The sequence below is a fragment of the Sphingomonas sp. ACRSK genome (genome assembly GCF_022346685.1).
Lineage (GTDB): Bacteria > Pseudomonadota > Alphaproteobacteria > Sphingomonadales > Sphingomonadaceae > Sphingomonas > Sphingomonas molluscorum.
Window position 1 is genome coordinate 1 of the sequence record NZ_JAKRNR010000012.1, and the last position, 54,837, is coordinate 54,837.

58 protein-coding genes, 2 tRNA genes and 2 pseudogenes (1 of these 62 only partly in view) are annotated in these 54,837 nt (G+C 69.9%); 35 read left to right on the top strand and 27 right to left on the bottom strand.

Annotation, left to right across the window (positions count from 1 at the left end; translation table 11 throughout):
- Window positions 1-111, top strand: a pseudogene (locus MHZ35_RS08305) (PEP/pyruvate-binding domain-containing protein); the annotation flags it as partial.
- Between the two features lie 107 nt (window positions 112-218).
- Here the strand turns inward: MHZ35_RS08305 and MHZ35_RS08310 are convergent.
- Window positions 219-294 (bottom strand) — tRNA-Thr (locus MHZ35_RS08310).
- Between the two features lie 182 nt (window positions 295-476).
- On the opposite strand from MHZ35_RS08310, the gene MHZ35_RS08315 reads away from it, so the two are divergent.
- From MHZ35_RS08315 to MHZ35_RS08340, 6 genes are all read left to right on the top strand, one after another.
- Window positions 477-1,325, top strand: a complete 849-nt coding sequence (locus tag MHZ35_RS08315) for a hypothetical protein (protein WP_239435179.1) — start codon at window positions 477-479, stop codon at window positions 1,323-1,325.
- A 71-nt stretch (window positions 1,326-1,396) separates the two neighbouring features.
- Window positions 1,397-5,995, top strand: coding sequence for an NAD-glutamate dehydrogenase (locus MHZ35_RS08320; RefSeq protein WP_239435180.1), 4,599 nt, complete (start codon window positions 1,397-1,399; stop codon window positions 5,993-5,995).
- A 125-nt stretch (window positions 5,996-6,120) separates the two neighbouring features.
- The gene (locus MHZ35_RS08325; protein ID WP_239435181.1) at window positions 6,121-6,774 is read left to right on the top strand and encodes a PepSY-associated TM helix domain-containing protein; all 654 of its coding nucleotides are present in this window, start codon (window positions 6,121-6,123) and stop codon (window positions 6,772-6,774) included.
- 20 nt (window positions 6,775-6,794) lie between these two features.
- Window positions 6,795-7,328 (top strand): DUF2271 domain-containing protein, encoded by a 534-nt coding sequence (locus tag MHZ35_RS08330; RefSeq protein ID WP_239435182.1) that lies wholly within the window; start codon window positions 6,795-6,797, stop codon window positions 7,326-7,328.
- A gap of 23 nt (window positions 7,329-7,351) precedes the next feature.
- The gene (locus MHZ35_RS08335) at window positions 7,352-8,194 is read left to right on the top strand and encodes a DUF4198 domain-containing protein (protein WP_239435183.1); all 843 of its coding nucleotides are present in this window, start codon (window positions 7,352-7,354) and stop codon (window positions 8,192-8,194) included.
- A gap of 95 nt (window positions 8,195-8,289) precedes the next feature.
- Window positions 8,290-9,189: an FAD:protein FMN transferase gene (locus tag MHZ35_RS08340; RefSeq protein ID WP_239435184.1), complete on the top strand. Its 900-nt coding sequence runs from the start codon at window positions 8,290-8,292 to the stop codon at window positions 9,187-9,189.
- A 10-nt stretch (window positions 9,190-9,199) separates the two neighbouring features.
- Here MHZ35_RS08340 and MHZ35_RS08345 read toward each other — a convergent pair whose 3' ends face one another.
- The 10 genes from MHZ35_RS08345 to MHZ35_RS08390 form a co-directional block, all read right to left on the bottom strand.
- Window positions 9,200-9,364, bottom strand: coding sequence for a hypothetical protein (locus MHZ35_RS08345; RefSeq protein WP_165890012.1), 165 nt, complete (start codon window positions 9,362-9,364; stop codon window positions 9,200-9,202).
- Complete coding sequence (locus tag MHZ35_RS08350) at window positions 9,361-10,527, bottom strand: PepSY-associated TM helix domain-containing protein (RefSeq protein ID WP_239435185.1); 1,167 nt, start codon at window positions 10,525-10,527, stop codon at window positions 9,361-9,363. Before MHZ35_RS08350 ends, MHZ35_RS08345 begins: the two co-directional genes overlap by 4 nt.
- 81 nt (window positions 10,528-10,608) lie before the next feature.
- Entirely contained in the window at window positions 10,609-11,292 is a 684-nt protein-coding gene (locus tag MHZ35_RS08355) for a Fe2+-dependent dioxygenase (RefSeq protein ID WP_239435186.1), read from the bottom strand.
- A gap of 64 nt (window positions 11,293-11,356) precedes the next feature.
- The gene (locus MHZ35_RS08360; protein ID WP_239435187.1) at window positions 11,357-13,753 is read right to left on the bottom strand and encodes a TonB-dependent receptor; all 2,397 of its coding nucleotides are present in this window, start codon (window positions 13,751-13,753) and stop codon (window positions 11,357-11,359) included.
- A 78-nt stretch (window positions 13,754-13,831) separates the two neighbouring features.
- Entirely contained in the window at window positions 13,832-14,089 is a 258-nt protein-coding gene (locus MHZ35_RS08365; RefSeq protein WP_132883141.1) for a ribbon-helix-helix domain-containing protein, read from the bottom strand.
- Window positions 14,086-15,915 (bottom strand): cobaltochelatase subunit CobT, encoded by a 1,830-nt coding sequence (gene cobT / locus MHZ35_RS08370; RefSeq protein WP_239435188.1) that lies wholly within the window; start codon window positions 15,913-15,915, stop codon window positions 14,086-14,088. Before cobT ends, MHZ35_RS08365 begins: the two co-directional genes overlap by 4 nt.
- Entirely contained in the window at window positions 15,915-16,301 is a 387-nt protein-coding gene (locus MHZ35_RS08375; RefSeq protein ID WP_239435189.1) for a type II toxin-antitoxin system VapC family toxin, read from the bottom strand. Before MHZ35_RS08375 ends, cobT begins: the two co-directional genes overlap by 1 nt.
- 3 nt (window positions 16,302-16,304) lie before the next feature.
- The gene (locus tag MHZ35_RS08380) at window positions 16,305-16,583 is read right to left on the bottom strand and encodes a type II toxin-antitoxin system Phd/YefM family antitoxin (protein ID WP_132883139.1); all 279 of its coding nucleotides are present in this window, start codon (window positions 16,581-16,583) and stop codon (window positions 16,305-16,307) included.
- A gap of 52 nt (window positions 16,584-16,635) precedes the next feature.
- Window positions 16,636-17,640 carry a cobaltochelatase subunit CobS gene (gene cobS, locus MHZ35_RS08385; RefSeq protein ID WP_239435190.1) on the bottom strand — a complete coding sequence of 335 codons (1,005 nt, stop codon included), beginning with the start codon at window positions 17,638-17,640 and terminating at the stop codon, window positions 16,636-16,638.
- A gap of 59 nt (window positions 17,641-17,699) precedes the next feature.
- The gene (locus tag MHZ35_RS08390) at window positions 17,700-18,386 is read right to left on the bottom strand and encodes a winged helix-turn-helix transcriptional regulator (protein WP_239435191.1); all 687 of its coding nucleotides are present in this window, start codon (window positions 18,384-18,386) and stop codon (window positions 17,700-17,702) included.
- A gap of 60 nt (window positions 18,387-18,446) precedes the next feature.
- Here MHZ35_RS08390 and MHZ35_RS08395 point away from each other — a divergent pair, with 60 nt between their 5' ends.
- Genes MHZ35_RS08395 through MHZ35_RS08430 form a run of 7 tightly spaced genes read left to right on the top strand, consistent with a single transcriptional unit; the run spans window position 18,447 to window position 22,251 of the window.
- Window positions 18,447-18,869, top strand: coding sequence for a VOC family protein (locus MHZ35_RS08395; protein WP_239435192.1), 423 nt, complete (start codon window positions 18,447-18,449; stop codon window positions 18,867-18,869).
- A 1-nt stretch (window position 18,870) separates the two neighbouring features.
- Complete coding sequence (locus tag MHZ35_RS08400; protein WP_239435193.1) at window positions 18,871-19,101, top strand: DUF4287 domain-containing protein; 231 nt, start codon at window positions 18,871-18,873, stop codon at window positions 19,099-19,101.
- Window positions 19,098-19,787, top strand: a complete 690-nt coding sequence (locus MHZ35_RS08405) for a glutathione S-transferase family protein (protein WP_239435194.1) — start codon at window positions 19,098-19,100, stop codon at window positions 19,785-19,787. Before MHZ35_RS08400 ends, MHZ35_RS08405 begins: the two co-directional genes overlap by 4 nt.
- On the top strand, window positions 19,784-20,497 hold the full coding sequence (locus tag MHZ35_RS18180) for a DUF1428 domain-containing protein (protein WP_446741032.1): 714 nt from the start codon (window positions 19,784-19,786) through the stop codon (window positions 20,495-20,497). Before MHZ35_RS08405 ends, MHZ35_RS18180 begins: the two co-directional genes overlap by 4 nt.
- A gap of 10 nt (window positions 20,498-20,507) precedes the next feature.
- Window positions 20,508-21,290, top strand: a complete 783-nt coding sequence (locus MHZ35_RS08420; protein WP_239435195.1) for a VOC family protein — start codon at window positions 20,508-20,510, stop codon at window positions 21,288-21,290.
- On the top strand, window positions 21,287-21,781 hold the full coding sequence (locus MHZ35_RS08425) for a VOC family protein (RefSeq protein WP_239435196.1): 495 nt from the start codon (window positions 21,287-21,289) through the stop codon (window positions 21,779-21,781). Before MHZ35_RS08420 ends, MHZ35_RS08425 begins: the two co-directional genes overlap by 4 nt.
- Complete coding sequence (locus MHZ35_RS08430; RefSeq protein ID WP_239435197.1) at window positions 21,778-22,251, top strand: SRPBCC domain-containing protein; 474 nt, start codon at window positions 21,778-21,780, stop codon at window positions 22,249-22,251. Before MHZ35_RS08425 ends, MHZ35_RS08430 begins: the two co-directional genes overlap by 4 nt.
- A gap of 9 nt (window positions 22,252-22,260) precedes the next feature.
- Here the strand turns inward: MHZ35_RS08430 and MHZ35_RS08435 are convergent, their stop codons facing one another.
- The gene (locus tag MHZ35_RS08435) at window positions 22,261-22,866 is read right to left on the bottom strand and encodes a DnaJ domain-containing protein (protein WP_132883130.1); all 606 of its coding nucleotides are present in this window, start codon (window positions 22,864-22,866) and stop codon (window positions 22,261-22,263) included.
- Between the two features lie 35 nt (window positions 22,867-22,901).
- Here MHZ35_RS08435 and MHZ35_RS08440 point away from each other — a divergent pair, with 35 nt between their 5' ends.
- The 12 genes from MHZ35_RS08440 (at window position 22,902) to MHZ35_RS08495 (ending at window position 32,378) form a co-directional block, all read left to right on the top strand.
- A complete protein-coding gene (locus tag MHZ35_RS08440; protein WP_239435198.1) occupies window positions 22,902-23,186 on the top strand; it encodes a BolA family protein in 285 nt (94 codons plus the stop codon).
- 5 nt (window positions 23,187-23,191) lie between these two features.
- Window positions 23,192-23,899, top strand: coding sequence for a glutathione S-transferase (locus MHZ35_RS08445; RefSeq protein ID WP_239435199.1), 708 nt, complete (start codon window positions 23,192-23,194; stop codon window positions 23,897-23,899).
- Between the two features lie 60 nt (window positions 23,900-23,959).
- On the top strand, window positions 23,960-24,622 hold the full coding sequence (gene hisG, locus MHZ35_RS08450; protein ID WP_239435200.1) for an ATP phosphoribosyltransferase: 663 nt from the start codon (window positions 23,960-23,962) through the stop codon (window positions 24,620-24,622).
- Entirely contained in the window at window positions 24,616-25,902 is a 1,287-nt protein-coding gene (gene hisD / locus MHZ35_RS08455) for a histidinol dehydrogenase (protein WP_239435201.1), read from the top strand. The genes hisG and hisD overlap by 7 nt, the downstream gene beginning before the upstream one ends.
- Before the next feature lie 41 nt (window positions 25,903-25,943).
- Complete coding sequence (nusB, locus tag MHZ35_RS08460) at window positions 25,944-26,459, top strand: transcription antitermination factor NusB (RefSeq protein ID WP_446741033.1); 516 nt, start codon at window positions 25,944-25,946, stop codon at window positions 26,457-26,459.
- A 31-nt stretch (window positions 26,460-26,490) separates the two neighbouring features.
- Window positions 26,491-27,408 carry a thiamine-phosphate kinase gene (gene thiL / locus MHZ35_RS08465; protein ID WP_239435202.1) on the top strand — a complete coding sequence of 306 codons (918 nt, stop codon included), beginning with the start codon at window positions 26,491-26,493 and terminating at the stop codon, window positions 27,406-27,408.
- 587 nt (window positions 27,409-27,995) lie between these two features.
- On the top strand, window positions 27,996-30,158 hold the full coding sequence (locus MHZ35_RS08470) for a sodium-translocating pyrophosphatase (RefSeq protein WP_239435203.1): 2,163 nt from the start codon (window positions 27,996-27,998) through the stop codon (window positions 30,156-30,158).
- A gap of 150 nt (window positions 30,159-30,308) precedes the next feature.
- Window positions 30,309-30,527, top strand: coding sequence for a translation initiation factor IF-1 (gene infA / locus MHZ35_RS08475; RefSeq protein ID WP_003049127.1), 219 nt, complete (start codon window positions 30,309-30,311; stop codon window positions 30,525-30,527).
- A gap of 11 nt (window positions 30,528-30,538) precedes the next feature.
- Window positions 30,539-31,108, top strand: a complete 570-nt coding sequence (locus tag MHZ35_RS08480) for a Maf family protein (RefSeq protein WP_239435204.1) — start codon at window positions 30,539-30,541, stop codon at window positions 31,106-31,108.
- A gap of 4 nt (window positions 31,109-31,112) precedes the next feature.
- Complete coding sequence (locus MHZ35_RS08485) at window positions 31,113-32,093, top strand: ribonuclease (RefSeq protein ID WP_239435205.1); 981 nt, start codon at window positions 31,113-31,115, stop codon at window positions 32,091-32,093.
- A complete protein-coding gene (locus tag MHZ35_RS08490; protein ID WP_239435206.1) occupies window positions 32,071-32,271 on the top strand; it encodes a DNA gyrase inhibitor YacG in 201 nt (66 codons plus the stop codon). Before MHZ35_RS08485 ends, MHZ35_RS08490 begins: the two co-directional genes overlap by 23 nt.
- A 31-nt stretch (window positions 32,272-32,302) precedes the next feature.
- Window positions 32,303-32,378, top strand: a tRNA-Phe gene (locus MHZ35_RS08495).
- A gap of 58 nt (window positions 32,379-32,436) precedes the next feature.
- On the opposite strand, the gene MHZ35_RS08500 is transcribed toward MHZ35_RS08495, so the two are convergent.
- Both MHZ35_RS08500 and MHZ35_RS08505 read right to left on the bottom strand, forming a co-directional pair.
- Window positions 32,437-32,859 carry a DUF2147 domain-containing protein gene (locus MHZ35_RS08500; RefSeq protein WP_239435207.1) on the bottom strand — a complete coding sequence of 141 codons (423 nt, stop codon included), beginning with the start codon at window positions 32,857-32,859 and terminating at the stop codon, window positions 32,437-32,439.
- A complete protein-coding gene (locus tag MHZ35_RS08505) occupies window positions 32,856-34,019 on the bottom strand; it encodes a cytochrome P450 (RefSeq protein ID WP_239435208.1) in 1,164 nt (387 codons plus the stop codon). The genes MHZ35_RS08500 and MHZ35_RS08505 overlap by 4 nt, the downstream gene beginning before the upstream one ends.
- Window positions 34,020-34,042: 23 nt before the next feature.
- On the opposite strand from MHZ35_RS08505, the gene MHZ35_RS08510 reads away from it, so the two are divergent.
- Window positions 34,043-34,642 carry a TetR/AcrR family transcriptional regulator gene (locus MHZ35_RS08510; protein ID WP_239435209.1) on the top strand — a complete coding sequence of 200 codons (600 nt, stop codon included), beginning with the start codon at window positions 34,043-34,045 and terminating at the stop codon, window positions 34,640-34,642.
- A gap of 379 nt (window positions 34,643-35,021) precedes the next feature.
- Here MHZ35_RS08510 and MHZ35_RS18185 read toward each other — a convergent pair.
- The 6 genes and pseudogenes from MHZ35_RS18185 to MHZ35_RS08535 all read right to left on the bottom strand — a co-directional run.
- Window positions 35,022-35,105: pseudogene (locus MHZ35_RS18185) on the bottom strand (CHAP domain-containing protein); the annotation flags it as partial.
- Between the two features lie 708 nt (window positions 35,106-35,813).
- Window positions 35,814-37,160 carry an HlyD family type I secretion periplasmic adaptor subunit gene (locus MHZ35_RS08515; protein WP_239435210.1) on the bottom strand — a complete coding sequence of 449 codons (1,347 nt, stop codon included), beginning with the start codon at window positions 37,158-37,160 and terminating at the stop codon, window positions 35,814-35,816.
- Window positions 37,161-37,207: 47 nt separating this feature from the next.
- Entirely contained in the window at window positions 37,208-38,953 is a 1,746-nt protein-coding gene (locus MHZ35_RS08520; RefSeq protein ID WP_239435211.1) for a type I secretion system permease/ATPase, read from the bottom strand.
- Complete coding sequence (locus MHZ35_RS08525) at window positions 38,953-40,311, bottom strand: polysaccharide biosynthesis protein GumE (RefSeq protein ID WP_239435212.1); 1,359 nt, start codon at window positions 40,309-40,311, stop codon at window positions 38,953-38,955. The genes MHZ35_RS08520 and MHZ35_RS08525 overlap by 1 nt, the downstream gene beginning before the upstream one ends.
- A 4-nt stretch (window positions 40,312-40,315) precedes the next feature.
- A complete protein-coding gene (locus tag MHZ35_RS08530) occupies window positions 40,316-41,149 on the bottom strand; it encodes a polysaccharide biosynthesis/export family protein (protein WP_239435213.1) in 834 nt (277 codons plus the stop codon).
- Between the two features lie 15 nt (window positions 41,150-41,164).
- Window positions 41,165-42,364: an outer membrane beta-barrel protein gene (locus tag MHZ35_RS08535; protein ID WP_239435214.1), complete on the bottom strand. Its 1,200-nt coding sequence runs from the start codon at window positions 42,362-42,364 to the stop codon at window positions 41,165-41,167.
- 213 nt (window positions 42,365-42,577) lie between these two features.
- Between MHZ35_RS08535 and MHZ35_RS08540 the strand changes: the two genes are divergently transcribed.
- The 3 genes from MHZ35_RS08540 (at window position 42,578) to MHZ35_RS08550 (ending at window position 45,705) form a co-directional block, all read left to right on the top strand.
- Window positions 42,578-43,435, top strand: coding sequence for a glycosyltransferase family 2 protein (locus MHZ35_RS08540; RefSeq protein ID WP_239435215.1), 858 nt, complete (start codon window positions 42,578-42,580; stop codon window positions 43,433-43,435).
- Entirely contained in the window at window positions 43,432-44,187 is a 756-nt protein-coding gene (locus MHZ35_RS08545) for a glycosyltransferase family 25 protein (protein WP_239435216.1), read from the top strand. The genes MHZ35_RS08540 and MHZ35_RS08545 overlap by 4 nt, the downstream gene beginning before the upstream one ends.
- A gap of 180 nt (window positions 44,188-44,367) precedes the next feature.
- Window positions 44,368-45,705 (top strand): oligosaccharide flippase family protein, encoded by a 1,338-nt coding sequence (locus tag MHZ35_RS08550; protein WP_239435217.1) that lies wholly within the window; start codon window positions 44,368-44,370, stop codon window positions 45,703-45,705.
- A gap of 32 nt (window positions 45,706-45,737) precedes the next feature.
- Here the strand turns inward: MHZ35_RS08550 and MHZ35_RS08555 are convergent, their stop codons facing one another.
- From MHZ35_RS08555 to MHZ35_RS08565, 3 genes are all read right to left on the bottom strand, one after another.
- The gene (locus MHZ35_RS08555) at window positions 45,738-46,418 is read right to left on the bottom strand and encodes a hypothetical protein (protein WP_239435218.1); all 681 of its coding nucleotides are present in this window, start codon (window positions 46,416-46,418) and stop codon (window positions 45,738-45,740) included.
- A 79-nt stretch (window positions 46,419-46,497) separates the two neighbouring features.
- Complete coding sequence (locus MHZ35_RS08560; protein ID WP_239435219.1) at window positions 46,498-46,791, bottom strand: hypothetical protein; 294 nt, start codon at window positions 46,789-46,791, stop codon at window positions 46,498-46,500.
- A gap of 135 nt (window positions 46,792-46,926) precedes the next feature.
- Entirely contained in the window at window positions 46,927-47,667 is a 741-nt protein-coding gene (locus MHZ35_RS08565; protein WP_125959917.1) for a Bax inhibitor-1/YccA family protein, read from the bottom strand.
- 123 nt (window positions 47,668-47,790) lie between these two features.
- Here MHZ35_RS08565 and thpR point away from each other — a divergent pair, with 123 nt between their 5' ends.
- Window positions 47,791-48,324: an RNA 2',3'-cyclic phosphodiesterase gene (gene thpR, locus MHZ35_RS08570; protein WP_239435220.1), complete on the top strand. Its 534-nt coding sequence runs from the start codon at window positions 47,791-47,793 to the stop codon at window positions 48,322-48,324.
- A gap of 14 nt (window positions 48,325-48,338) precedes the next feature.
- On the opposite strand, the gene MHZ35_RS08575 is transcribed toward thpR, so the two are convergent.
- The gene (locus MHZ35_RS08575; protein WP_239435221.1) at window positions 48,339-48,791 is read right to left on the bottom strand and encodes a cupin domain-containing protein; all 453 of its coding nucleotides are present in this window, start codon (window positions 48,789-48,791) and stop codon (window positions 48,339-48,341) included.
- A gap of 123 nt (window positions 48,792-48,914) precedes the next feature.
- Between MHZ35_RS08575 and MHZ35_RS08580 the strand changes: the two genes are divergently transcribed.
- The 4 genes from MHZ35_RS08580 (at window position 48,915) to MHZ35_RS08595 (ending at window position 52,234) form a co-directional block, all read left to right on the top strand.
- Window positions 48,915-49,226, top strand: coding sequence for a glycine zipper 2TM domain-containing protein (locus tag MHZ35_RS08580; RefSeq protein WP_125959920.1), 312 nt, complete (start codon window positions 48,915-48,917; stop codon window positions 49,224-49,226).
- Between the two features lie 93 nt (window positions 49,227-49,319).
- Window positions 49,320-49,745 carry an OsmC family protein gene (locus tag MHZ35_RS08585; RefSeq protein WP_239435222.1) on the top strand — a complete coding sequence of 142 codons (426 nt, stop codon included), beginning with the start codon at window positions 49,320-49,322 and terminating at the stop codon, window positions 49,743-49,745.
- A 96-nt stretch (window positions 49,746-49,841) separates the two neighbouring features.
- Window positions 49,842-50,999, top strand: coding sequence for a hypothetical protein (locus MHZ35_RS08590; RefSeq protein WP_239435223.1), 1,158 nt, complete (start codon window positions 49,842-49,844; stop codon window positions 50,997-50,999).
- Between the two features lie 53 nt (window positions 51,000-51,052).
- Window positions 51,053-52,234, top strand: a complete 1,182-nt coding sequence (locus tag MHZ35_RS08595; protein ID WP_239435224.1) for a glycosyltransferase — start codon at window positions 51,053-51,055, stop codon at window positions 52,232-52,234.
- Here MHZ35_RS08595 and MHZ35_RS08600 read toward each other — a convergent pair.
- The 3 genes in view from MHZ35_RS08600 to secD are tightly spaced (at most 10 nt apart) and all read right to left on the bottom strand, a layout consistent with a single transcriptional unit that may run on beyond the window.
- The gene (locus MHZ35_RS08600) at window positions 52,219-52,593 is read right to left on the bottom strand and encodes an Mth938-like domain-containing protein (RefSeq protein ID WP_132883104.1); all 375 of its coding nucleotides are present in this window, start codon (window positions 52,591-52,593) and stop codon (window positions 52,219-52,221) included. The genes MHZ35_RS08595 and MHZ35_RS08600 overlap by 16 nt on opposite strands.
- Window positions 52,593-53,549, bottom strand: a complete 957-nt coding sequence (secF, locus tag MHZ35_RS08605) for a protein translocase subunit SecF (protein ID WP_125959925.1) — start codon at window positions 53,547-53,549, stop codon at window positions 52,593-52,595. Before secF ends, MHZ35_RS08600 begins: the two co-directional genes overlap by 1 nt.
- Window positions 53,550-53,559: 10 nt before the next feature.
- Window positions 53,560-54,837, bottom strand: the 3' portion of a protein-coding gene (gene secD, locus MHZ35_RS08610) for a protein translocase subunit SecD (protein WP_239435225.1). Its footprint extends 315 nt past the window's final position; only the last 1,278 of its 1,593 coding nucleotides appear in the window; its start codon lies off the right edge, out of view; its stop codon occupies window positions 53,560-53,562.

Here is a 54,837-nt window from a genome sequence, read left to right on the forward strand (position 1 = left end):
CCTGCCGACGCCTACTTCGGCAGGGCTCCGGCAATCATCAAACTGCGCGAAAGGATCAAGCGACAGACCATCGAACATCGGCGCTTGCAGCACCGCAAGTTCGCCGCCTAACATCAACCCCTGACGAGGTCCGCACTCCGCTAATCTACGCCGCGAGTTGTGCCGAATGTTCTGACGACGGACAGGCAAAAAAGGCGGTTTTCCACCGGTCTCAAGAATGGTGCCGCTTACAGGACTCGAACCTGTGACCCCCGCATTACGAATGCGATGCTCTACCAACTGAGCTAAAGCGGCACATGGGGCGCACAGCGCCTCGTGGGAAGCGCGCGCTTACCAGCGGGTGGCGGCGCTGGCAAGCGCCGCTTGCGCTGTTTTCGCAGATTGCCGCCGCCGCCGCCCGCCGGAGACTGTTTCATTCATCCTTTACCATGAACCGTCACAATACCCCCGGGCAGCGACGCCCGTGAGGATCGACTATGGACAGGGCGCGCGGGCCGGACGACCAGCCCGAACGAGAGGAGTTCGACCGCGATGGCGTCGGACAAGGTCCGGAACCGCAGCGCGTGATCGGCGGCGACGAGCGGCGGATGCATGTTCGCGCGTACAATCACTGGATTTCGCTGCTCAAGGGCCGCACCTATCCGACCATCGACGAGCTGGATCTCGCAGCGGCCGGCGATTTCGGCCCGCACGGCGTGCTGCTCGATTTCTCCCACGACGATGCCGAGCCGCGCATCCGCTTCATCGGCCATGCCGTGCGCGAGGAGTGCGGCGTCACCTCCGGCATCCTCAGGATCGCCGACGTACCGCAAGGCTCGCTGCTGGCGCGCCTCACCGAGCAATATCCGCAGATCCTGGCAAGCCGCGCGCCGATCGGGTTCGAGGCCGAGTTCGTGTCGCAACGCGGCCACCCCACCCTCTATCGCGGCATCCTGATGCCCTTCTCGTCCGACCAGCGCCGGATCAACTTCATCTATGGCGTGATCAACTGGAAGGAAGTCGCCGACGCGCGCATCCAGGCGCAGCTGGCAGCGGAGATGGCGGACGCCCGCAGCACCGATGCGCCGCCCCCCGCCCCCGTCGCACCCGCCTGGGCAGACGGGCCGAGCGCAGGGCTGGACGCGCCAGTAGTCGACCTTCGATCCGCGAGCGACGTGTTGCGCACGGCCCCTGCGCTCGGATCGGTCGACCTGGATGCAGGGACGGAGGAGTTCGTTCTGCTGCTCGGCCGCGCGACCTTGGACGGCCGCGTCGAGATCGTCGGCGCCGTGGACGGCAGCGACGGTCTCACGCAGGAGGCGATCCGCCGCGTGCGGCGCGACTGACGCAGCGCAGCAATTCCTTCGCACCTGCGACAAGGGTTGAGCCGGTCGAAGCCGGGGCGCATATCCCTGCCATGACCGAAGAGGATAAGGTGCCGCAGGCAATTGCGGCGAGGTTGTTCGATGGTGCGCTTCCGAGCGAACTCGAAGGGCTCGGAACCGAGGAACGGGGGGCGGCGGTACGGCTGGTGGCGGATGCCGCCCGCGCCCGCCCGCCCGGGTCGGCCTCCATCGCCATCGACAGTGTCACCACCGACGGGCGCCGCCGCATGCGGCTTGCCGTGGTCAACGACGACATGCCCTTCCTGGTCGATTCGATCGCGGCCGCGATCACGGGCCACAATCTTCTCATCGAACGCATCATCCACCCCGTGCTCCCGGTCGTGCGCGACGCAGCCGGCTCCATTGTCGACATCGCCGACGGCGGCGCGCGCGAATCGATGGTCTATATCGAGATGGACCGCGTCGACGCCCGGCTGCGCCGCGAACTGAGCGACGAGATCGAACGCAACCTGGCGGACGTCCGCGCCGCAGTCACCGATTGGCAGCCGATGCAGCAGGCGATGCGCGACGATGCGGCGCAGACGCCCGATCCGGAGACCCGGGCGCTACTGGAATGGTTCCTGGACCGCAACTTCACGCTGCTGGGGCATCTGCGCTGGGCGGCGGGCGAGAGCGACCGCGACTGCCTGGGCATCGCCCGCCGGCCGATCCATAGCCATTTGCTGGCCGAAAGCTCGCGCCAGCGCGCGATCGCCTGGTTCGAAGCAGGCCACTCGCTGCTGCTGCTCAAATCGAACGCGCTCTCGACCGTCCACCGCCGCGCGCCCCTCGACCTGGTCGTGCTGCCGATCCGCGAAGGCGGCCGGGTCGTCGGCCTCTCGATCCACGCCGGGCTCTGGACCAGCGCCGCGCTGCATGCCGCCCCCGCGGACGTGCCGGTGCTGCGCCGCAACCTCGCCGCGCTCCAGGCGCAGTTCGGCTTCGACCCCACCGGCCACGCCGGCAAGTCGCTCGCCCATGCGCTGACCGCCCTGCCCCATGACCTCACCACCGCCTTCCCGCCGGAAGCGCTCGAGACGCTGGCGCTCACCGCCATGTCGATCGCGGACCGGCCGCGCTCGCGGGTGGTGCTGATCCGCAGCCCGCTCGGACGCCACCTGTTCGCGTTCGTCTGGCTGCAGCGCGACGATCTCTCGACCGGCCGGCGCAGCGCCATCGGCGACATGCTGTGCGAGGCGGCGCACGCCCGGCTGCTCAGCTGGACGATCGCCGTCGAGGGCGACGCGGCGCTGATCCGCTACATGCTCGACCTGCGCGGCGAGGGGCAGATGCCCGACGGCGCGGAGCTCGACCGGCGCGTCGAACGGATGGTCCGCGGCTGGAGCCCGGCGATCGAGGCGGCGCTGGGCGAGATCGCGCCCTCAGGCGCCGCCGCCCGGCTGGCGCTGCGCTATGCCACCGCCTTCCCTGTCAACTACCGCAACGTCAACACGGCCGAGGAAGCGGCGCACGACGTGCTGCGCCTGGGCAGCCTCAGCGACACCGGCAGCCGCTCGGTGCGCATCCTGACGGCGCCCGACGGAACGCTGCGGATCAAGCTCTACCGCCAGGGCGGCGCGCTTTCGCTGTCGGATGCGGTGCCGGTGTTCGAGAACTTCGGCTTCCGCGTGGTGGAGGAAATTCCCACCCGCCTGAGCGACGAGGCGCAGTCCTTCATCCACGACTTCGCGGTTGAGCTGCCAGGCGCCACCGGTGCGCCGCAGTTCGACGTGCGGGTGGCGGAAGAAGCGATCGCCGCCGTGCTGGAGAACCGCGCCGAGAACGACGGCTTCAACCGGCTGATCGTGGAGGCCGGGCTCGCCCCCGCCTCTGTCGTGCTGTTCCGCGCCTGGTTCCGCTATCTGCGCCAGGCGGGGCTCACCTATCCGCTCGGCACCGTCGTCGACGCGCTCCGGCGCGCGCCGAAGGTGGCGCGTGCGCTGGTCGAGCGCTTCGCGGCGATCCACGATCCGGCGAATGCGGACGCGGCGAGGGCCGAGGAAGCGGACGCCGCGATCGAGCGCGGGCTCGACGCCGTCTCGGCGATTGACGACGACCGTATCCTGCGCGCGATGCGGGCGCTGATCGGCGCGACGCTGCGCACCAACGCCTTTGCCCCGGCTGCGGCCGAAGCGCTGGCGTTCAAGCTCGACAGCGCCAAGGTGCCGGGCCTGCCCAAGCCGCTGCCCTGGCGGGAGATCTTCGTCTATTCGCCGCGGGTGGAGGGCATCCACCTGCGCGCGGGTCCGGTCGCGCGCGGTGGTCTGCGCTGGTCCGACCGGCGCGACGACTTCCGGACCGAGATCCTGGGCCTGATGAAGGCGCAGCGGGTCAAGAATGCGGTGATCGTACCGACCGGTGCCAAGGGCGGCTTCTACCCCAAGCAGCTCCCTTCGCCCTCGGATCGCGACGCCTGGCTGGCGGAGGGGACGGAGAGCTACCGCATCTTCATCCGCACGCTGCTGTCGATCACCGACAACCTCGTCGAGAACCGCGTCGTCCATCCGGAGGGCGTGACGATCCTCGATGGCGAGGACCCCTATTTCGTCGTCGCCGCGGACAAGGGCACCGCCACCTTCTCCGACGTCGCCAACGCGCTCGCGATGGAGCGCGGCTTCTGGCTGGGCGACGCCTTCGCCAGCGGCGGCAGCCACGGCTATGACCACAAGGCGATGGGCATCACCGCCCGGGGCGGCTGGGTGTCGGTCCAGCGCCACTTCCTGGAGATGGGCGTCGACGTGCAGGCCGATCCGGTCACCGTCGTCGGCTGCGGCGACATGTCGGGCGACGTGTTCGGCAACGGCATGCTCCTGTCCAAGTCGATCAAGCTGCAGGCCGCGTTCGACCACCGCCACATCTTCCTCGATCCGAACCCGGATGCCGCCAAGAGCTGGGAGGAGCGCCAGCGGCTGTTCAACCTCCCCCGCTCCAGCTGGGACGATTACGACAAGGCGCTGATCTCGGAAGGCGGCGGCGTCTTCCCGCGCACGGCCAAGACGATCCCGCTGTCCGAACCGGTGCGCCGCATGTTGGGCATCGAGGACACCGAGCTCGACCCGACCGCGCTGATCTCCGCGATCCTGCGCGCGCCCGCCGACCTGCTGTGGTTCGGCGGCATCGGCACCTATGTGAAGGCAGGGCACGAGGCGCATTCGGACGTCGGCGATCCCGCCAACGACCGCATCCGCGTCAATGCGGAGGCGCTGCGCGTAAAGGTGGTCGGCGAAGGCGCGAACCTGGGCGTCACGCAAGCCGCGCGCATCGCCTTTGCGGCCAAGGGCGGCCGCATCAACACCGACTTCATCGACAATTCGGCGGGCGTCGACTGCTCGGACAACGAGGTCAACATCAAGATCGCGCTGAACCGTGAGATGACGGAAGGGCGGCTCGGGTTCGAGGATCGCAACGCGCTGCTGGCCGAGATGACGGACGACGTCGCCCGGCTGGTGCTGGAGGACAATCGCCTCCAGACGCTCGCCCTCTCCTTCATGGAGGGCGATGGCGCGGTCGCGGTGCCGAGCTATGTCCGCGTGATCGAGATGCTCGAAAGCGCCGGCCGGCTCGACCGCGCGGTGGAGGGGCTCGCCCCCAACGACGAGCTGCTGCGCCGCGCGCAGGAGGGCCAGGGCTTCACCCGGCCGGAACTGGCGGTGCTGCTCGCCTCGGCCAAGCTCGCGCTCCAGGACGCGATCGAGGCGAACCAGCTCGGCCACACGCCCGAGCTGCTGCCGGACCTGCAGGCCGCGTTCCCGCGCGCCATGCAGGCACGCTTCGGCGATGCGATCGAACAGCACCGCCTGCGTGGGGAGATCGTCGCCACCAAGCTCGCCAACCGCATCGTCAACCGGCTGGGCGTGCTCCATCCGACCGAACTGGTCGAGGAGGAAGGCGCTGCCGTCGGCGATCTGGCCGCGATGTTCGTCGTCGCCGAGCGGTTGTTCGACCTGCCCACCCTCTGGGCGCAGATCGAGCAGGCGGACATCAGCGAGGACGCACGCCTTGCGCTGATCGGCCATGCCGCCGCCGCCACCCGCGTGCAGATCGCCGACCTGCTGCGCGCCTGCCGCCCGGGCACGCGCCCGGCCGAGGCCATCGCGCGGCTGAAGCCGGCGATCGACCGCCTGGACGCGCAGGCGGATTCGCTGCTGCTGAGCGAGGCCCGCGCCCAGAGCGAGCGGATGCGCGAGCGCCTCGCCGCGGCCGGCGCTCCCGACGCGCTCAGCGCCCGGGTCGTGCGCCTGTTCGACCTGGACGGCGCCATCGGCCTGGCCGACCTGGGTGCCGAACGCGGGGTGGACGAAGTCGTGCTCGCCCATGCGTTCACGCACCTGGGCGAGGCGCTGGGGCTCGACTGGGCGCAGGCTGCCACGGCGCGCATCACCAGCGGCGATCCGTGGGAGCGGCTGCTGATCGCGGGCCTCTCGCGCGACTTCCAGCAGCTGCGGCTCGACTTCCTCGCCCGGATCGACGGTACCGATCCGCAGGCGGCGGTCGATGCCTGGATGGCGGAGAACCAGCCCCGCGTCGCGCAGTTCACTGCGCTCGTGGCCCGTGCCCGGCTGGCGCCCACCCCGACGCTGGCGATCCTCGCCCAGATCGCCGGGCAGGCGCGCGTGCTGCTGGGACGTTGATCCAAGGCTGCGGCGGCCCTTCGGGGTCGCCGCGGTGCTTGCGCCTTAGGTGCTCTTCACTTCCTTGTTGCAATTGAGAATTGTTCGCGTATTCGAAGGGCACGTCCTTTCGAACAGCGATCCGCATGCCTCCAGCAGCCGCAGCCCCCTCTCCGTCCGTGCCCCGCAAGAAGAGCCGCAAGGCCTTCTGGCTGCGTCAGTTGCACACCTGGCACTGGATGAGCTCGGCGCTCAGCCTGATCGGCCTGCTCCTGTTCGCGATCACGGGCTTCACGCTCAACCACGCCGCCGATATCGAGGGGACGCCCACCGTCGCCTCCGGCCAGGCGACGCTGCCGGCCGACCTGCTGCCGCTCGTCCGCCCCGATGATCGCCCCGACGGCAAGCGGCCGCTTCCCGCCCCGGTCGCCGCCTGGATCGCCCAGACGCTGCCGCTGACCCCGCATGGCGAGGCGGAATGGTCCGCCGGCGAGGTGTACCTCGGCCTCCCCCGCCCCGGCGGCGACGGCTGGGTCGCGATCGACCGGGAGACCGGTGCCGTCACCAGCGAGCGCACCGATCGCGGCTGGATCGCCTACCTCAACGATCTCCACAAAGGCCGCAACGCCGGCACCGCCTGGAGCTGGTTCATCGACATCTTCGTCGGCGCCTGCGTCATCTTCTCCGTGACTGGCCTGTTCCTGCTCCAGCTCCACTCGGCCAAGCGCCGCAGCACCTGGCCGCTGGTCGGCCTCGGGCTGGTGATCCCGGCCTTGATCGCCGTCTTCCTGATCCACTGAGACTTCTGGGAGCCTTGCCCATGCACGTCCGCCACCATCTCGTGCTCACCGGCCTGCCTCTGGTCGCCGCCGCCGCGGGCATCGCCGCGCCCGTCCAGGCGCAGACGCTCGAGCTGTCGATCACCATCCCGCGCCTGTCGGTCGCCGAATATCACAAGCCCTATGTGGCCGTGTGGCTGGAGAAGGAGGGCGGCGGCGCCCGCACCCTGGCGGTCTGGTACGACCACGACATGAAGAATGGCGAGGGCACCAAGTGGCTGCGCGACGTGCGCCAGTGGTGGCGCGCCTCCGGCCGCAGCATGTCCTTCCCCGCCGATGGCGTGACCGGTGCCACCCGCGCGCCCGGCACCCACAAGTTGAGCTTCACCGCGGGTAAGGGCCCGCTCGGCCAGCTCGGCCCGGGCAAATACACGCTGGTGGTCGAGGCCGCGCGCGAAGTCGGCGGCCGCGAGCTGCTGCGCCTGCCGTTTGCCTGGCCGCCGGCCGGCGGCGGCACCGCCCGCGCCGCGGGGACCAGCGAATTGGGCGCGGTGACGCTCACCGTCCGCCGCTGACACTTTTGGGAGGAACCGGAATCATGTTTCGCAATCGCCTGCTTGCCGCCGCGACGGCGGTCGCCGTGCTGCTTCCCGCCGCTGCGGGCGCACACCGCCAGTGGATGCTGCCGTCGACCACCATCGTGTCGGGTGACGACGCCTGGGTGACGGTCGACGCCGCCGTCTCGAACGACCTCTTCTATTTCGAGCATTTCCCGATGCGCACGCCGCCTGCCGTCACGCAGCCGGACGGCAGCGCGGGCAAGATCGAGAACTGGAACACCAGCCGCTACCGCAGCACCTTCGACGTCCACCTGACGCAGAAGGGCACGTACAAGATCGCCGCCGTCTCGGACGGGGTGATGGGCAGCTACAAGCTCAACGGCCAGGAACAGCGGCTGCCGCGCGGCCTCACCGCCGACAAGCTCGCCGCCGCCATCCCCGCGGGCGCGACCGACGTGCGCACCACTGCCAGCACCAGCCGCAACGAAATCTTCGTGACCTCGGGCGCGCCCACCACCACCGTGTTCAAGACCACCGGCAAGGGCCTCGAGCTGGTGCCGGTAACGCACCCCAACGATCTCGTCTCGGGCGAGGCGGCGACCTTCCAGTTCCTGCTCGAAGGCAAGCCCGCCGCCGGTCTGCCGGTCACGGTGATCCCGGGCGGCATCCGCTACCGCGACGCGCTCAAGCAGATGGACCTCAAGACCGGCGCCGATGGCAAGGTCAGCATCACCTGGCCAGAGCCGGGCATGTACTGGCTGAACGTCTCCACCGGCGGCGGCCGCGGCGAAGCAGGCGCCGCGCAAGGGGCGGCTCCCAAGGCTGCACCGCCCGCCCGTCGCGCCGCCTATATCGCGACGCTCGAGGTGCTGGCGCCCTGACGCGCCCGCGCGTTGCCATCCCGTCCGTCCCGGGTCCGGCCGCCTTCGCGCGCCGCGACCCGGCGGCCGGAATCACGACCGTCGCCGGCGAGACGATGGGCACGAGCTGGTCGGCCAAGATCGTCGGCGGCGACCCGCAGGCGGCACGCGCGATCGCCGGCCGGGTGCTCGGGCAGGTCATCGCCGACATGAGCCACTGGGAGCCGGGCTCCGCCCTCTCCCGGCTCAACCGCGCACCGATCGGCAGCTGGCAACGCCTGCCCCCGGCGCTCGCCACCGTCCTCGCCGGCGCCTGGCGCGTGGCAGGGGCAAGCGGCGGCGCCTTCGACCCCACGATCGGTGCCTTGGCGGACCTATGGGGGTTCGGCCCCTCCGGCCCGCGCACGTCCCCTCCCCCAGCCGAGGCGGTCGAGACAGTCCATGCGGCTGCCGGCCTCGACGCGTTCGAGCTCGATCCGCTGCTGCTGCGCGCCAGCCGCTTGCGCGACGCGCGTCTCGACCTCTCCGGCATCGCCAAGGGCTATGCCGTGGACGCGCTCGCCGGTGCACTGGAGGCAGCCGGGCACCGCGACCTGCTGGTGGAGATCGGCGGCGAGTTCGTCGGCCGCGGCCTGCGCCCGGACGGCCAGCCCTGGTGGGTGGAGGTGGAGCCGCTGCCGGAAAGCAGCCTCCAGCCGCTGCGCATTGCGGCGCACGATGTCGCCATCGCCACCTCCGGCGACTATCGCCGCAGCTTCACCGCCGACGGCCGCCGCTACGCCCATACGCTCGATCCGCGCACCGGCCACCCGATCGTGCACGGCACCGCCTCGGTGACGGTGCTCGCCGCCGATTGCATGCACGCGGACGCCTGGGCTACGGTGCTGACCGTCCTGCCGCCCGAGGAAGCGCGCAGCTGGGCAACCGAGCAATCTCTCGCCGCCCGCATCGCGCTGCGCACCGATCACGGCCTGGAGGAATGGCTCTCGCCCGCACTTCAGGCGATGCTCGGCTAAGCCCCGTTCGTCAGCGCCGCTGCGCACGCATCGCCCAGCCGACCGCGACCACCGGCACCGCCAGCGCGATCCACGACAGCACGTCGCGCACGCCGTCGCCGGTCAGCGCGCTCACCAGCCCCACCACCGACAGGAGCGCGATCAGCGTCGGCAGCGCGAAGGTCGAGCGGATCATTCCGCCGGCACCCACTCGCCGCCGCTCTCCACCTCGCGCACCCGCGCCGGCAGCGGCGCCCGGCGCTTGCCGAGCCACAGGTACAGCCCCGATCCCAGGATCACGATCGTGAACAGGTCGAGCACCGCCCACAGTATCTTGAGCGGCAGCGCGCCATAGTCGCCGAAGTGCAGCGGCTGCGACAGCAACAGCGCCTGCCCGTACCAGGGCAGCGGCCGCACGTCCGTTAGCCGGCCGGTCTCCGCATCGATCAGCGCTGGCGTCAGCAGCCGCTCGGTCAGCGGCGTGTCGCCCTGCAGGAACACGGCATAATGATGCTTGCTGCTGAAGCCCCCGCCGGGAAAGGCGATGAACTGCGGGTTGTTGCCCGGCCGCGCCCGCCGCGCCTCCGCCATCGCACGGTCGAGCGAGCCATAGCGCGACACCGGCAGCGCCGGCCTTCCGGCATAGGCCCGCGTCATTTCCGCCAGCTCGTTCGCCTGCCACATCTGCATGATCGGCGTCGCCAGCGCGTTGACGACGCCCGTCAGCCCCACCACCAGCATCCAGGCAAGCGCCACGATGCCGAGCAGATTATGGGTGTCCAGCCACTTCAGCCGCCGGCTGCGCGAGGTGCGCAGCGTCCCGAAGTCGAGCTTGCGCATGAACGGCGCATAGAGAACCACGCCCGACACGATCGAGGCGACGAACACGACGCCCATCGCCCCCAGGAACAGCATCCCCGGCAGCCCCAGGAACATGTCGGTGTGCAGCTGGAGCAGGAAGTGCATGACGCCCTCTTCCGACGCGATTTCCGCAAGCTCCCCGGTCGCCCGGTTGTAGATCTGCATCGTCATCTCGGCCGCGGGCGCATCGGGGCGCGGGCCGGTGGTGATGGTCATCTGCGGACGCTCGTTGTCGAACGCCATGAACAGCGGCACCTCGCCCGGACGCGCCGCCAGTGCCTTCGCAAGCATGGTGTCGAGCGGCAGCAGCCCCGGCCCCTCGCCCGATGAACCCTGCCCCGTCATGCCGGCGGCCACGTCGCCGCCGCTCAGCCGGTCGATCTCGTCATGGAAGATCAGCGGCAGGCCGGTCACGCACAGCATCAGCAGGAACGCCGTGCAGACGATGCTGGCCCATTTGTGCACCAGGTACCAGGCGCGGACGGTCGCCCGCGTCACGGTCGCAGCTCCGGATGGTCTCTCGCCGGCATCGCGCGGGCATAGGGCAGGCAGAAGTTGCGAACAAGTCGCAACTGGTACTCAGACCTCCGCCCAGCGCCGCAGCAAATTGTGGTACACGCCGGTCAGCTCGATCACCGAGCGATCGGCATGGCCCAGTTCGCCGGCGAGCCGCTGCACCGACTGGTCGAGCTCGAACAGGATCCGGCGCTCGCCATCGTCGCGCACCATCGACTGCATCCAGAAGAAGGACGCGACCCGCCTCCCCCGCGTCACCGGCTCCACGCGGTGCAGGCTGGAGGCGGGATAGAGGATCATGTGCCCGGCCGGCAGCTTGACGCTCTGCACGCCGAACTGCCCCTCGATCACCAGCTCGCCGCCGTCGTACGCAGCCGGGTCTTCCAGGAACAGCGTCGCGGAAAGATCGCTGCGGATGCGGAAGTCGGTGCCGCGCTGGATGCGCACGGCGTTGTCCACATGCGCGCCAAAGGTCTGGCCTACGCCATAGCGGTTGAACAGCGGCGGAAACACCTTGGCCGGCAGCGCCGCCGCCACGAACAACGGCGTGCGGCCCAGCGCGTCCAGGATCATGCCGCCCGCTTCCTTCGCCGCCGCCGACGCTTCCGGCAGCTGCTCGTTGCGCTTGGCGAGCGCCGACTGGTGGCCGGAGGTGACGTTGCCGTCCACCCATTCGGCGGCGTCGATGATCGCCCGCAGCCGCCGGACGGCAGCGGCATCGAGCACCTCGGGAATGGCGATCAGCATGGCGGCGGCTTTCTCTTGCGGCTTGGGCCGCGGCACCCCGTGGAGCACCGCGGCCGGGTCTTGCTTACATGCGGTAGCTGAGCGTCAGCACCGCAGAGCGTGCTTCGCCCGGCGTCGCCCAGCCCACGCCGGTCGAGGCGTTGTTGCGCACGCGGGTGTAATATTCCGTGTCGCCCACGTTCTTGACGTTCAGCTGCGCGGAGAAGTTCGGCGTGAAGTCGTACGCCAGATAGGCGTTGTGCACGAGATAGTCGTCGACCTTGTACAGCATGGTGGCGGCGTCCGGCGTGCTGTTGCTGAGGTAGAAGCTGCCCTGGTAGGTCAGCCCATAGCCCAGCTGCAGCCCGAACGGCAGGCGATAGGTGGTGAACAGGCTGCCGGAATGCTCGGGCGTGTTGGTGAGCGGATTGCCCCGCTGCGGATCGATCGTGCCGGGCGGCGAGTTGCGGGCGATGCTGCGCAGCACTTCGCTGTCGAGATAGGTGTAGTTGGCGGTGATCGTCCACGCGGGCGTGATCCGGCCTACGGCGCCCAGCGCGATCCCGTCGACCCGCGACTTGCCGTCGAGCTGCTGCTCGGGGATCGTCGGATCACCCGTGGCCACCTTGTACTGGTCGCGCTCGTTGCGGAAGAGGGCCGCGGTCAGCAGCAGGCGCCCGTCCGACAGCTCCGCCTTGGCGCCGATCTCGTAGTTCTTGGCGCTCTCCGGCTTCACGTTGCAGGTGGCTTCGGTGCACGAACCGTTGACCGAGGTCTTCGACGGCGTCTCCGAGTTGCCGTAGGCGGCGTAAAGGCTGACCGCCTCGACCGGCTTGTAGACCGCGCCGATGCGGTACGAGAACAGGTTGTCCTTGTTGTCGAGGCGCGGGCCCGGCGTGACCGTGCCCAGCGGCACCGCACCGGTGCTCGTCGCCTGCACGACGTCGCTGCGGTTCCAGCCCTTGTTGTGCTCGTAGCGGACGCCGCCGTTGATCTCGAAGTGATCCGAGAACTTGATCGCGTCGAAGAAGTAAGCGGCGTAGTTCTCCAGCACGCCGGTCTGGCGCGCGCTGGGGATGAAGTTCACCGGCCCTTCGTAGACGTTGTTGCCATAGGTGAAGCCGGCGGGTCCGCTCACCACGTCGTTGGGATTGCCGATCGACATCAGCGGCAGGCTGGTGAACGGGGTGGATCCGTCCGGATTGCGCAGCGAATTGCCGCTCGACAGGAAGAACTTCTCCCAGCTTGCCGCCGCACCCAGGGTGATGGTGTGCTCGATGCCCCCGGTGTCCACCACCGCGCGCAGGTCGGTCTGGTTGAACGCCAGCTGGTTGCGGGTGTCGCGCGTGTTCCCGCGCGGGCCGGACGGCAGGTAGAAGCCCGCCGGCGCCACAACTTGGCCCTGGGTATTCGTACAGGGCGCCCCCACGGCGGTCAGGTTATCTGCCAGGCAGAACGTTCCCTGCGGCGGATCGACGAGCGTCAGCTGGCGCACGTCCTGCCAGCGGGTCAGGTTGCGGATGCTCAGCCGGTCGCTGAACTCGTGCTCGAACGTCGCGGTGAACTGGTCGACGTTGCTTTCCTGCGTGTCGATGTTGCGGAAGCCGTAATAGCTGCTGCGGTCGACGCCCGGCAGCGGCCCGTCGTTCGTCGCGTTGATGTAGTACGGAACGGCGTACTGCGGGATGTTCTCGTCCTCCTGGTGGAGGTACTGGAAGGTCAGCCGCGTCGGCCCCTCGATCCCGATCGTCACCGACGGCGCCAGGCCCCAGCGGCGGTAGTTCTCCACGTCGCGGCCGGGCACGTCGTTCTTGTGCGCCATCGCGTTCAGCCGCACCGCGACCAGGTCGCTGACCCGGGCGTTGGTGTCCACGGTGCCGCGATAATAGTCGTCGGTGCCGATGCCGCCGGTCACCACCGTGCGGTCGATCGCCAGCGGGCGCTTGGTCACCAGGTTGATCGATCCGCCGACCGAACCCGATCCGGCATAGACCGAGTTCGCGCCGTTCACGACCTCCAGCTGTTCCAGGTTGAACGAGTCCGTGCGGGTATATTGCGCGCTGTCGCGCACGCCGTCCTGGGTGATGTCGCTGTTGGCCGAATAGCCGCGCAGGTTGATCGCGTCGCCAAAGCCGGCGCCGCCCTCACCCGCGCCAAAGGTGATGCCCGGCACCGTCGTCAGCACGTCGCGCAGCGTCAGCAGATTCTGCTGCTCGATGGTCTCGTTGGTGATCACCGTCACGGTCTGCGGCATGTCGCGGACCTTGCGGGTGTTCTTCGGGCTCTCCTGGCGCGGCGAATAGACTTCGCCGGTCACCACCACCTCGTCGGTGCGCAGGATCTGGTCGTCCGGCTCGGTCGTGCCATGTTTCGCGACGGGATCTGCGGGAGCGGCGGCAGCCGGGCTGGAGGCGATGAAGCCGACGCAGGAAAGCGCCAGGAAGGTCGCGGCAGGTGTCCGGGCAGCGGTGTGCTGTTTCAAGAAATTTCCCCCCAATGCAGTTGTCGCAGCACTGCTATTGCGAGGAGTTTGCAGAGTCAACGCTATTGCGAGTGACTATCAGCTTTGTATCAAGATGTCGCTGAGCAGCCAGGAGCGCAGCGCACTGGCGAGGTTGGGCGGATCGTCGGACTGGATGCGGGCGGCGTCGATGGCCGCGATCAGGGCGTTGAGCGGCAGGGCACGCGCCGCGGCCGCCCGTTCCAGCGTCTGCCAGAACAGCGGCTCCAGGCTGATCGAGGTCTGGTGCCCGGCGATCGTCACCGATCGCTTGACCGGCCCGGCGAAGCCGCCCGCCGGCGGCTCCACGTCCTTCACGGCGTGTCGAACAGGGCGGCGAGCTGGTCGATCATGGTGCCGGCAAGCTGCTCGGCATCCATGATCGTCACCGCCCGTGAATACCAGCGGGTGACGTCATGGCCGATGCCGATCGCCACCAGCTCGACGGGCGAGCGCCCCTCGATCCAGCCGATCACCTGCCGCAGGTGCTTCTCCAGATAGCTGCCCGAGTTCACCGACAGCGTGGAGTCATCCACCGGCGCACCGTCGGAGATGACCATCAGCACCTTGCGGTCCTCCGGCCGGGCGATCAGCCGCCCGTGCGCCCACAGCAGCGCCTCGCCGTCGATGTTCTCCTTGAGCAGCCCCTCACGCATCATCAGGCCCAGCGCCTTTTTCGCGCGACGCCACGGCTCGTCGGCCTGCTTGTAGACGATGTGGCGGATGTCGTTCAGGCGCCCGGGCTGCGGCGGGCGCCCTGCCGCCAGCCACGCCTCGCGCGACTGGCCGCCCTTCCAGGCGCGCGTCGTGAAGCCCAGCACCTCGACCTTGACGCCCACCCGCTCCAGCGTGCGCGCCAGGATATCGGCGCTGATCGCCGCGATCGAGATCGGCCGCCCGCGCATCGACCCCGAATTGTCGATCAGCAGCGTCACCACCGTGTCGCGGAACTCGGCCTCGCGCTCGATCTTGTACGACAGCGATTGGCCGGGGTTGATGACGACGCGCGCCAGCCGCGCCGCGTCGAGCATCCCCTCCTCCTGGTCGAAGTCCCAGCTGCGCGACTGCTGCGCCATCAGCCGTCGCTGCAGCCGGTTGGCGAGCTTGGTCACCACGCCCTGCAGCTGGATCAGCTGCTGGTCCAGATAGGCGCGCAGCCGGTCGAGCTCGTCGGAGTCGCACAGCTCGGTCGCGGCCACCACTTCGTCGAACGCGGTCGTGAACGCCTTGTAGTCGAACTGCGCGGGCTGGTCGGACCAGTTGCGGTTCGGGCGCACCGGCATCATGCCCTCGCCCTCGTCGCCGGGCTCGCCCTCGCCGTCCTCGGCCGCGTCGTCGTACCGTTCCTCGCCCTCGCCGCCCGCGTCCTGGTCGCGCCGGTCCTCCCCGCGCGCCTCTACCTCGCCCTCACCGCCGGGCTGCTCCTCGGCCTCACCGTCGTCGCCCTCGTCCTGCGACTGGTCCTCGGTGCTCTCGTCTTCCTCGCCGCCCTCGTCGCTGTCCTCGGGCTCCACCTCGCCCTGCACCAGCTCCAGGCCCTCGAGCATGCGCGTGGTCGCACGCGCGAACGCCGCCTGGTCGCCCACCGTCGCCGCCAGCGCGTCGAGCGCCTCGCCGGCCCGCTCCTCGATCCAGTCGTGCACCAGCGCCATGCCCGGCGCCACCGACGCCGGCGGCAGCTTGCCCGTCAGCCGCTCGCGCACCATCAGGCCCACCGCGGTCGACAGCGGCACCTCGGCGCGGGTGCGCGCCCGCGCGAGCGGGTCGGAGCGCAGCCGCATCGCCAGCGCCTGATCGAGGTTGTCGGCAATGCCGGCATAGCCCTCGGAGCCCAGCGCCTCGACGCGCGCGGTCTCCGCCGCATCGAACACCGCGCGCGCGACCGCATCGGCAGGGGCATTGCGGGCATGCAGCGCATGGTCGTGCAGCCGCATGCGGAGCGCGAAGCCGTCGGCAAAGCCGCGCGCCTCCGCCACCTGCTCGGGCGGCAGCGCGCGTGCGGGCATCGGCACCTTGATGTGCCGACCAGATGCCGCGGGCGCATCGGCGGTGAAGCCAAGCTCCACCTCCGCATCGCCCGAAAGCGCGCGCGCAGTGCCCCGCAGTGCGTCGCGGAACTGGTCGAGAAGCGTGTCCGTCGCCATTACCAAAGCGTCTCGCATCCGAACGCCGCAAACTGCGGGTCCTTTGTGATCACAATCAGGCCTTCCGTCAGGCCCTGCGCCGCGATCAGCCGGTCGAACGGATCGCGATGCTCGCTCTCCATCAACCCGGCCGTGCGGCAATGGTCGTGCCGCAGTGGCAGGTGCGTCATGCCGTCCGCCGCCACGGCGTCCTCAAACTGCCGAAGCGGCTCGGCCATTGCCGCCAGGCGACTCTGACGTACCTTCAGCGCGATCTCGAATGCGGAGATCGGGCTCACGAACACGCGCGCCGCCCGGCTTGCGATCGCGTCCTCAGCCGCTGCCGAGAGCTTCGGATCCTGAAGCCACCACCAGATCAGCGCATGCGTGTCGAGCAGATAGGCCAAGCGTCAAAGATCCGCCAACGTGCCCGCAAAGCGGTCCAGCTCGGCATCGCTGTATTCGGGCTCGAACCAGATGTCGCTGGGTACGTCCTTGCGCAGGTGTGCGAACCGGCCGGGCCGGCGCGGCTCCTGCTTGGGAGGCGCCACAGGCACCAGCTTGGCGTAGGGCACGCCTGCCTTGGCGAGCACGATCTCCTCGCCCGCATGCGCACGGTCGATCAGCCGGGAGAAGTGAGTCTTCGCCTCGTGGACATTGTAGATCTTGTGCGGGTCGGCCTCGGCCATCGCGCGCCTCCACGTGGGTGGACCAATGAGTTAGTCCACCCCCACCCCGGGTTCAACCCTTCTTCGCCACGCTTTCCGGCAGGTCCTTGCCGAACACGCGCTGGTAATATTCCGCCACCAGCCCGCGCTCCGCCTCGTCGCACTTGTTGAGGAACGACAGGCGGAAGGCGAAGCCCACGTCCTTGAAGATCAGCGCGTTCTGCGCCCAGGTGATGACGGTGCGCGGGCTCATCACGGTCGAGATGTCGCCATTGATGAAGCCGCGGCGCGTGAGCTCTGCCACGCGCACCATCTTCTGCACCGTCTCCTTGCCGCCGGCCTGGTCGTATTCGCCCGACTTGGCGAGCACGATGTTCGCCTCGGTCTCGGCCGGCAGGTAGTTGAGCGTCACCACGATGTTCCAGCGGTCCATCTGGCCCTGGTTGATCTGCTGGGTGCCGTGATACAGCCCGCTGGTGTCGCCCAGGCCCACCGTGTTGGCGGTCGCGAACAGGCGGAAATACGGGTTCGGGCGGATCACGCGGTTCTGGTCGAGCAGCGTCAGCTTGCCCTCCGTCTCCAGCACGCGCTGGATCACGAACATCACGTCCGGGCGGCCCGCGTCATATTCGTCGAACACCAGTGCCGTGGGGGTCTGCAGCGCCCAGGGGAGCAGGCCCTCGCGGAATTCGGTGACCTGCTGCCCGTCCTTCAGCACGATCGCGTCGCGGCCGATCAGGTCGATGCGGCTGATGTGCGCGTCCAGGTTGATGCGGATCGACGGCCAGTTGAGCCGCGCCGCCACCTGCTCGATGTGGGTCGACTTCCCGGTACCGTGATAGCCCTGCACCATCACGCGGCGGTTGTAGGCAAAGCCCGCCAGGATCGCGAGCGTGGTGTCCGGATCGAACACATAGGCGGGATCGGCGTCCGGCACGCGCTCGTCGGCGATGCTGAAGGCCGGCACCTTCATGTCGGTGTCGATGCCGAACACCTCGCGCACCTCCACGGTGCGGTCCGGTGCGTCGAGGACGGTGGTCTGGCTGCGGTCGAGCTGGAGGTCGGAGGTGCTGGTCATGAAAGCCTTTCGTGCCCTTCGCCGGGGGCTTGGCCCCGCTTTAGGACGAACGTGGGGCCTTACTCAACGGCCACCTTGTCCGGCAGGGCGAAGAGAGTGACGAACCGCTCCGCGACCGCACGGTTCCCTTCGACGCGCAGCATTCCCGCCGTCTCGGCGGCTGCCAGCGGCATGCCGCCGTAGATCACCGGCAGGAAGGCAGAGGACGTGCCCGAAAGCACCGCCTCCGTGCCATCCATCGATCCGCGCGCCACCTTCAGCTCGCCCTGCTCCAGCCGCGCCTCGAACGTCTCCTCGCCGGTGCGGATGCCGACTGCGGCCCGCCAGTCGCCCGCCCGGTCGGGCACCAGCAGCATGCGCAGCGACAGCAGCAGCGACACGGGCGAGAACGGCAGGCTGGGGTCGTGCGCCGGGGAGCGCAGCGCCCAGCGCGCGAGCGCCAGGATCACCGGCTCGCTCTCCCGTCCCCAGGCGGTCAACTCATAGACCTGCACGTTCGCGGGGGACGGTAGCCGGTAGCGCCGCACGATCCCCGATCGCTCCAGCGAGGCGAGCCGCTGGGTTAGCACGTTGGCGCTCAGTCCCGGCAACCCACTGCGCAATTCCCCGAACCGCCGCGGCCCTAGCAGCAGTTCGCGCATGATGAGCAGCGCCCAGCGCTCGCCGACGAACTCCATGCCCAGCGCCGCTCCGCAGGCATCATCGTACCACCGCTTCTCCGAGGTAGTTATTTTTTGTGACTCCATGGTTGTCAAAGATAAGTGGCAGCGGCATGCTGGTCAAACAACGAGTCGCGAGAGGATGCCATGCCCCGCATGATCTTCGTGAACCTGCCGGTCGCCGACGTGGCCAAGGCCACCGCCTTCTACGAAGCGATCGGCTTCGAGAAGAACCCGACCTTCTCCAACGAACAGGCGTCGGCCATGGTCTGGTCGGACAGCATCTACGTCATGCTGCTCGACCATGCCTTCTACCGGACCTTCACGAACAAGGAGATCATCGAGGCGCGGACGCACAGCGGCGCCCTGCTCGCACTCTCCTTCGACAGCCGGGCGGAGGTGGACGCGATCACCGAGGCCGCGATCGCCGCCGGAGGCAAGGAGATGCACGAGCCCGAGGATCTCGGCTTCATGTACAGCCGCGCCTTCGACGATCTCGACGGCCATGGCTGGGGCCCGTTCACCATGGACATGGCGGCCGCGACCCAGGCCCAGCCCGCGGAGGCATGACATGTCCTTCCAGGCCTATCTCGACACGATCGAGCGCAACACCGGCAAGACGCCTGCGGACTTCCGCGCGCTTGCGGCGACCCGCGGCCTCACCAGCGGCGGCGGCATCGCGCCGAGGGTGAAGGCGACCGAGGTCACCGACTGGCTGAAGGCCGACTTTGGCCTGGGACACGGCCACGCGATGGCGATCTACGCCCTGCTGAAGGGCATGAAGAAGGAGGGAGACGCATGACCCCGCCCGTGATCACCGCCTATGACTGGGTCCCCGATTTCGCGCGCGGCCTGGTGCGCGACCTGCCGGTGCGCTGGGCGCTGGAGGAGACCGGGCGGCCCTACACCGTCCGGCACCTGCCGCAGGGAAGCCAGAAGGGGTCGACCCACCGCGCGCTCCAGCCGTTCGGACAGGTGCCGACCTATGAGGACGGCGATCTGGTGCTGTTCGAATCCGGCGCGATCGTGCTGCACATCGCTGAGAGCGGCAGCGGCCTGCTTCCCGCCGGCCCCGCGGCGCGCACCCGCGCGATCCAGTGGATGTTCGCCGCGCTCAACAGCGTCGAGCTGCCGATCGCCGACTTCGGCATGGCGTCGCTGTTCGAGCGCGACATGCCCTGGGCGAAGGACCGGCTGCCGGTGGTGCACGCCCGCGTGCAGGACCGGCTCGGCGACCTCGCCGCGCGGCTGGGGGAGGCGGAATGGCTCGACGGCGACTTCTCTGCCGGCGACCTGATGATGGTCTGCACGCTTCGCCAGTTGCGCGGCAGTGGCTTGGTCGAGGCGCATCCGGCGCTCGCCGCCTATGTCGCCCGCGGCGAGGCCCGGCCCGCGTTCGGGCGCGCGCTCGATGCGCAGCGAATGGGCTTCACCGGGCATCCGCCGCAATCTGCGGCGATGCTCGCGATGCAAGGAGAGGACGCATGACCTTCATCCAGGGCTTCGTCGCCGCGGTGCCCACCGCCAATCGCGACGCCTATCGTGACCATGCGACCCAGGCGCTGCCGCTGTTCAAGGAGTTCGGCGCCCGCCGCATGGTCGAGGCCTGGGGCGACGACGTGCCCGACGGCACGGTCACCGACTTCCGGGGCGCGGTGCAGGCAAAGGACGACGAGACCGTCGTGTTCAGCTGGATCGAATATGCCGATCAGGCCGCCTATGATGCCGCGCTACAGGCGATGATGGCCGACCCGCGCATGGAGGACATGGCCGAAATGCCGTTCGACGGCAGCCGCATGATCTTCGCCGGCTTCGACCCGGTGGTCGACCAGGGCCCCGGCGGCGCCACCGGCTATGTCGACGGCTTCCTGATCCCCGTGGCACCCGACCAGAAGGACGCCTTCTTCGACCTGGCGCGGCGGGCGGCGCCGGTCTTCCTCGAACATGGCGCCACTCGCGTGGTGGAGGCCTGGGGCGACGACCTGCCCGACGGCAAGATCACCGACTTCAACCGCGCGACCAAGGTCACGGACGGCGAAAAGGTGGTGTTCGCCTGGATCGAATGGCCGTCAAAGGAGGTGCGCGACGCCGGCCAGGCCAAGGTGATGGCCGATCCCCGCATGCAGGACCCCGGCACCGTGCCGTTCGACGGCAAGCGCATGATCTTCGGCGGCTTCCTGCCCATCCTCGACCAATAGGAGCATCCCCATGCGCAATCCGCACGGCTTTCCGATCTGGTACGAACTGCTCACCCCCGATCCCGACGCTGCGCGCGGCTTCTACGAAGCGGTGATCGGCTGGACCGTGGGCGCGCCCATGTCTTCGGCGCTGGACTATCGCCTGATCGACACCGGCCAGGGGCAGGTCGGCGGCATGATGCGCCTGGCGCCCGAGATGGAAGCCGGCGGCGCCCGTCCGGGCTGGCTGTTCTACGTCGGGGTGGACGACGTCGATGCGACCGTCGCCAGGATCCAGGCGCTCGGCGGCAGCGTGCACGTCCCGCCGCAGACGATGGAGGGCGTCGGCCGCTTCTCGCTGGTGGCCGACCCGCAGGGCATCCCCTTCTACGTGATGCGCGGCGAAATGGACGAGGCGAGCCACGCCTGGCAGGCGAACGGCCCGGGCAAATGCGGCTGGAACGAACTGACCACATCCGACCAGGCCGGCGCCCTCGCCTTCTATGCCGAGGTGTTCGGCTGGTCCTATCCGGATCGCATGCCGATGGGCGACATGGGCGACTATGTCTTCGTCGAGGCGGGCGGCGAGACGATCGGCGCGATCATGCAGCGCCCGGCGGATGCCCCGCCGCCCGCCTGGCAATTCTACTTCCGCGCGGCCGACATCGACGCCGCCGCTGCCGCAGTGGTGGCGTCCGGCGGCACCGTCGACATGGGGCCGATGGACGTGCCCGGCGACGAGCGCATCATCGTCGCCAGCGATCCCCATGGGGCCCTGTTCGGCGTCGTCGCCGGTTCCAGGGCCGCGGCATGAGCACCCAGGCCAGGGTCGTCGCCTGCCTCTGGTACGACGGTTGCGCGGAGGAGGCCGCGCGCTTCTACGTCGACAGCTTCGACGACAGCCGCATCACCGACATCCACCGTGCCACCACCGACTGGCCGGCGGGCAAGGCGGGCGACGTGCTGACGGTCGGCTTCACCATCGCCGGCAGCGCCTTTCTCGCGCTCAACGGCGGGCCGGGCGTCGCCTTTACCGACGCGATCTCCTTCCAGCTGATGACCGAGGATCAGGCCCAGACCGATCGCTATTGGGACGCCATCACCCAGGGTGGCGGCACGGAGATCGCCTGCAGCTGGTGCCGCGACCGCTGGGGCGTTCGCTGGCAGATCGTCCCGCGTGCCCTGATGGACGGGCTGGCCGATCCCGATCCGGCCGCCGCCGCCCGCGTGATGCAGGCGATGATGGGCATGGTGAAGATCGACATCGCCGCGATCGAGGCGGCACGACGCGGAGGCGCCGTATGAATCACGAGCTCGCCATCGAACGCATCCTCGCCGCGCCCGTCACCGCCATCTGGCAGGCCTGGCGCGAGCATCTGGCGGAATGGTGGTGTCCACTTCCCTGGCGCACCGAGCTCCACGCGCTGGAACTCCACGCCGGCGGCCGTTTCGCGACGACGATGATCAGCCCGGACGGCGAGCGTCACGACGACGACGGCCTGATCCTGGAAGCCATCCCTCAGCAGCGCGTCGTGTTCACCAACGCGTTCGCCCCCGGCTGGCGCCCTCAGGCGGGCGTGCCCTTCCCCTTCGTCGGGCTGTTCGAGTTCACGCCCGAAGGCACGGGCACCCGCTACCGCGCGGCCGCCCGCCACTGGACGGCAGACGACTGCGAGACGCACCGCGGGATGGGTTTCGAGGACGGCTGGCTTGCCGTCGCGGCGCAGCTGGAGGCAGTCGCCCGCCGGGTGGCCGGGTTACCGGCAAAGGCATGATCGATGCCGTCAGGCGAACGCCGCCGACCCCTTGAGCTGCTGATAGGCGGCGATGACCTTTTGCAGCGCCCCTTCATGGCTTCGATCGCCGCCGTTGCGGTCGGGATGATACTGCCGCACCAGCTCGCTGTAGCGTTTGCGCAGCGCCGTGCGGTCGGCATCGACCTCCAGCCCCATGACCTTCAGCGCCGATCGGTCGCCCGGAGTCAGCGGCCGCCCATCTTTGCGCTCGGCACGGACATTCGCCTTGAACTTCGCGCCGATCGCATCGAGCGGATCGGCAAAGTCCGCCCAGCGCGGCCCCCGGTCGCCGCCCGCGCTCGCAAAGGCACGCGTCTCCCGCTCCCAGCCGGCATAGGGCCGCTGGGCGTCGTGGATCTCCTCGACGGTCATGCCCGCGAAATAGTTATAGCCGGCGTTGAACTGACGGACATGGTCCAGGCAGAACCAGCGATAGCCCGCCGGTCGGTCGCTACCCTGCGGCGCGCCCTCCAGCGGCGGCGCGCGAAACTCGCCCGCCTCGACGCACCCCGGTGCCTCACAGGCCCGCCCACTCTCCACTCGACCATGGAACCGCGTGTTCGGCCGGTCCTTCCCGATCTTCTCGCGTGCCACGCGACTCCCTCATGCAAACCCACTATATAGGCGCGATGCAGACCACCGCTACCGGCCCCATCGCCTCCGAAATCACCGCTCGCCTGACCGAGGCGCTCGACCCCACGCATCTGGAGGTCATCAACGACAGCGGCCGCCACGCCGGCCACAGCGGCGACAACGGCACCGGCGAATCCCACTTCACCGTCGTCGTCGAAAGCGGGGCCTTTGCGGGCCGCTCGCGCGTTGAGCGCCAGCGGCTGGTGAACCAGGCCCTGTCCGACCTGCTCATAGACCGAGTCCACGCGCTGGCAATCCGGGCCCGCGCTCCAGGAGAGTAGCGCCGATGTCGTACAATCTTTGGTACTGGCCTGAGATCCAGGGTCGCGGCGAGTTCGTGCGCCTGGCACTGGAAGCGGCCGGTATCGAATATTGTGACTGCGCCCGCGAACGCGGCACTCAGGCGCTGGTCGACGACATGGCCCGCTACACCCAGCGCCCGCCCTTCGCTCCGCCCTATCTCGAGCTCCAGGGCTTCGTGATCGCGCAGACCGCCAACATCCTGCTCTATCTGGGCGAGCACCACGACCTGGCACCCTCGCGCCTTTCCGACCGGCTGTGGCTCCACCAGCTCCAGCTCACCATCGCGGACATGGTGGCGGAGGTGCACAACATCCACCATCCCATCGCCATGGGCGAATATTACGAGGACCAGAAGGCGGAGGCGCTGCGCGCCGCCGAGCAGTTCCGGGCCGAGCGCATCCCGAAGTTCCTGGCGCATTTCGACGGCGCGGCACAGGCGAACCCAGGCGAATGGCTGATCGACCATCGCTGGACCTATGCCGACACCTCGCTGTTCCAGTTGGTCGAGGGGCTGCGCTACATGTTCCCGCGGCGCATGGCGGCGATCGAGCACGCCTACCCCGCGCTGCTCAGGATCCACGGCCTCGTCCGCTCCCTGCCGGGCGTCGCCGCCTATCTTGCGAGCGATCGACGCCTGTCGTTCAACGAGGACGGCATCTTCCGCCACTATCCCGAACTCGATGGCGCGTGATCCCGGCCGGGCCCGGCCGAGTTGCGCCGGTCGCACACCCCAAGTAAAGCCGCGCCGCTCATGACCGATCCGCTCATTCTCGCCGTCCCCAAGGGGCGCATCCTCGAAGAGGCGCTGCCGCTGCTCGCGGCCGTCGGCATCGTGCCGGAAGCCGCCTTTTCGGACGAGGGCAGCCGCGCGCTGCGCTTCCGCACCAACACGCCCGCCGTGGACCTGATCCGCGTGCGCGCGTTCGACGTGGCGACCTTTGTCGCCCACGGCGCCGCCCAGCTCGGCATCGTCGGCTCCGACGTGCTCGCCGAGTTCGAATATTCGGAGCTCTACGCCCCCGTCGACCTCGGCATCGGGCATTGCCGCATCTCGGTCGCCGAGCCCGCCGGCATGGCCGAGCACGATGATCCGCGCGGCTGGAGCCATGTGCGCGTCGCCACCAAATATCCGCACGTCACCCGCCAGCACTTCGCCCGCCGCGGCGTGCAGGCGGAGTGCGTCAAATTGAACGGCGCGATGGAGCTCGCCCCCGTGCTCGGCCTCGCGCCGCGCATCGTCGACCTCGTCTCCTCCGGCCGCACGCTCAAGGAAAACGGCCTGGTCGAGGTCGAGGTGATCGCCGAGGTCAGCTCGCGCCTCGTCGCCAACCGCGCCGCCTTCAAGACCCGGCCCGACGTGGTGCCGCTGGTGGACGCGTTCCGCCGTGCGGTGATGGAGAAGACCGCATGCTGAGGCTCGACTTCACCGATCTCGATTTCGAGCGCGGCTTTGCCGAGCTCGTCGACGCCCGCCGCGAGGCCGATGCCGACGTCGCCCGCGACGTGCGCGCGATCCTCGCCGCCGTGCGGGACGAGGGGGATGCCGCGCTCGCCGCCTTCACCCGCCGCTTCGACCGCCACGATCCGGAAGAGACTGGCTGGCGCATCGAGCAGGCCGATTGCATCGCCGCGCTCGAAGGGCTCGCCCCCGATCTGCGTGCGGCGCTCGAACTCGCCCACGACCGCATCGTCGCCTACCACGCCAAGCAGCGTCCCGCAGACAGCGACAGTGTGGACGACGCGGGCGTCCGCCTGGGTGCCCGCTGGCGCGCGGTCCAGGCCGCCGGCGTCTATGTGCCGGGCGGCCGCGCCGCCTATCCGTCCTCCGTCCTCATGAACGCCGTCCCCGCCAAGGTCGCGGGCGTCGAGCGGCTGGTGATGGTGACGCCCACCCCGGATGGCGTGGTCAATCCGCTCGTCCTCGCCGCCGCCGCGCTTGCGGGCGTGGACGAGGTCTGGCGCATCGGCGGCGCGCAGGCGATCGCAGCCCTCGCCTACGGCACCGAACGCATCAAGCCGGTCGACGTCGTCACCGGTCCGGGCAATGCCTGGGTCGCGGAGGCCAAGCGCCAGCTCTACGGCGTCGTCGGCATCGACATGGTCGCCGGCCCGTCCGAGATCGTCGTGGTGGCGGACGGCGCCAACGATCCCGAATGGATCGCCGCCGACCTGCTCAGCCAGGCCGAGCACGATCCCACCAGCCAGTCGATCCTGTTCACCGACGACGCGCTCTTCGCCGATGCCGTCGCCGAGGCGGTCGATCGCCAGATCGCCACCCTCGCCACCAAGGCCGTCGCCCGCGACAGCTGGGACGCGAACGGCGCGATCGTGCTGGTCGAACGCCTCGACCAGGCGATGCCGCTGGTCGATCGCCTCGCGCCCGAGCATCTCGAACTCGCCGTCGACAATCCCGAGCCGCTGTTCGACCGCGTCCGCAACGCCGGCTCCGTCTTCCTCGGCCGCCACACGCCCGAGGCGGTCGGCGACTATGTCGCGGGCCCCAACCATGTGCTGCCCACCGGCCGCCGCGCCCGCTTCGCCTCGGGCCTGTCGGTGCTCGATTACATGAAGCGTACCAGCTTCTTAGGCTTGGATGCCGCGGCACTTGGGCGTATCGGCCCGGCCGCAGTCACGCTGGCCGAGGCGGAGGGGCTTCCCGCCCACGCCCGCTCGGTCGCGATCCGCCTTTCCTGAACTTTCCCGCCGGCGCGCGCATTCTCCTTGCGCCCCGGCCAATGGACGACCTGATCATGACCACGCCCAATCCTCGCCCCCGTGCGCTCCGCCAGGCCCGCGCCGCCGCCCGCCTCGCCGCCGTCCAGGCGCTCTACCAGCAGGAGATGGAGGGCACGCCGATCCCGACGCTGCTCCACGAGTTCCACCAGCACCGGCTGGGCGCGACCATCGAGGGCGTCGAATATGCCGAGGCCGACATCGCCTTCTTCGACGACGTCGTGCGCGGTGTCGACGCCCGCCGCGAGGAGATCGACCGCGCCATCACCGCCAAGCTTTCCGAAGGCTGGTCGCTCGACCGCCTCGACAAGCCGATGCGCCAGATCCTGCGCGCCGGCACCTATGAACTGATCGCCCGCGTCGACGTCCCCGCCGCCGCCGTCATCAGCGAATACATCGACGTCGCCGACGCCTTCTACGACCGCCGCGAAAAGGGCTTCGTCAACGGCCTGCTCGATGGCGTCGCCAAGACCGTGCGCGGCGGCTCGCCGGCTGCAACGGAAGCACCGGAGGCGTGACGCGCCGCCCCGTCCGGGGCACAACCGCCGCATGACAGAGGCCGAGTTCCTGGAGGCGCTGCGCGCGCTGCCGCTCCACCCCGCTGCGCGCGGGCTCACGGACGACGCGGCGGTGCTGCCCGCCGGGAACACGCCCGCCACCGTCCTCACCAGCGACCTGCTGGTGGAGGGCGTGCATTTCCTGCCCGACGATCCGGCCGACACCGTCGCCTGGAAGCTGCTGGCGACCAACCTCTCCGACCTCGCCGCCAAGGGCGCGACGCCGGTCGGCGTGCTGCTCGGCTACCCGCTCGGCGATGACGCCTGGGATCGCGCGTTCCTCGCGGGACTCGCCACCGGGCTCGCCACCTTCGACTGCCCCCTGCTCGGCGGCGACACCGTCCGCCAGCCGGCCGGCAGCCCGCGCTTCCTGTCGCTGACCGCGATCGGCCACAGCGCCGCGACCCCCGCCCGCAACGGCGCGCGCGCAGGCGACGCGCTGTGGGTCACCGGCACCATCGGTGACGCCGGCGCTGGCCTCGCCATCGCCCGCGGTGCCGAGGGGCCGCCGGCGCTGCTCGACCACTACCGCCGCCCCACCCCGCGCCTGGCCGAGGGCCGCGCGCTCGCGCCGGTGGTTCACGCGATGATGGACGTGTCGGACGGCCTGCTGCTCGACGCCAGCCGCATGGCCGCCGCCAGCGGCATCGGCGTTGCGATCGACCTGGCCGACGTACCCCGCTCCGCCGACCTCCTCCGCCACGCCGGCGACTCCCCCGCGGCCCGCCTCGCCGCCGCGACTGCGGGTGACGACTACGAGTTGCTGTTCGCGCTTTCTCCCGGTGTCACGCCGCCGGTACCCGCCACCCAGGTGGGACGCTTCCACGCCGAGCCCGGCCTCGTCCTCACCGACAACGGCGCCCCCATACCGCTCCCAACGCGACTCGGCTTTCAACACCACGGCGGATAGGCGAGGCCTGCCCCCCCCCCGTACCCCGGCGAAGGCCGGGGTCCAGTTGCGACGCACTCGGTAACGGTTCGCACCTTCGCTCCCGTCCCCCAACTGGGCCCCGGCCTTTGCCGGGGTACAGGGTTGCCTACGGATCGGCTGCCCCATCACGGCGGCTAGAGCGAGAACCGTTCGTGCTGAGTAGGGGCTGAGCTTGTCGAAGCCCCGTATCGAAGCACCTGCGCCGGTCCTTTGATACGTCATTTCGACTTCGCTCAATGGCACCTCAGGACGAACGGGCATGCGCAGCGTCGTCACCGCCCCGCGGGGTCGGACATCCCCGTTCGTTTCGAGGAGCCGTCGAGCTTGTCGAGACGGCGTCTCGAGAAACCGGCCGCGGCTCTCTCGACACGGGCTCTCGACAGAGCTCGATCCCTGCTCGAGACAAACGGAAGGAGACGCGCGCGCGCGGAAGGAGAGGCGCGTGAGGTCGGCGGCGCTGTTCCCCCACCCGAACGCCCTTGTGCTCCCGCCGCATCGGCATATGCTCGCGCCGATGGGTTAGACCCGACGCACGAACGCCGGGCCACCTCGGACAGGAGGGGCAGATGACGATCGTCTATTTCGCCATGGCATGCGGCGTCCTCGCCGTTCTCTACGGAGTCTTCACCGCCGGCCAGGTGCTGCGCGCCTCCCCCGGCGACGCCCGGATGCAGGCGATCGCCGCCGCCATCCAGGAGGGCGCCGGCGCCTATCTCGGGCGCCAGTATCGCGCGGTCGCCGTCGTCGGCGTGCTCGTCGCGATCCTCCTCGTGCCAAGCGTCAGCCTGCTCTCCGCCGCCGGCTTCGTCCTCGGCGCGCTGCTGTCGGGCGCGGCCGGCTATGTCGGCATGACCATCTCCGTCCGCGCCAACGTCCGCACCGCAGAAGCGTCGCGCCGCTCGCTCCAGGCCGGCCTCACCCTCGCCTTCCGATCGGGCGCCATCACCGGCATGCTGGTCGCAGGCCTCGGCCTGCTCGCGATCGCCGGCCTCTTCTGGTATCTCGTCTCCGTCGCCGGCCATGCCCCCAACGACCGCGAAGTGGTCGAGGCGCTCACCGCGCTCGCCTTCGGCGCGTCGCTCATCTCCATCTTCGCGCGGCTGGGCGGCGGCATTTTCACCAAGGCCGCCGACGTCGGCGCCGACCTGGTCGGCAAGGTCGAGGCCGGCATCCCGGAGGACGATCCCCGCAACCCCGCCGTGATCGCCGACAACGTCGGCGACAATGTCGGCGACTGCGCCGGCATGGCCGCCGACCTGTTCGAAACCTATGTCGTCACCTTGGGGCTCACCATGGTGTCGATCGCGCTGCTGGTGCAGGCCTCCTCCGCCGAGCTGCTGGCGCTGATGGCGCTGCCGCTGGTGGTGGGCGGCGCCTGCATCCTAGCCTCGATCGCCGGCACCTATATGGTCCGGCTCGGCCGCACCGGCTCGATCATGGGCGCGCTCTACAAGGGGCTGTGGACCACGATCGTGCTCGCGGTCCCGCTCATCTATCTCGCCTGCCGCTGGGCGCTCGGCGACCTCGACCAGGTGATCGGCGGCGCCGGCTTCCTCGATCCCCTCGACGATGCGCTGACGGTCGAGGGCGCGCTCGGCACAGCCGCCACCGCGTCCACCCACTTCACCGGCATGGACCTGTTCTGGTGCATGATGATCGGCCTGGGCGTCACCGCGCTGCTGGTGTGGATCACCGAATATTACACCGGCACCCGCTATCGCCCGGTCCGCTCGATCGCGCGCGCGTCGGCCACCGGCCACGGCACCAACGTCATCCAGGGCCTGGCCATCGGCCTTGAGTCCACCGCGCTCCCCACGCTGGTGATCGTGGTCGCAGTGATCGCGTCCTATCAGCTTGCCGGGATCATCGGCGTCGCCTTTGCCGCCACCGCGCTGCTGGCGCTCGCCGGGATGGTGGTGGCGCTCGACGCCTATGGCCCGGTCACCGACAACGCGGGCGGCATCGCCGAGATGGCCGGCCTGCCCGACGACGTCCGCCAGCGCACCGATGCGCTCGACGCCGTCGGCAACACCACCAAGGCGGTGACCAAGGGCTATGCGATCGGCTCCGCAGCCCTCGCCGCGCTGGTCCTGTTCGGCGCCTACACCACCGACCTCAACCGCTTCTTCCCCGACCTCGCCGTCGATTTCTCGCTCTCCAACCCGTACGTCATCGTCGGGCTGCTGCTCGGCGCCCTCCTTCCCTACCTCTTCGGTGCGTTCGGCATGACCGCGGTCGGCCGCGCGGCGGGATCGGTGGTGGAGGACGTCCGCCGCCAGTTCCGCGACGATCCCGGCATCATGGCGGGCACCAGCCGCCCCAACTATGCCCACACCGTCGACATCGTCACCCGCGCCGCGATCCGCGAGATGATCGTCCCCTCGCTGCTCCCCGTGCTCTCGCCGATCCTCGTCTATTTCGTCATCGCCGCGGTCGCCGGCCAGGCGCAGGGCTTCGCGGCCTTGGGCGCGATGCTGCTCGGCGTCATCGTCTCCGGCCTGTTCGTGGCCATCTCGATGACCTCGGGGGGCGGCGCCTGGGACAATGCCAAGAAATACATCGAGGACGGCAACTACGGCGGCAAGGGATCGGAAGCGCACATGGCCGCCGTCACCGGCGACACGGTGGGCGATCCCTACAAGGACACCGCCGGCCCGGCCGTGAACCCGATGATCAAGATCACCAACATCGTCGCCCTGCTGCTGCTCGCGGCCCTCGCCGGCGCCTGAGGCGCGCCCGCGCTGCGTGGACTTTGGGCAACAGCCTCCCCATATCGGGCGCGTCGGATGTGCGGCGGCCCGTGCGGGAACCGCGTCCGCCTTTCCTTTTGGCGGCGCCCGGAGTAAGGCACCGCGACTTTTCAGCCCTGCGAGGATTTTTTGGCAAAAGAAGAACTTCTGGAAATGCGCGGTCAGGTGGTGGAGCTTCTGCCCAACGCCATGTTCCGCGTCCGGCTTGAGAACGACCATGAGATTCTCGGCCACACTGCCGGCAAGATGCGCAAGAACCGCATCCGCGTGCTGGTCGGCGACGAGGTGCTCGTCGAGCTGACCCCGTACGACCTGACCAAGGGTCGCATCACCTACCGCTTCAAATAAGGCCCGAGCCAATGCGGCTCGTCCTCGCCTCCACCTCCCCGCGCCGCCGCGAGTTGCTGGCGCGACTCGGCGTCGTGCCCGATCGCATCGCCGGCCCGGAGCTCGACGAGACCCCCCGCCCCGGCGAACTGCCGCGTCCCTATGCGCTGCGGCTGGCCGAGGAAAAGGCGCGCGCCGTCGCCCGCGAGCCGGACGAGATCGTCGTTGCCGGCGACACCACCATCGGCGTCGGCCGCCGCATCCTCAACAAGCCTGCCGACGAAGCCGATCATCGCGCGATGCTCGGCCTGCTGTCCGGCCGCCGACACCATTGCCTGTCTGCCGTGTGCGTGATCGGGCTCGACGGCAAGGCGCGCGTGCGCGTCGCCGACTCCGTGGTCGCGTTCAAGCGGCTCACCGACGAGGAGATCGACTGGTATCTCCGCTCGGGCGAGGGTGAGGGCAAGGCGGGCGGCTACGCCATTCAGGGTCGCGCCGAAAGCTTCGTGCGCTTCCTGTCGGGCAGCCACTCCGGCGTCGTCGGCCTGCCGCTGTTCGACACCCGCGCGCTGCTGGAATCCAGCGGCTACCGCTTCGCCTGATCGCATGCGCTGGATCGTCGAGCGCGGGATCGGCGAAACCCGCGCCGCGCTGCTCGACGGCGACAGCATCCTTGAAGCCTGCATCGAGCCCGACGATAGCCTGCGCGCCGGCACCGTGCTCGCCGCCCGACTCGCCAAGCGCCTGACCCAGCGCAACGAAGGCGTTGTCGTCTGGGACGGCGGCGAGGCGATGCTCGCCCCCCTGCCCCGCGCAACGCCCGAGGGCGCCACGCTGTTGGTCGAGATCACCCGCCCGCCGCTTCCCGAGCCCGGCAAGCCCAAGCGCGCCCGCGCGCGTCCGGCACTCGAAGGCGCGACGCCCGGCCCCGGCCCCGACCTCATCCAGCGCCTTCCCGACGCCCAGCTGCTCGGCCGCTTCGACGCCGACCTGCTCGAGGACGCCAGCTGGTCCACGCTGCTGGAGGAAGCCGTCACCGGCCAGGTGGCATTCGCGACCGGCAGCCTCACCCTCTCGCTCACCCCGGCGATGACGCTGATCGACGTCGACGGCGAGCAGGCGCCCGCCGCGCTCGCCGTCGCCGGAGCCGCCGCCGCCGCCCGCGCCATCCGCCGCCTCGACGTTGGCGGCTCCATCGGCATCGACCTGCCGGACGCCGGCGACAAGGCCGCACGCCAGGCCGCCGCCGCCGCGATCGACGCGGCCCTCCCCCAGCCGTTCGAGCGCACCGCCGTCAACGGCTTCGGCTTCGTGCAGATCGTCCGTCGCCGCGCCCGCGTGTCTATCCCCGAGCTCTATGCGCACGATCCCGTGGCCGCCCACGCCCGCGCGCTGCTGCGCCGCGCCGAGCGCACCGGCGGCGCCGGCGAGCGCACGCTCACCGCACACCCTTCGCTGATCGCACACCTTGCCGCCCGCCCGGCATGGCTGGCCGAGCTTGCAAACCGCATCGGCGCGCCCGTCGCCTTGCGGGAGGACCCCGCCCTCGCCATATCCGCAGGCCATGTCCAAGCGCGCTTCCCGTGACGTCTGCGCGCTGTGCGGTGCTCCCGTGGCCGCGCAGCACGCTCCTTTCTGCAGCCAGGGCTGTCGCGACCGCGATCTGCTCAATTGGCTGGGCGAAGGCTATCGCTTGCCGGGCACCCAGGCGCCGTCCGAAAGAATTTCTGCGGGCGGGCTGGACAGCGACGAATCCGGCGACTAACAGGCGCGCTCTGTCCGGTTCAGGACGGAATGCCCAGGTAGCTCAGTTGGTAGAGCATGCGACTGAAAATCGCAGTGTCGGCGGTTCGATCCCGTCCCTGGGCACCACTCTCCACATCGCGATCCTTGCTCCCGGGCTGACACCGTCAGGCACCGACCTGTCCCGTCATTGTGCCCTTCGCCAGGATTGAGTCTGGCACAGCTTCCAGACGCAGCCGGTCAGCGCCAGCGTCCCGTCCGCCTGCACTGCCAGGAAGGACTTGTAGGTGCGGCCGCTGCGCGGATCATACACCTGCCCCTTCCACCGCGCCTTGTCCGGGACAAAGCCGGTGAGGATCCGCAGGCTGCTCGTCGAGCGGTTCCTCAGGCTGGGATCCGGATTGTTGACGTCGGTCTTCGGCGCCTTCGGGTCTGGCTTCAGGACCTTGACGATCGCGCCGCACAGCGCCGTCCCGCAGGGGGCGATCTCCACGATCGCCTGATTGCCCTCCGTCAGCCAGCGCCCGGCCGGACTGGTCGGGGCGGCCGCTGCCGCTGTCCCCAGCGGCAGCGTCACCGCAACAGCGGCGATGGCGAAGCGCGCGATCATGCCGCTGCTCCTTCGCACACGAGCGTCGCACCGCGCAGTTCATAGCCTGCGATCAGCGCGTTCCAGCCGATGTCCGGCGTGCGTGCCAGCCGGAGGCCGGGGACACGCAGCAGCCGATCGAGGAAGATCGCCGCCTCTTGCAGCGCGACCTGGGCTCCGGGGCAGCGATGCTCGCCGTCGCCAAAGGCAAGCCCGGCGCGTCCGACCCGCTCGGCCGGGCTTCGGTCCGGATCGAGCCGATGCGGGCAGCTTCCGACGGCCGCCGCGTCGCCATTCGCGCCCCGCACGTCCAGCGCGACGACCTCGCTCTCGGCCTCGGTCCTGCGAAACAACATGCCCACCACCGGTTCGAGGCGCAGGATCTCCTCCAGGATCGCGATCCGCACGCCTTCGTCGCCCCCAAGAAAGCGGTCGCGCAGCGCATCGTCCTCCAGCAGGTGCCAGCCGGCCATGGTCAGGAATTCGCGCGTGGTGATCATGCCCGCCGCACCATAGGTCAGGCATTCGGTCAGGATCTCGCGCTCCGAATAGCCCTCGTCCAGCAGGTGCGAGATCACGTCGTCGCGCCGCTGCAGACGCCGCGCCGCGACCGCCGGCCGGACGTCGCGCAGCAGGAAATTGAGCGCGCGCAGCTGCCCGCGTGCGAAGCCGAGCACCGTCGCCAGCCACGATCCACCCTGCGGCATGCCGGTCACCAGCGCGCCCAGCCGCTTCGCCATGCCGGCGCGGTCGCTGTCGGTCAGCCCGACGATTTCCGCCGCGATCGTCACCGCCATCTCCAGCCCGAGCGTGTCCAAGTCGCCGCGTCCTGTCGCCCTGAGGCGCGCGACCAGTTCGTCGCTCGTGCGCTCCATCAGCGCGCGATAGGCGGTGGTCACCACCCGCGGCGCAAAGAAGCGCGCGGTCGCGCCGCGCTGCCGCCGGTGCTCCGCTCCGTGCTGGTAGAGGATCGGGGCGCGGGTGAGCGACACCTTGTTCACCAGGTCCGCCAGGAATCCTGCCTGCCGCGCGTCCGGATTGCGCAGCAGCCCGCGGGCTTCCGCGAAATCGCGCACGACGCGCATCTGCACGCCGCCCTGCCCGGCCCGCGCGACAGCCGCCGACTTGCGGTCGTCCCGCGCCGACACGGGGCAGAAACCGGAGATCGCTTGATCGGTCATCTCGATACGCCTACTTATGATACATGGTGGATCATAAAGTGGCGACCCCGCCCGGCAAGTCAAGGGACACGGCACACGCCGACCCCCGCATCGCCAAGTCGCGTCGCGCGCTGCACGCCGCGCTGCTCACCCTCGTCACGGAAACGCCGTTCGAAGAGGTGACCGTGGCGGCGATCACCAAGCGGGCCGGCGTCGGCTACGCGACCTTCTTCCGCCATTATCCCTCGCCGGAGGCATTGCTGGGCGACATCGCCGATCAATGGATCGGTGAGCTTCTCGCCCGCATCGCGCCCTTGGTCGTCGCACAGGATACGCGCGGTGCCGCTCTGGCGCTGGCGAGTTTCGTCGAGGCGCGCCGCCCGCTTTGCCGCGCCCTGCTCGTCGGCGCGGGAGAGGTCATGCGACGCGACATCACTGCGCGCGCCATCGCCGCCGCCGGCGGTGTCGAAACGCCGGTCCAGCCATGGCTGCCCCGCGATCTGGGCATTGCCCACGGCGTCGCCGCAACGCTTGCGATCCTGCGGTGGTGGCTGGAAGCGGATCGCCAGGAGGACGCAGCAGCGGTCGCGGATATCATCGACCGCCTCGTATTCGCCCCCCTCGCCCGAGCGGCCGACGCCTGACAACCGCGATCGACGATGATGGCTTGCGGCGCGACCCACGCGACACGGCCAGAACACCCCGGTGACACGCCGGAGCAGCCCTGATCCGGTCGCCTTGCGCTCGGCACGGCCTTCTTCCAACACGAATAGGGACGCGAACCAGCCGCGCGTCACGATGCAGCGTTCACCTATCGGCGCCCCTGGCGGGATCGGCGGACGCCGACATCGTTGCGGGCCGGCACGCCGATACTCCCGCCGCGATACGTCTTCAGCAACTCGCTCGGCCCGGAAGAAGCCCCGCGACCTTCTCGCCCCTAGCCGGGCGCCGTCACGCGACCGGGAACTTCACAGCGCCCCGTTACGAGCCCGACCTTTCTCGTCCAAGGCAAGGTCGCTTCCCATCCGCTTCCCGCAGCAGGACCTCACGGTCGCTCACCACCTTGAAGACCATCGCTACATGGCCCGTCGGCATGCTGCGACCGGCTTCGCACGACACGACCGTGCCTTCCTTGGGGTGTGGCAGTGTGGCAATTGAACTATCGTCCCGGCGAGCGCCCATCCGTCGGCTCGGAAAGCGCCATCGGACACCAGCGTCGTGTCAGACGCGTCCTGAAACACCGAATCGCGTGCCCCGCCGATTCTGCGACGCAGGCGGCCAGCACAGCGCGCCTGCCTCTCCGCCCGGCTTTCATGCAAAGGCCGGATACCGCTGGAGCGCCGCGCCAATCCTACGCGCCGAACGGAGCCCGACGAAGCTACATCGAGGCGCCGCTGTGTTCTCCGAAAGACGTTCGCACCTGCGGAACTTGTAGCGGGCTTCCGCCGCGCTCAATGTCGCTGAATACAGCAAAGGCGCCCATCTTGCCCGTGAGGACCCAAGATCGACGCCCGTTGCGCTGCACAAATAACCTGCCCGCGGTCTAGTGTTTTTCCCGGCCGCAGCCGATGCTCAGAGAATAGCGAACAACACCAGAGACCAGATCACGGCACCGACCACAGCTGAGATAAGGAAGCTCAGTGCCAACGATGCAGGCATCGTGTCTTCAAGCTGTTCGAATGGCACCTTCATCGTCATCCTCTCCTCGGCGGGCTGCCCCGCTCTCCGACTCCACGATAGTTCCTTTCGCAGTCTCAACGGTCAAGCAAAAGATTCTGTTCCAAAATCACGACGAACGGAGTTCAGGCCAATAGTTTAATGTTCTCGAAAGCTTTGCCACAAACTCTGGTCCAGCGGCTCCAGAAGATATTGCAGCAGGGTCCGGCGTCGGAGCGGGATCAGGATTTCGACGGGCAGCCCCGGCTTGATCTCCCGCCCGCGCGCATGGCGGCGCATGACGGCCAGGCCCGCCTCCGGCACCACCACCTCGCCCGTGTAGTAATGGGTGCCGGTGCGCTGGTCCTCGAAACTGTCGGCGGACAAGCGGCTGATCGTCCCCAGGATCGGCGGCAGCGCCCGCGCATGGAGCGCCGGGATACGCACTTCCGCCTCCTGCCCGACGAACAGGTCGTCGGCGTCGTCGGGCGCGATCCGCGCCTGGATCACCAGCGCCACCCGCTCGGGCACGATCTCCATCAGCCGCTCGCCCGCGCCGATCACCCCGCCCACGGTGTGCACCGTCAGCCCCACGACCTGGCCCGACGCCGGCGCCCGGATCAGCGTGTTCGCCAGCGCCTCCCGCGCCGCGCTGAGCTTGGGCATCAGGTCGTTGAGCGTGAACTCGGTCGTGCGGAGCAAGTCCGTCAGCTGCTGCCGGTCGTCGGAGGTGAGCGAGCGGCTCTGCAACTGCTTCTCGCCGATCTGCTCGCGCACTTCCGCGTCGTTCGCGCGCAGCCGCCCCGCCTCGCCCTCCAGGGCGGCAGCACTGCGTTCCAGCGCGCGGATGCGGTTCTCGCTCGCAAAGCCCTTCACCGCCAACGCCCGCATCCCGCGCAGTTCGTCCTCCAGCAGCCGCTGCTGCGCGTCGATCGCGCGCAGCTGCTCGCGGATGCCGATGCTGCGCGACACCAGCTGCGCGCCCTGTTGTGCGACCACCACCCGCTGGTCGGTGAGCGCCGTCTCGCTCGCGGCGAGCTCGCGGCGCTGCAAGGCCATCGCCCGCTCTGCCTCGATGCGGTCCTCGCCTTCCAGGCTCGCAAAGCCCGGCGGCGGCTCCAGCGGCGCGCCGGTCAGCTGCGCCGTCAGCCGCGCACGCTGCGCCTGCAGCGCGATCACCTGCGCGGTGAGCGAGCGCTCCAGGGCGCGCGTCTCGCTGCCGGCCAGTTCGATCAGCACCTGCCCCCGCGCCACCCGCTGGCCTTCGCGCACCAGCAGCGCGGCGACGATGCCGCCCTGCTGGTGCTGCACCGCCTGACGGTTTCCCGCCACTGCCACCGCGCCGCCCGCATAGGCGGCCGCATCCAGCCGCACGAACGCCGCCCAGCCCAGGAAGACACCAAAGAACAGCAGCACCAGCAGCCAGCCGATCCGCCCCTCCCGCTCCACGCCATCGGCGGCAGACTCGCCCGCTCCGGCCATGACGGCCACGCTTGCGGCGGGCACGCGTCGTGGCGCCAGCGCACCTCGGATTCCTCCCACCGGGCTCCGGCTCATGCGCTCCCCCCCGCGTCGTCCGCGATGGCACGGCCGCCCGAAAGCTGGCGGACCACGGCCTCGCGCGTGTCGAACATCTCCAGCCGGCCGTCGCGCAGCACCACCAGCTTGTCGCTCGCCGCCAGGATGCCGGTGCGGTGCGCGACCACGATGATGGTGACGCCCGCGCGCTTTTGCTCGGCGAGCGCTGCGGAGAGCTGCGCCTCGCCCTGGGCGTCCAGGCTGGCGTTGGGCTCGTCCAGCACCAGCACGCGCGGCCGCCCGAACAGCGCGCGCGCCAGCGCGATCCGCTGCGCCTGTCCCACCGACAGCCCGGCCCCGTTCCATCCAAGCCGCGTGTCATAGGCCTGGGGCAGCCGCAGGATGAAATCGTGCGCCCCGCACTGGCGGGCGGCGCGGATCACCTCCGCGTCCAGCGCTGCCCCCTCGCTCCCTTCCGCGCTCCGGAACCGCGCGATGTTCTGCTTGATCGTGCCCCCGAACAGCGTCGGCTCCTGCGGGACATAGCCGATCGCCGCCGCCAGTTGCTCCGCCGGCCAGTCGACGAGCGCGGCGCCGTCGATCCGCACCGCCCCGGCGGCTGCCGGTTGCGCCCCGACCAGGGCGCGCACCAGCGTCGACTTGCCGGCACCGCTCGGCCCGATCACCCCCACCATCTCCCCCGCGGCGATGCGCAGGTCGATGCCGTGCAGCACCAGGCGCGCGCCTTCGGGATCGGCGACGGAGAGGCGCTCGGCCGCCACCTCGCCGCGCACCTCCGGCAGGCGCGTCTGCCCGCCGGTGGGCCCGGCGGCGTCGAACAGCCCCAGCAGCGCACCATAGGCGGTCCGCGCCTGGATCATGTTGCGCCAGGCGGCGGTAATCCCCTCGATCGGCGCCAGCGCCCGCGCGATCAGCAGCGAGGCGGCAAAGATCGTCCCGCCGGAAATCCGCTGCTCGATCGCCAGCAACGCGCCCAGCCCCAGGGCCAGCGACTGCATCGCGATCCGTACCGTCCGCGCGAGGGTCAGATAGCGCGCCCCGACAAAGGCCGCGCGCGTCTGCAGCGCCTGCGCGAGTTGCCGGTCGCGCAGGTGCAGCCGCGTGAGTCCCGGCTGCATGCCCAGCGCCCGCACCACGCCTGCCCCCGCCAGGCTCGCATCGACCCGCTGATAGCCATGCTGCTGGGCCGCAGAGGCATCCTGGATCAGCGCCTTGGTGCCGCGTTCGTTCAGAAAGGTCAGCAGCAGCAGGATCGCCGAACACGCCACCGCCATCACGCCCAGCGCCGGGTGGAGCAGGAAGCACACCAGCATGTAGATCGGGGACCAGGGCGCATCGAACAGCGCGATCACGCCAAGGCCGGTGATCGTCTGGCGCAGCGTGTCGAACTCGCGCAGCAGCACGCCCCCCTGGCCTTGTGCGTTCGGCGCCTGCAGCAGCGTTCCGATCAACGCCGGCCCCAGCAGCCGGTCGAGCCGCGCGCTGGCGCGGATCAGCAGGCGGGTGCGCAGCAGGTCCAGCACCCCCAGCGTTGCCACCGCTGCCAGGAAGATCAGCGTCAGCATGCCCAGGGTCACCACGCCGCGCGTCGGCACCACCCGGTCATAGACCTGCAGCATGTAGAGCGACGGCGCGAGGTAGAGCAGGTTCAGCAGCGCGCTGAACAGCGCCGCATGGATCAGGTGGGCACGGCAGGCGGCAAGCGCTTCGCCCAGCACCGGGTTGCGCCGCACGCGGTGCGGAGGACGGCTGCGCTGCATCAGCCGCCCCCGAAGGCGGCAAGCGCGGGCCCCACGCGCGGCGCTTGCCCTCGGGGCGCCGCCGCCCGGATCGGCAGGCCCACGAGCCCGCTCGGCGCGATCGAACGCCGCGCCACCGCGATCAGGCAGCCATAGAGCGCGAAGATCGGTGCCACCGTCTTGATCGAGAGGAACGAGTAGCTGATCGGCATGCACAGCGCGACATAGATGGCGGTCGCGTTGACAAAGGCGCGCAGCTCGGCCGTGCGCTCGCGCGCCATCAGCACCACCAGCAGCCAGAAGGCGAGGAAGCCGAACAGCGACTGCGACTGGATCAGATAGGCCCAGCCGGCATCCGCATTGGCATAGATGTTGGCGCTCGACTGGCCGCCGAAGACGTCCGCCACTTCCAACCGCCCCAGATAGTCGACTCCCTTGCGCAGACGCCCCGCAAAGGTGTCGCCACCGCGCGGCAGCAGTTCTGCCGCCCGCAGCGCGAACAGCGTCGCCACCAGCACGGGTAGGTAGACCAGCGGCCACAGCCGCGGCCCCCAGCGGCCGAACGGCACCCCCAGGAGGATGCCGAACGCGCACACCAGCGCGAACCGCCCGTCGCATGCCACCACCAGGAACAGGTCGCTGAGCACCAAGGTCGCCCGCGTGCCCCAGCCGATCCGCCCCCACAGCGTCACCAGCACGATCAGCACCACGATGGTCCAGTTCCCCAGCGATACCGGCTCCAGGAAGACGGAAGTGGCCCGGTTCAGCCCGGAGCTTGCGAACAGGTTGCGCCCGCTCGGGCGCTCCACGTTCAGGAACAGCCCCTCCCCCTCGCCCGACCAGAAGGTCTCCGCTTCGATCCCGCGCGTGTTGACGTAATAGGCGGTGACGTTGAACGTCGCCGCGAAGCTCTTCGGCACCGCCAGTTCCCAGGCGGCGATCAGGCTGATCAGCAGCTGCGCCGCCAGCAGCCAGCGCACCAGTTCGCGCCGGCCCAGGCACGTGCCGAGCAGCGCAAAGGCGGGGATCAGCACCGCATCGCCCAGGAACTTGAGCTCCAAGGACTGGCGCACCACCGACAGCAGCAGCCACGCGAGGCACGCCGCGATCAGCAGCACCGTCCAGCGCCGCCAGCCGCCGCGTCGCCGCAGCAGCCCGGCCGCCAGGGCAAGCCCCATCACCAGCCCCTGCACCGCCGTCACGACGCTGCCGTTGATGGCGACGATGTGGGCGTTCACCCAGGCAAGCGCGATGTTGAACAGCAGCGCCAGCCACAGCGTCGCCAGGGCGAACCGCCGCAGCCGCGGCGCATGGTCGGGCGCGTTCGCACCCTCCGCAGCGTCCGCCCGGCTTGCCGCCGATGCCGCCTCGGCCGCCACGGCGCTAGAACAGCCGCTCGCGGACGAACATCACGTCGCCGTCCTCGATCGGCGCATCCAGGTCGGCGATCTCGCTCTGCTGCCCACGCCGCGTCAGGCGGATGCGGTTCTGCGTGCCCGCGTCATTGGGCCCGCCACCCTGCGACAATGCCTGGCGAAAGGTCATGCCCGCGCGGATCGGGAAGCTGCCCGGCGCGCGCACCTGGCCATAGATGTAGAAATGCTCGGCTGCGGGCACGAACAGCAGGTCGCCCGGCTGCAACACCGGATCCCCGGCCCCGCCGCGGGCCAGGGCCTCAATCGAGAAGCGCTGCGGGGCGGCGTCGCCGCGGCGCAGCAGCACCGTCTCGCTCCCCTCGCGCTGCCCGCCCGCCGTCGCCAGCACGCGGGACAGCGGCTGCGTGCCCTGCAGGGGGTAGATGCCGGGGCGCACCACCGCCCCCAGCAGCGTCACGCTGCGGCTGACATAGCTCGTCACCTCCACATTGACGCGCGGGTCGCGGAGATACCCCCCCTGAACCAGGCCGGCGCGGATCTTCTCGGCCAGTCCGACCGGGGTCTCCCGTGCCGCGGTGACGCTCCCCATCAAGGGCAGCGAGACGCTGCCGTCCTGCTTGATCCGCAGCCGCAGCGGCATGTCGGGCTGGCCATAGATGGTGACCTCCAGCTGGTCGTCCGGCCCCAGGCGATAGTCACCGGCCGCCCCTGCCATGGCCTCCGCAGGCACCGGTCCATCGGTCCCCTGCATCGGCACCTGCGCCTGCGCGCCACTCGTCCCAGCAAGCATCCCCGCCGCCAGCGCGGCGGCGATCCGTCGGGCCCATATCCCCTTGCCCATGGCTCTCCCCTTTCTTCAGAACGCCAGCCCGAGGACCAGCATGCCCCGGGTGCTGCGATAGGTGCCGTACAGCGCGTCGGTGGTGCGGCGGGCGTGCACCGCCTCCAGCCCGATCCGGAACCGCTCGACCGGGGACCAGCCGAGCGCGGCCCGCGCCTCCGCCGTGCGGTCGAAGCTGCGCGCGCCGGTGCTCGCCAGATCCACCGCGCGGAAGCGCCGTCGCTCGATCCTGCCGGCCAGCTCGAAATCAACCGCGCGCCCGATCCGATAGCGACCGACCAGTTCGCCCCGGTCGGCCAGGTAATAGCCGGCAGCCACGTCCCCGCTCGCATCCACGTCGCGGCCGGCCGACGCGCGCAGGCGCAGTCGCGGGACGGGGGTCCAGGCGAGCGAGGCCCCGCCAATCAAGCCTGAGAAGTCGCGCGCGCCCGCATTCCGGCTGTCGGCTGCGACATAGCCGAGCACTCCGCTTGCGATCAGCGCGGCGCCGCGCGCGGTGACGCGCCCGGTGGCGCTTCGCACCCGCGTGGCGTCCGGCCGTCCATCGGCAAGCGGCCGGTTCGGAAAATCGAGCGCCTCGGACGAGAGGGCCAGCGCCAGCGCCAGCCGCCCCCCGCGATTGACGGCGATGCCGGCCGAGACGCGCTCCGCCTCCAGGTCGCTCCGCAGCCGCACCGCCGCACTGTTGTCGATCACCCGGCGCCGATAGCCGATCTCCGGATGTATCCCGGCGCCCAGCGTGCAGCCGCCGTCCAGCGTCAGCGTCCGGCTCTCGCGCGTGTTGCGCACCGGCGCACCCAGGTCGCTGAGGTCGGTCTGGCCGCGCCCGTAGCGGAACGAGGCCTCGCCGTCGCAGCGCGCGCCGACCTGCCAGTCGACGCCCCCGGTCGCGTCGATCCGCTCGCGCTTCAGGAAGCGGTTCTCGCGATAGAAGTCATAGCCCGCGGCCCCGCGCAGGAACAGGCGCTGGCGGCTCACCCGCTGCGCCACGTCGACCACGGCCGAAAGGGTCGTACGAACGTCGTCCTTGCTGCGGTCCGGCGCCACCGGCTGGTCGCCGTCCAGGCGCAGGATGTTGTCGTCGTAGACCACACGCGCCTCCATCCCGAGGCGCGCCCGATTGGCGATGTCCTCGGCCAGATCGTCGAGCGAGACCGGCGCCGCGATGGTGGTGATGGTGCCTGCGGCGAGCACAGCGATCCCCACCACTCCCATGCCGCCCCCCTGTTCCCCGAACCTGACGCCTGCCTACTCCTCTCGGTGGAACGGTGCGCTGCCGGATCGGACCGGTTCGGAGGGGATGCCGCGGCCACCGCGCCGCGCCATGCCCCTGCACGGAGGCGCGGTGTCCGACCATTTCGGCTCTAGTCCCGTTCCCGTTCTGTGCCCGGGGACGATAGACAAGCCGCATTCCCGGCGGAGGACGGCTTGGACATTTCGCTCATCATCTGCACGCGCAACCGCGCCACCCAGCTCGGCGGCTGCCTTGAGGCGGTGGCCGGCCTGCGCTTTTCCGGCAGCTGGGAACTGGTGATGGTGGACAACGGCTCCACCGACGCGACCCGGACCACGATCGAGGCGTTCTCCGCCCGGGTTCCGTTCCCCGTCCGCATCGCCCACCAGCCGGTTCCCGGCCTCAGCAACGCGCGCAACGCCGGGCTGGCGGTTGCAGCCGGCCGGCTGATCGCCTTCACCGACGACGATTGCTACGCCGATCCGGCGCTGCTCACCCGCACCGTCGCCGCCTTCGCGCGGCCGGAGGTCGGCTATGTCAGCGGGCGCATCCTGCTCCACGATCCCGCCGACTTCCCCGCCACGGTCAACGAATCGACCGAACCGCGCCACTTCCCGCCGGGCCGCTATTTGCCGCCCGGCGCGATCCGCGGCGCGAACCTCGGCTTCCGCCGCGCCGCGCTCGACGCGATCGGCGGCTTCGATCCGCTGTTCGGCAGTGGCGCCCGCTTTCCGGCGGAGGACATCGACGCCGCCTGCCGGTGCAGCCTGCGCGGCTGGGCCGGGGCCTATGACCCCAGCATCGTCGTCTCGCACCACCATGGCCGCAAGGCGGCGGACGTGCGCGGGCTGTTCCAGGCCTATGACTATGGCCGCGGCGCCTACCACGCCAAGCTGCTGCTCCACGACCGCGCGCCGCGCGCGGCCCTGCGCGGCTGGGCGGGTCTGCCGCGACGCATGCGGGCGCGCCCGTCCACCCTCTGGTGGGAACTCGCCGGCGCGGCCCGCTACGCGCGCAGCTACTTCGCCCCGTCTGCGGGGCAGGCGCAGTGACCTCGGCAACCCTGGCGCCCCTTCCCCCGCCGCGCGTCCTGGTGCGGGTGATCAGCCTGCCGGGCTCGGTCGAGCGCCGCGTGCGCATGGCGGAGCAGCTGGATGCCACCGGCCTCGACTGGCGCTTCTTCGACGGCTGGCGCACGCCGCCGCCGGAGCTTCCCTATGATCCCGCCCGCGCCCGCATCGCCCGCGGCCGCGTGCTCACGCCGGGCGAGCTCGGCTGTTTCGCCAGCCACTGGGCGCTCTGGGCCGACTTCCTGTTCAACAGCGAAGCCGATCTGTTGCTGGCGCTGGAGGACGATCTCCTGCTCGATCCCGTCTTCTTCCAGCGGCTCGACGCTGCGGTCGAGGCGATGGGGCCGATCGACTACCTCCGCCTCTACGCCAAGGTGCCCGCGGGCATCCGCAACGAGGCGCATTTCCTCCACCGCCACATCGCCCGCTTCTCGGGCAAGGCCTATGGTACCCAGGCCTATCTGCTCACCCGCCGCGGCGCCGCGCGCTTCCGCCGCTCGATCCGCCGTGTCGAGCGTCCGATCGATGACGAGATGGACCGGTTCTGGGCGCACGGCATGGCTATCCGCGCGGTCTTCCCCTTCCCCGTGATGGAGGTCCAGTACGGCTCCACCATCGAGGACACGCGCCGCGTGCTCGAACCGCTCACAGCTGCCGAGCGTGCGCGCTCGTTCCTGGTTCGCGGCGTCGAAAAGGCGCGCCGGATCGGCGCCGTCACGTTGCGCGGGGGCTGAGCGCGTGCAGCATTCCCTTGCCACCGGCACACCGCCGGGAGCCTCCTCCTGAACACCGCCAGCCTGCCCGGCACTCGTACCGCCACCCGCGCGGGCCTGCTCGCGCGCCTGCGTCGGGCAGCGCCATGGGCGGCGGCGGAGAGCCTGTTCTCCGCGGTCGCGACCCTTGCCTCCACGCTGGTGGTGGCGCGGCTGCTCACTCCGTCGGACTTCGGCTTGGCCTCGGTCGCCTTCGCCGTGGTCGCGATCGTCCAGCTGCTCGCCTTCGCCGGCGTTCCCCAAGCGATGCTCCGCACGCCGCAGCTGTTGCCGCGCCTGAGCGACCAGCTCTTCTGGGTGCTGCTCGGCCTCGGTACCCTGGCGACCCTGGTCAGCTGGCTGATCGCCGCCCCCATCGCCAGCTTCTACGGCGCGCCGCTGCTGCTGTGGCTGATCGGCGTGCAGGCGCTGGACTGCCTGCTCCAGGCGCTGGTGCAGTTCCCGACCGCCCTGCTCACCCGCAAGATGCGCACCCGCAGCCTTGCCCTGCGCATGCTGTGGTTCAAGCTCGTCAGCATCGCCGGAACGCTCGCCGCAGCCGCCGCTGGCCTGGGCCCCTGGAGCCTGGTCGCCGGCAGCCTGCTCGGCAGCACCGCCAGCGTCCTCCTCCTGTGGCGCACCCAGCCACGCCGCCCCCGCTGGCGCCGCTTCGACGCGGGCCTCTTGCCGCTGCTGCGCATGGGCTGGCTGATCATGGCGGAAACGGCACTGACCGCGCTTTCGGTACGCGGGTTCCTGCTCCTGTTCGGCAAGTTCCACGGGCTGCACGACCTCGGCCTGCTCAACTTCGCGATGCGGCTGGTCGACGAGCTCGGGGCGATGATCACCGCCTCGGTCGGCCGCGTCTCGCTGAGCTTCTTTGCGACCGCGCACCGCGCCGGCCACGATCTCGCCCGCATCTTCGTGGTCGGCACCCACGCCATTACCCTGGCGGTGCTGCCACTGTTCTTCGGGCTTGCCGCCGTCGCGGGCGATGCCGTCCCGCTCGTCTTCGGCACGCGGTGGCAGGCAGCGGTGCCGGCGGTGCAGCTGCTCGCCGTCTTCTGGGGGCTGCGCATGACGCGGCTGCTGAGCCCTGGGCTGATGCGTACCCTCGACGTGCAGGGCCCGCTGGTGATGAATGCCGCGATCAGCTTCGGCTTCGCGATGGCGGCCGTGCTGTTCACCCGCGAACTCGGCTTCGTGGCCGCCGTCGCCGCATTCAGCGCGCGGATGCTGGTGACGATCCCCGCCGGTGCCAGCGTGCTCGCGCGCGTCGCCGCGCTGCCCGTCTCGCGCCAGTTCGCGGCGATCGTCCGGCCGCTCACGCTCGCCACGATCATGGCCGGCCTCGTGCTGGCCGGCCGCAGCCTCGCAAGCGAGTGGCCGCTCGCGCCCCGCCTCGCCTCGCTCACCGCCGGCGGCGCGCTCCTCTACGCCCTGCTCGTCTGGACCTTCGACCGCCGCGCCCTCACCCGCCTCACCGCGCTACGCGGCTGAGGATGCGGTGTTCGGCTCAGATCTACGACGACCTAGTTGCTGCCCGTCGCCACCGTCTGGGTCGCCGGCACCGCCGTATCGGGTGTCGCGACCTGCGGCACCGCAGGCGCGACGCTGGTCGGCGCGGTCGCCCGGTCCGCCAGGGCGTAGAAGGCCTCGCCTTCCATCTCCAGCAGGCGGACCCGCCCCTCGTTCATCGGCTCGAGCGAATGCACGAAGGAACGCGGCTTCTTCATCAGCTTGGGGTTCTCGACCACCGTCAGCCCGGCACGTCGCGCGGCCTCCGCCACGAAGTGCACGCAGTTCCGGCGGTTGAGGCTGTAGCGATGGTCGCCCTTCTCGCCCCACTCCTCCACCAGCCGGAGGATCGCGCCATATTGCGCGTCGGTCAGCATCACCGAGAAGTGGACGTCGCTGTTCTCGATGTACTTCTGCTTGGTCTCGTCGATCCGCCCCGGCACGGTCCCCATCAGGATGGCGGGTGTGATCGCCTTGGCGGTGAAGCCATAGCTCAGCTGTACGGGCTCCCCGCCGGCATCGGGCGTCCCCTCCAGCACGAAAAAGGCGTGCGGGAACTCGTTGCCGAACTCGTGCGACCAGAAGCTGATGGTGACCCCGGCTCTGGCAGGTGCCGTGAACCCCAGCGACAACAGCGCGGCCCCCAGGAGGGCCAGGAACGCACGGAGCGTGGGGACGCGGAACGAGGATGCCATGGGCCACACGCTACCGCGCCCGGCGCGCGGGATAAAGCTCCCCCGCACCGGGCGTCGGCTGGTTCCGGTTCGGACTGGCTCAGCCCTGATTGTCTTGGGCGCGTTTGCGCTCCGCCTCTTCGTCATAGCCCGACGAAGGGGCCGGGAGGCTGCTGCTGTGGATCGGCTGGGTCGACGCGGGCGGGTCGGATGCATCCATCGACTCGTCCAGCGCGCGGTCCAATCGAGCATCCTTGCTCTCCGGATTGCGCTGCAGCCGCTCGTTGATCGACTCGTCATGGCCCGCGTCGCGGCGCGTCTCGCCCGGATCCTCCGGCGCCACCGACATGGTCTCCATGGCCGCCGGGTCGATCGAGTCCTTGTCTCCGCTCATCACTCTCTCCTCGAAAACCTTCGAGTCAAAAAACGAGCGGCGGCCCGGCTCGTTCCGGTGGCGCCACGACATTGCAAAAGGGGCCCGGCGATCGCTCGCCGAGCCCCCGAAAGGCTTCTGCCCTGTGGCGGTCGCTTAGTCGCGGCTGCCCAGGAACGAGAGCAGGAACTGGAACATGTTCACGAAGTCGAGGTAGAGCGACAGCGCGCCCATGATCACGACCTTGCCCATCATGTCCGTGCCCGCGACATAGGCGTACATGCTCTTGATGCGCTGCGTGTCATAGGCGGTGAGGCCTGCAAACAGCAGCACGCCGACCGCGCTGATCACCATGTTGACCGCCGGCGACTGGAACCACAGGTTCAGCAGCGACGCCACGATGATGCCGACCACACCCATGATCAGGAAGGTGCCGAAGCCCGACAGGTCCTTCTTGGTGGTGTAGCCCCACAGGCTCAGCGACAGGAACGCAACCGCGGTCGCAAAGAAGGTGATCGCGATCGACGCACCCGTATAGGCCAGGAAGATCGTCGACATCGACAGGCCCATGATCGCCGCGAACGCCCAGAACAGCGCCTGCGTCGCGCCATAGGACAGGCGCTGGATGCCGAAGCTCAGCACCATCACGAACGCCAGCGGCGAGAACATGATCAGGTACTTGAGCGGGCCCGGCGACAGGAACACGGCAGCGGCCGGCGAGCTGGTGCCGCCCCACGAGAACAGCAGCGCGACGATGCCCGTCAGCAGAACGCCCGACGCCATGTAGTTGTACACGGAAAGCATATAGGACCGCAGCCCCGCATCATACGCCTGCGCGCGCGATGCGGCCGTTGCGAACGGCGCGGCGGTCGTTCGGGGATCCGACCAGTTGGCCATCTCGAAAAAACTCCTCTTCACCGGCATGATGCCGGTCATGCTTTCATATGCCCCCGGACCGTCCGAATTCAAGCCGGGGTCGGGCTGGCCCTCCGGCGCCGGCCGGCGTAGCAACAGTTTGTAATGCACCGCCTGTTCGTCGCCTTGCGTCCCCCACCCGAGATTCGCCGGCAACTGCTGGCGCTGATGGAGGGTGTCGAGAATGCGCGCTGGCAGGACGAGGAGCAGCTTCACCTGACGCTGCGCTTCATCGGCAATGTCGAGCGCCCGGTGGCGGAGGACATCGCCACCGCGCTCGACGGCATTCGCGCGCCCGCGATGACGCTGCGCCTCCGCGGCGTCGGCTGCTTCGATCGCCGGGGCCGCACCACCGCGCTCTGGGCCGGGGTACATCCGCACGACGCGGTCGCCGCACTCCACCGCAAGGTCGATCAGGCGCTCGCCCGCGTGGGGCTGCCGCACGAGGGTCGCGCCTTTCACCCCCACATCACCCTGGCGCGCCTGAATGCGGCGACGGGCCCGGCCGACGCCTTTCTGGCGCGCCACGCCGGGCTTGCGAGCGAACCCTTTTCGCTCACCCACATGCTGCTGTTCGAAAGTACCCTCACCCGCGACGGCGCCAGCTATGAGGCCATTGCCCGCTACCCGCTCGACTGAACGGCCCCGCGCGTTCAGGACCGCCCGGGCGCCCACCCCGGCGGCGCCAGCTCGAAGCCGTCGAAGCGGAACGCCGGCGCCACGACGCAGCTGACCAGCGTCCAGCCGGCTTCGGCTTCCGCCGCCTGCCACCAGCCCGCCGGGATCCGCAGCTGCGGCTGCTCGCCCGCCAGCACGTCCCCGCCCAGCGTCCGCCGCTCGACCGCCGCCCCGTCGCTCTCCGCCTGCGACAGCAGCAGCGGCGCGCCCGCATGCCATAGCCACAGCTCGTCCGCATCGACGCGGTGCCAGTGCGAGCGCTCGCCCTTCGCCAGCAGGAACAGGATCGCGGTCGCCGCCCCGCGCGTGCCCCCCGGCTCCGGCGCCCGCCACGTCTCGCGGTACCAGCCGCCCTCCGGGTGCGGGGCGAGCTCCAGGGTTGCGACCAGTGCAGCCGCCTCCGCACCGAGGGAATGGAGAGCATGCATGGGCGACGCCCCCTTGTGCGAAACCTGAACCGAAACCTGAACGTTAGACATCGTTTCGTTCATGAAGCTGCCACGTGGAACCTGCGTTTATAGGGTCAGCAATTCGCTAATGGGGATTTTCTGATGCGTAACATGGTTCTCGCGCTCACCGCGCTGTCGTTGGCCCTTCCTGTCGCCGCGGTAGTTCCGACCGACCAGGCTTCGGCGCAGTCGCACAAGCGCTACAAGTATCGCGAGTGGAAGGGCCGTGACGGCCGCCGCTATTGCCGCAAGCCCGATGGCACCACCGGCCTGGTGGTCGGCGGCGTCGCCGGCGCGCTGGTCGGCCGCACCATCGACACCCGGGGTGACCGCACCGTCGGCACGCTGCTCGGCGCGGCAGCCGGCGCGGTGGCCGGTCGCGAGATCGAGCGCAGCGGCAGCAAGTGCCGCTAAGCCTCGACTGACACTGCACTACGGACGGGCGGCGGAACGACGGGTTCCGCCGCCCGTTTTCGTTCGCCTACCTCATTTCATCAGGAGCAGCAGATGATCCGCAGCGGTTCGGCACGCTACGAAGGCCTCGGCAAGGACGGCAAGGCCGCCGTCTCCACCCAGTCGGGCGTTCTTTCCGACCAGCCCTATGGCTTCGGCACCCGCTTCGGCGACGAGCCCGGCACCAATCCCGAAGAGCTGATCGCCGCCGCCCATGCCAGCTGCTTCACCATGGCGCTGAGCTTCGCGCTGGCAAAAGCCGGCTTCAGCGACGGCACGCTGGAGACGACCGCCAAGGTGACGCTGGACAAGGAAGGCGACGGTTTCGCCGTCACCCGCTCCGACCTCACGCTCAAGGCGCGCGTGCCCGGCATCGCCCAGGACCAGTTCGAACAGATCGCGCAAGGAGCCAAGGCCGGCTGCCCGATCTCGAAGCTGCTCAAGGCAGAGATCACGCTGGAACACAGCTTGGAGGCATAGGCCACAGCGCCGCGCCCTTGCCACGACGGCCGGGGCGCGGCTGCCGACGCTCTCCTCACGCTTGACAACCCACCGGCGTGGGGTGAGCTTTCACCCATGCTTAGTCCGGTGCTGCTCCTGCTGGCGCAAGCCGCCGCCCCGCCCCCGCCTGCGGGCGACGTCATCGTCGTCGGCCACCGCGCCGAACAGGAGCTGGCACGTTGCCTGGCCCGCAACTGCCCGCCCGCCGAAGAGGTCGACGCATCGCTGGAGGCCTCGGTGGAGCAGTTCGCCGACGGCCGCTACACCGATGCCCGCCGCACCCTGCAAACGGCCATTCGGCGCAACCGGAACCATGCGGCCGAGCTGCCCGGCCCGGTATCGAGCCTCTATGCGACTCTCGCGACGGTCGCGGAGCATGAGGGCGACAGCGATCTGTGGCGGACCGCGGCCCGAAACAACGTGCTCGTGTTGCGCCGCCATCTGGGGGAGACGAACCTCGCCACCTTGCGCGAGGAGCTGAGCTTTGCCGACTCGCTGGTCGGGCTCGGTGCCCCGGGGGCTGCGAATTCCGCCTATCGCACCATTCAGCAGCGTGCGGCCGGGACCGGCCATCCCGGCATCGCCGCCGGCGCCGCATTCCGGCGCGCTTGGCTTGCGCTGCTGCGCGACCGGTTCAAGGAGGCACAGCGTTTCGCCGACGAGGCGGTCAGCCTGGCCGGTACGGACGATCGCTTGATGGTGGACCTGCGCGAGGTCCTGCGGACGCGGATCGCCATCCGCAAGGGGGACGAGGGGGCGATCGAAGCCCTTGCGGCGCGGCTGCGCCAGTCCGCCGACGTGCAGCCGCAGCTGCTTTTCGCCCCGCCGCTCGCGAACAATAATCCGCCGGCGCCGCCCTTCGGTGTCCACCTCAATCCATGGCACGATTCGCGCATCCGCTTCGCGGACGTCGGATATTGGATCCGCGCCAACGGGCAGACGGCAGAGGTCGAGGTGCTGCGTACCTCCGGTCTCGACCAGTGGGGGCCCGGCATTCTCCGCCAGGTGCGAGAGCGGCGCTACGTTCCGCTCGATGTCGAGCCCGGGCATCCCGGCATCTACCGGATCGACCGCTTCACCGTTCGCGGCGCGATGGACGTGCCGACCGGGAGCCATCTTCGGCAGCGCATGGGCGACCTGACCGTCCATGTGGTGGACCTGACCGAGACCGATGCGATGCGCGAGACGCGTCGCCGGCAGACCGCAGCGGCCTCCGCGGTAAAGGGCGGCTGAGGCCCGCGCCCCGCCCTAGTGACGGGCGGGACCAGAGCCGCTAGCCACCGGCAATGCTGCGCGTGCTGACCCTCTCCACGCTGTTTCCGGACGCGAGCCGCCCCAACTTCGGCGTGTTCGTCGAGAAGCAGACGCTGGGCCTCGCCGCGCATCCAGACGTGGACCTGCGCGTGGTCGCGCCGGTGGGCCTGCCGCCCTTCCCGCTCTCCCGCCTCGCCCGCTACGCATCGCGCGCCGCGCTCCCTCGCCAGGAGCGGTGGAAGGGGCTGGAGGTCCACCGCCCCCGCTTTCCCAACCTGCCCGGCACCGCCGGCCGCTGGCACGCGCTCCTGCTCGCACGCACCCTCACGCCCCTACTCACCCGCATCCGCCGCGACTTTCCCTTCGAGGTCATCGACGCGGAGTTCTTCTTCCCCGATGGTCCCGCCGCGGTCGCACTCGGCCGTCGCCTCGGCGTGCCCGTCTCGATCAAGGCGCGCGGCGCCGACATCCACCATTGGGGCACCGCCCCGGCCACGGCCGCACAGGTCCAGGCCGCCGGCCGCTGCGCCGACGGGCTGCTCGCCGTGTCGCAGGCAATGGCCGCCGACATGGTGGCGCTGGGGATGCCGCGCCCCACAGTCCATTCGACCGGTATCGATCGCAGCCGCTTCGGCACCCTCACCCGCGCCGCCGCCAAGGCGCGGCTCGGCGTCACCGGGCCGCTGGTCGTCTCGCTCGGCGCGCTGATCCCCCGCAAGGGCCACGCGATCGTTGCCGACGCCGTCGCCAGCCTCCTCGGCGTTACCCTGTGGATCGTCGGCGAAGGTCCGGAGCGGCCCCGGCTGGAGGCGCAGGTCGCCGGCAGCGACGCGGGCGACCGCATTCGCCTGCTCGGCGCCGTCCCGCATGAGAAGATGGCGACGGTCCTCGCCGCTGCAGACGTGATGGCGCTCGCCTCCAGCTCGGAAGGGCTCGCCAATGCCTGGGTGGAGGCGCTCGCCAGCGGCACGCCGATCGTGATCCCCGATGCTGGCGGCGCGCGCGAAGTGGTGACGAGCCCCGCCGCCGGCCGCATCGTCGCCCGCACCCCCGCCGCCTTCGCCGAGGCGATCGTGGCGCTGCTCGCGAACCCGCCTGCGGCCGACGCCGTGCAGGCGACCGCCACCCGCTTCAGCTGGGAATCAAACCGCGACGCGCTCTATGCGCACCTGCAGGCATTGGTGGCGGAAACGCACGCTCAGTCGAGCGGGTAGAGCGCCGCCGCGATCCAGCGCAGCTCGGCGCGCAGCACGCCCCAGGCGCGCGCCGCCGCCCGGCTGTCCATCGGCTCGACGCCGACGCCCTTGGCTTCGAGCGCCGCCACCAGCGCCGGAGACGGGCGCAGCATCCGGCTGCCGGTCCCCAGGATGAGGAACTCCGGCAGCGGATCGAGCGCCAGCACCGGGGCCAGCGCCTCTAGGGTCAGTTCCGCCAGCGCAGGCGGCGTCCAGCCGTCGGCCCGCTCCGGGGTAATCAGCAGGCCCTCGTAGACGCCGTCGTCCACGCGAAAGCCGCGGCCGACGATCCCGGAGATCAACGGCCCCTCGGCCCCGCCTGCCTTGTCGAGCCGCATCAGGGCTGCGCGCGCTCGGCGGCGGTCGGCTCGGACGAACCGACCTTCGTGCCCGCCTTCAGCTTCAATGTGATCAGCAGCGACGACGACACATAGATCGACGAATAGGTGCCGACGATCACGCCCAGGATCATCGCCGAGGTGAAGCCGCGCAGCACATGGCCGCCGAAGATCAGCAGCGAGCCGAGCGCCAGGAGGATCGTCAGCGAGGTCATCACCGTGCGCGGCAGCGTCTCGTTGACCGAAAGGTCGATCAGCTGCGGCATGTCCATCTTGCGGAACTTGCGCATGTTCTCGCGGATACGGTCGTCGATCACCATCTTGTCGTTGATCGAATAGCCGATGATCGTCAGCACCGCGGCCACGATGTTGAGGTCGAAGGGCATCTGCGTCAGCGCAAAGAAGCCCAATGTCATCAGCACGTCGTGCAGGATCGCGACCGCGGTCGACACGCCGAACTGCCATTCATAGCGGAACCAGCTGAACACCGCGATGCCCGCCACCGCCAGCAGCACGGCGAGCACGCCGTTGCGGATCAGCTCGTCCGAGACCTTGCCGGAAACCGTGGTGTAGTTGGAAAAGGTCGCGCCGGGGAACTTGGCCGCCAGCCCTGCCTTCACCTTCTCCACCACCGCGTCGGCCGCACCCGGGGGCGCATCGTCCGCCAGCGGCAGGCGGATCGAGATGCTGTTCGCATCGCTGCCCAGCTGCTGGAGCGCAGCCTCGCCGACGCCCAGCTCGTCCACCGCGCTGCGCACCTGGTCGAGCGGCGGCACGGTGACGAACTTCTCCTCGATCGCGACGCCGCCGACGAAGTCGACGCCGAAGTTCAGGCCGCGCGCGAACACCAGCCCGACCGCCGCGATCGTCAGCAGCGCCGTGATCGCAAACGCGATGTGGCGGATGCGGACGAACTGGATGTTCGTGTTGTCGGGGACGATTTTCAAAAGGCGCATGGGTGGCGTCCTAGATGTGGATCTCGGTCGGCCGGTTCTTGCGAACCCAACCCGACACGAGCATGCGCGTGAAGGTGACGGCGGTGAACACCGAGGTCGCGATGCCAAGCAGCAGCACCACCGCAAAACCGCGGATAGGGCCCGAGCCCAGCAGCAGCATGATCAGGCCCGCGATCGCGTGCGTCACGTTCGCCTCGAAGATCGTGCGGCTGGCTTCCTTGTAGCCGAGCTCCAGCGACTGGATCACGCTGCGCCCGCGCCGCCGCTCTTCGCGAATGCGCTCGTTGATCAGCACGTTGGCGTCCACCGCCGTGCCGATGGTCAGCACGAAGCCGGCGATGCCCGGCAGCGTCAGCGTCGCGTTGAGCATCCCCATCACGGCCAGGATCACCAGCACGTTGATGACGACCGCGGTGGTCGCATAGATGCCGAACCGGCCATAGGTCAGGATCATGAACGCGATCACGGCGACAGCCGCGATCACCGACGCGAGGATGCCGGCGCGGATCGAGTCGTCGCCCAGTTCGGGGCTGACCGTGCTTTCCTGCACCACCGTCAGGTCGACCGGCAGCTTGCCCGAGCGCAGCGCGATCGCGAGCTGGTTGGCGCCATCGACGGTGAAACCACCGGCGATGGAGGCGCGGCCGCCCAGGATCGGCTCGTTGATGTTGGGTGCCGAAATCACCTGGTTGTCGACGATGATCGCGAACGGCTTGTTCACGTTCTCGCGCGTGACGGTCGCGAAGCGGCGCCCGCCCACGCTGTCGAAGGTGATGTCGACGTTGGGCTGCCCGTTCTGGTCATAGGACTGGCGCGCATCGGCGAGCTGGTCGCCCGAGATAATCGTGTTACGCTTCACCGCGATCGGCTGGCCAGTGCCCTGATAGCGCAGGATCTGGCTGCCGACCGGCGCATCACCGCGCAGCACCGCCGCCGGATCGGCGGTGGTGTCGACCAGCTTGAACTCCAGGCGCGCGGTCTTGCCCAGCAGGTCCTTCAGCGCCTTGGGATCGTCCAGGCCCGGCACCTGCACGACGATGCGGTTCGAACCCTGGCGGATGATCGTCGGCTCGCGCGTGCCGAGCTCGTCGATGCGGCGGCGGACCACGTCGGTCGCGTCGTCCATCGCCCGGTCGACGGCCTGGGTGAGGCCCGCGTCAGTCTGCGTCAGCACGAAGCGGGTCTGGTCGAGGACCTCGATGTCCCATTCGCGCTGGCCGGTCAGCCCTGCGCCGCCGCCGGTGATCGACAGCAGCTTCTCGCGCGCCGCGTCCACCTGTGCGACGTC

Coding starts and splice junctions, on each gene's coding strand:
- MHZ35_RS08315 (WP_239435179.1), top strand. CDS start 477: ATGGACAGGGCGCGCGGGCCGGACGACCAGCCCGAACGAGAGGAGTTC.
- MHZ35_RS08320 (WP_239435180.1), top strand. CDS start 1,397: ATGACCGAAGAGGATAAGGTGCCGCAGGCAATTGCGGCGAGGTTGTTC.
- MHZ35_RS08325 (WP_239435181.1), top strand. CDS start 6,121: ATGCCTCCAGCAGCCGCAGCCCCCTCTCCGTCCGTGCCCCGCAAGAAG.
- MHZ35_RS08330 (WP_239435182.1), top strand. CDS start 6,795: ATGCACGTCCGCCACCATCTCGTGCTCACCGGCCTGCCTCTGGTCGCC.
- MHZ35_RS08335 (WP_239435183.1), top strand. CDS start 7,352: ATGTTTCGCAATCGCCTGCTTGCCGCCGCGACGGCGGTCGCCGTGCTG.
- MHZ35_RS08340 (WP_239435184.1), top strand. CDS start 8,290: ATGGGCACGAGCTGGTCGGCCAAGATCGTCGGCGGCGACCCGCAGGCG.
- MHZ35_RS08345 (WP_165890012.1), bottom strand. CDS start 9,364: ATGATCCGCTCGACCTTCGCGCTGCCGACGCTGATCGCGCTCCTGTCG.
- MHZ35_RS08355 (WP_239435186.1), bottom strand. CDS start 11,292: ATGCTGATCGCCATTCCCGAGGTGCTCGATGCCGCTGCCGTCCGGCGG.
- cobT (WP_239435188.1), bottom strand. CDS start 15,915: ATGGCGACGGACACGCTTCTCGACCAGTTCCGCGACGCACTGCGGGGC.
- MHZ35_RS08380 (WP_132883139.1), bottom strand. CDS start 16,583: ATGGCCGAGGCCGACCCGCACAAGATCTACAATGTCCACGAGGCGAAG.
- cobS (WP_239435190.1), bottom strand. CDS start 17,640: ATGACCAGCACCTCCGACCTCCAGCTCGACCGCAGCCAGACCACCGTC.
- MHZ35_RS08390 (WP_239435191.1), bottom strand. CDS start 18,386: ATGGAGTCACAAAAAATAACTACCTCGGAGAAGCGGTGGTACGATGAT.
- MHZ35_RS08395 (WP_239435192.1), top strand. CDS start 18,447: ATGCCCCGCATGATCTTCGTGAACCTGCCGGTCGCCGACGTGGCCAAG.
- MHZ35_RS08400 (WP_239435193.1), top strand. CDS start 18,871: ATGTCCTTCCAGGCCTATCTCGACACGATCGAGCGCAACACCGGCAAG.
- MHZ35_RS08405 (WP_239435194.1), top strand. CDS start 19,098: ATGACCCCGCCCGTGATCACCGCCTATGACTGGGTCCCCGATTTCGCG.
- MHZ35_RS18180 (WP_446741032.1), top strand. CDS start 19,784: ATGACCTTCATCCAGGGCTTCGTCGCCGCGGTGCCCACCGCCAATCGC.
- MHZ35_RS08420 (WP_239435195.1), top strand. CDS start 20,508: ATGCGCAATCCGCACGGCTTTCCGATCTGGTACGAACTGCTCACCCCC.
- MHZ35_RS08425 (WP_239435196.1), top strand. CDS start 21,287: ATGAGCACCCAGGCCAGGGTCGTCGCCTGCCTCTGGTACGACGGTTGC.
- MHZ35_RS08430 (WP_239435197.1), top strand. CDS start 21,778: ATGAATCACGAGCTCGCCATCGAACGCATCCTCGCCGCGCCCGTCACC.
- MHZ35_RS08440 (WP_239435198.1), top strand. CDS start 22,902: ATGCAGACCACCGCTACCGGCCCCATCGCCTCCGAAATCACCGCTCGC.
- MHZ35_RS08445 (WP_239435199.1), top strand. CDS start 23,192: ATGTCGTACAATCTTTGGTACTGGCCTGAGATCCAGGGTCGCGGCGAG.
- hisG (WP_239435200.1), top strand. CDS start 23,960: ATGACCGATCCGCTCATTCTCGCCGTCCCCAAGGGGCGCATCCTCGAA.
- hisD (WP_239435201.1), top strand. CDS start 24,616: ATGCTGAGGCTCGACTTCACCGATCTCGATTTCGAGCGCGGCTTTGCC.
- nusB (WP_446741033.1), top strand. CDS start 25,944: ATGGACGACCTGATCATGACCACGCCCAATCCTCGCCCCCGTGCGCTC.
- thiL (WP_239435202.1), top strand. CDS start 26,491: ATGACAGAGGCCGAGTTCCTGGAGGCGCTGCGCGCGCTGCCGCTCCAC.
- MHZ35_RS08470 (WP_239435203.1), top strand. CDS start 27,996: ATGACGATCGTCTATTTCGCCATGGCATGCGGCGTCCTCGCCGTTCTC.
- MHZ35_RS08480 (WP_239435204.1), top strand. CDS start 30,539: ATGCGGCTCGTCCTCGCCTCCACCTCCCCGCGCCGCCGCGAGTTGCTG.
- MHZ35_RS08485 (WP_239435205.1), top strand. CDS start 31,113: ATGCGCTGGATCGTCGAGCGCGGGATCGGCGAAACCCGCGCCGCGCTG.
- MHZ35_RS08490 (WP_239435206.1), top strand. CDS start 32,071: ATGTCCAAGCGCGCTTCCCGTGACGTCTGCGCGCTGTGCGGTGCTCCC.
- MHZ35_RS08500 (WP_239435207.1), bottom strand. CDS start 32,859: ATGATCGCGCGCTTCGCCATCGCCGCTGTTGCGGTGACGCTGCCGCTG.
- MHZ35_RS08505 (WP_239435208.1), bottom strand. CDS start 34,019: ATGACCGATCAAGCGATCTCCGGTTTCTGCCCCGTGTCGGCGCGGGAC.
- MHZ35_RS08510 (WP_239435209.1), top strand. CDS start 34,043: ATGGTGGATCATAAAGTGGCGACCCCGCCCGGCAAGTCAAGGGACACG.
- MHZ35_RS08520 (WP_239435211.1), bottom strand. CDS start 38,953: ATGCAGCGCAGCCGTCCTCCGCACCGCGTGCGGCGCAACCCGGTGCTG.
- MHZ35_RS08530 (WP_239435213.1), bottom strand. CDS start 41,149: ATGGGCAAGGGGATATGGGCCCGACGGATCGCCGCCGCGCTGGCGGCG.
- MHZ35_RS08535 (WP_239435214.1), bottom strand. CDS start 42,364: ATGGGAGTGGTGGGGATCGCTGTGCTCGCCGCAGGCACCATCACCACC.
- MHZ35_RS08555 (WP_239435218.1), bottom strand. CDS start 46,418: ATGGCATCCTCGTTCCGCGTCCCCACGCTCCGTGCGTTCCTGGCCCTC.
- MHZ35_RS08560 (WP_239435219.1), bottom strand. CDS start 46,791: ATGAGCGGAGACAAGGACTCGATCGACCCGGCGGCCATGGAGACCATG.
- MHZ35_RS08565 (WP_125959917.1), bottom strand. CDS start 47,667: ATGGCCAACTGGTCGGATCCCCGAACGACCGCCGCGCCGTTCGCAACG.
- thpR (WP_239435220.1), top strand. CDS start 47,791: ATGCACCGCCTGTTCGTCGCCTTGCGTCCCCCACCCGAGATTCGCCGG.
- MHZ35_RS08575 (WP_239435221.1), bottom strand. CDS start 48,791: ATGCATGCTCTCCATTCCCTCGGTGCGGAGGCGGCTGCACTGGTCGCA.
- MHZ35_RS08580 (WP_125959920.1), top strand. CDS start 48,915: ATGCGTAACATGGTTCTCGCGCTCACCGCGCTGTCGTTGGCCCTTCCT.
- MHZ35_RS08585 (WP_239435222.1), top strand. CDS start 49,320: ATGATCCGCAGCGGTTCGGCACGCTACGAAGGCCTCGGCAAGGACGGC.
- MHZ35_RS08590 (WP_239435223.1), top strand. CDS start 49,842: ATGCTTAGTCCGGTGCTGCTCCTGCTGGCGCAAGCCGCCGCCCCGCCC.
- MHZ35_RS08595 (WP_239435224.1), top strand. CDS start 51,053: ATGCTGCGCGTGCTGACCCTCTCCACGCTGTTTCCGGACGCGAGCCGC.
- MHZ35_RS08600 (WP_132883104.1), bottom strand. CDS start 52,593: ATGCGGCTCGACAAGGCAGGCGGGGCCGAGGGGCCGTTGATCTCCGGG.
- secF (WP_125959925.1), bottom strand. CDS start 53,549: ATGCGCCTTTTGAAAATCGTCCCCGACAACACGAACATCCAGTTCGTC.